Annotated in this window: 54 protein-coding genes (1 of these 54 only partly in view); 40 read left to right on the top strand and 14 right to left on the bottom strand. The window is 71.2% G+C overall.

Going from position 1 to position 57000, the window contains the following annotated elements:
* The 6 genes from ACWV17_RS21990 to ACWV17_RS22015 all read left to right on the top strand — a co-directional run.
* Positions 1–686, top strand: a 686-nt coding sequence (locus tag ACWV17_RS21990; RefSeq protein WP_455361102.1) for an MFS transporter, incomplete at its 5' end; no start/stop codon positions are given.
* A gap of 299 nt (positions 687–985) precedes the next feature.
* Positions 986–1555: a response regulator transcription factor gene (locus ACWV17_RS21995; RefSeq protein ID WP_455353249.1), complete on the top strand. Its 570-nt coding sequence runs from the start codon at positions 986–988 to the stop codon at positions 1553–1555.
* 521 nt (positions 1556–2076) lie between these two features.
* Complete coding sequence (locus ACWV17_RS22000) at positions 2077–5310, top strand: amino acid adenylation domain-containing protein (protein WP_455361103.1); 3234 nt, start codon at positions 2077–2079, stop codon at positions 5308–5310.
* Positions 5307–9329, top strand: a complete 4023-nt coding sequence (locus tag ACWV17_RS22005) for a non-ribosomal peptide synthetase (RefSeq protein WP_455361104.1) — start codon at positions 5307–5309, stop codon at positions 9327–9329. The genes ACWV17_RS22000 and ACWV17_RS22005 overlap by 4 nt, the downstream gene beginning before the upstream one ends.
* Positions 9322–10938: a condensation domain-containing protein gene (locus tag ACWV17_RS22010; RefSeq protein ID WP_455361105.1), complete on the top strand. Its 1617-nt coding sequence runs from the start codon at positions 9322–9324 to the stop codon at positions 10936–10938. The genes ACWV17_RS22005 and ACWV17_RS22010 overlap by 8 nt, the downstream gene beginning before the upstream one ends.
* A 31-nt stretch (positions 10939–10969) precedes the next feature.
* Complete coding sequence (locus tag ACWV17_RS22015) at positions 10970–11755, top strand: thioesterase II family protein (protein WP_455361106.1); 786 nt, start codon at positions 10970–10972, stop codon at positions 11753–11755.
* Here ACWV17_RS22015 and ACWV17_RS22020 read toward each other — a convergent pair.
* Positions 11746–12459 carry a 4'-phosphopantetheinyl transferase family protein gene (locus ACWV17_RS22020; protein ID WP_455361107.1) on the bottom strand — a complete coding sequence of 238 codons (714 nt, stop codon included), beginning with the start codon at positions 12457–12459 and terminating at the stop codon, positions 11746–11748. The two genes, ACWV17_RS22015 and ACWV17_RS22020, sit on opposite strands and share 10 nt — an antisense overlap.
* Positions 12460–12502: 43 nt before the next feature.
* Positions 12503–12643, bottom strand: coding sequence for a hypothetical protein (locus tag ACWV17_RS22025; protein ID WP_455353243.1), 141 nt, complete (start codon positions 12641–12643; stop codon positions 12503–12505).
* A 353-nt stretch (positions 12644–12996) separates the two neighbouring features.
* On the opposite strand from ACWV17_RS22025, the gene ACWV17_RS22030 reads away from it, so the two are divergent.
* From ACWV17_RS22030 to ACWV17_RS22085, 12 genes are all read left to right on the top strand, one after another.
* Complete coding sequence (locus ACWV17_RS22030; protein ID WP_455353242.1) at positions 12997–13674, top strand: response regulator transcription factor; 678 nt, start codon at positions 12997–12999, stop codon at positions 13672–13674.
* 10 nt (positions 13675–13684) lie between these two features.
* The gene (locus tag ACWV17_RS22035; RefSeq protein WP_455361108.1) at positions 13685–15094 is read left to right on the top strand and encodes a sensor histidine kinase; all 1410 of its coding nucleotides are present in this window, start codon (positions 13685–13687) and stop codon (positions 15092–15094) included.
* A 128-nt stretch (positions 15095–15222) separates the two neighbouring features.
* Entirely contained in the window at positions 15223–15993 is a 771-nt protein-coding gene (locus tag ACWV17_RS22040; protein ID WP_455361174.1) for a HesA/MoeB/ThiF family protein, read from the top strand.
* 19 nt (positions 15994–16012) lie between these two features.
* Positions 16013–16291: a MoaD/ThiS family protein gene (locus tag ACWV17_RS22045; RefSeq protein ID WP_455353240.1), complete on the top strand. Its 279-nt coding sequence runs from the start codon at positions 16013–16015 to the stop codon at positions 16289–16291.
* A gap of 47 nt (positions 16292–16338) precedes the next feature.
* On the top strand, positions 16339–17070 hold the full coding sequence (modA, locus tag ACWV17_RS22050) for a molybdate ABC transporter substrate-binding protein (RefSeq protein ID WP_455361175.1): 732 nt from the start codon (positions 16339–16341) through the stop codon (positions 17068–17070).
* Positions 17067–17924: an ABC transporter permease gene (locus ACWV17_RS22055; protein ID WP_455361109.1), complete on the top strand. Its 858-nt coding sequence runs from the start codon at positions 17067–17069 to the stop codon at positions 17922–17924. Before modA ends, ACWV17_RS22055 begins: the two co-directional genes overlap by 4 nt.
* Complete coding sequence (locus ACWV17_RS22060) at positions 17921–18973, top strand: ABC transporter ATP-binding protein (RefSeq protein ID WP_455361110.1); 1053 nt, start codon at positions 17921–17923, stop codon at positions 18971–18973. Before ACWV17_RS22055 ends, ACWV17_RS22060 begins: the two co-directional genes overlap by 4 nt.
* Positions 18970–20115, top strand: coding sequence for a chromate efflux transporter (gene chrA, locus ACWV17_RS22065; RefSeq protein WP_455361111.1), 1146 nt, complete (start codon positions 18970–18972; stop codon positions 20113–20115). The genes ACWV17_RS22060 and chrA overlap by 4 nt, the downstream gene beginning before the upstream one ends.
* Before the next feature lie 13 nt (positions 20116–20128).
* The gene (locus ACWV17_RS22070) at positions 20129–21361 is read left to right on the top strand and encodes an ABC transporter permease (RefSeq protein WP_455353236.1); all 1233 of its coding nucleotides are present in this window, start codon (positions 20129–20131) and stop codon (positions 21359–21361) included.
* Positions 21354–22016, top strand: coding sequence for an ABC transporter ATP-binding protein (locus ACWV17_RS22075; RefSeq protein ID WP_455361112.1), 663 nt, complete (start codon positions 21354–21356; stop codon positions 22014–22016). The genes ACWV17_RS22070 and ACWV17_RS22075 overlap by 8 nt, the downstream gene beginning before the upstream one ends.
* Positions 22013–22429, top strand: coding sequence for a hypothetical protein (locus tag ACWV17_RS22080; protein ID WP_455361113.1), 417 nt, complete (start codon positions 22013–22015; stop codon positions 22427–22429). The genes ACWV17_RS22075 and ACWV17_RS22080 overlap by 4 nt, the downstream gene beginning before the upstream one ends.
* Positions 22426–23649: an ABC transporter permease gene (locus tag ACWV17_RS22085; RefSeq protein ID WP_455361114.1), complete on the top strand. Its 1224-nt coding sequence runs from the start codon at positions 22426–22428 to the stop codon at positions 23647–23649. The genes ACWV17_RS22080 and ACWV17_RS22085 overlap by 4 nt, the downstream gene beginning before the upstream one ends.
* 28 nt (positions 23650–23677) lie before the next feature.
* Here ACWV17_RS22085 and ACWV17_RS22090 read toward each other — a convergent pair whose 3' ends face one another.
* Entirely contained in the window at positions 23678–24256 is a 579-nt protein-coding gene (locus ACWV17_RS22090; protein WP_455353232.1) for a TetR/AcrR family transcriptional regulator, read from the bottom strand.
* 115 nt (positions 24257–24371) lie between these two features.
* Here ACWV17_RS22090 and ACWV17_RS22095 point away from each other — a divergent pair, with 115 nt between their 5' ends.
* Positions 24372–24578, top strand: a complete 207-nt coding sequence (locus ACWV17_RS22095) for a hypothetical protein (RefSeq protein WP_455361115.1) — start codon at positions 24372–24374, stop codon at positions 24576–24578.
* Entirely contained in the window at positions 24575–25108 is a 534-nt protein-coding gene (locus ACWV17_RS22100; RefSeq protein WP_455361116.1) for a hypothetical protein, read from the top strand. The genes ACWV17_RS22095 and ACWV17_RS22100 overlap by 4 nt, the downstream gene beginning before the upstream one ends.
* A 138-nt stretch (positions 25109–25246) precedes the next feature.
* Here ACWV17_RS22100 and glpK (ACWV17_RS22105) read toward each other — a convergent pair whose 3' ends face one another.
* The 7 genes from glpK (ACWV17_RS22105) to ACWV17_RS22135 all read right to left on the bottom strand — a co-directional run bounded on the left by glpK (ACWV17_RS22105) (position 25247) and on the right by ACWV17_RS22135 (position 32158).
* Entirely contained in the window at positions 25247–26764 is a 1518-nt protein-coding gene (glpK, locus tag ACWV17_RS22105; protein ID WP_455361117.1) for a glycerol kinase GlpK, read from the bottom strand.
* A gap of 75 nt (positions 26765–26839) precedes the next feature.
* Positions 26840–27685 carry an MIP/aquaporin family protein gene (locus ACWV17_RS22110; protein ID WP_455361118.1) on the bottom strand — a complete coding sequence of 282 codons (846 nt, stop codon included), beginning with the start codon at positions 27683–27685 and terminating at the stop codon, positions 26840–26842.
* Positions 27686–27823: 138 nt separating this feature from the next.
* Positions 27824–29068 (bottom strand): cytochrome P450 family protein, encoded by a 1245-nt coding sequence (locus tag ACWV17_RS22115; RefSeq protein ID WP_455361119.1) that lies wholly within the window; start codon positions 29066–29068, stop codon positions 27824–27826.
* Complete coding sequence (locus ACWV17_RS22120) at positions 29065–30057, bottom strand: amidohydrolase family protein (RefSeq protein ID WP_455361120.1); 993 nt, start codon at positions 30055–30057, stop codon at positions 29065–29067. Before ACWV17_RS22120 ends, ACWV17_RS22115 begins: the two co-directional genes overlap by 4 nt.
* Positions 30054–30938, bottom strand: coding sequence for an NAD(P)-dependent oxidoreductase (locus ACWV17_RS22125; protein WP_455361121.1), 885 nt, complete (start codon positions 30936–30938; stop codon positions 30054–30056). Before ACWV17_RS22125 ends, ACWV17_RS22120 begins: the two co-directional genes overlap by 4 nt.
* Positions 30935–31273, bottom strand: a complete 339-nt coding sequence (locus ACWV17_RS22130) for an antibiotic biosynthesis monooxygenase family protein (RefSeq protein WP_455353224.1) — start codon at positions 31271–31273, stop codon at positions 30935–30937. The genes ACWV17_RS22125 and ACWV17_RS22130 overlap by 4 nt, the downstream gene beginning before the upstream one ends.
* Positions 31274–31414: 141 nt before the next feature.
* A complete protein-coding gene (locus ACWV17_RS22135) occupies positions 31415–32158 on the bottom strand; it encodes a class E sortase (RefSeq protein ID WP_455361122.1) in 744 nt (247 codons plus the stop codon).
* 173 nt (positions 32159–32331) lie between these two features.
* On the opposite strand from ACWV17_RS22135, the gene ACWV17_RS22140 reads away from it, so the two are divergent.
* The 3 genes from ACWV17_RS22140 to ACWV17_RS22150 are packed head-to-tail and all read left to right on the top strand — an operon-like array spanning position 32332 to position 34642.
* On the top strand, positions 32332–33015 hold the full coding sequence (locus ACWV17_RS22140) for an ABC transporter permease (protein ID WP_455353222.1): 684 nt from the start codon (positions 32332–32334) through the stop codon (positions 33013–33015).
* Entirely contained in the window at positions 33012–33686 is a 675-nt protein-coding gene (locus tag ACWV17_RS22145) for an ABC transporter permease (RefSeq protein WP_455353221.1), read from the top strand. The genes ACWV17_RS22140 and ACWV17_RS22145 overlap by 4 nt, the downstream gene beginning before the upstream one ends.
* A 5-nt stretch (positions 33687–33691) precedes the next feature.
* A complete protein-coding gene (locus tag ACWV17_RS22150) occupies positions 33692–34642 on the top strand; it encodes an ABC transporter substrate-binding protein (RefSeq protein ID WP_455361176.1) in 951 nt (316 codons plus the stop codon).
* A 37-nt stretch (positions 34643–34679) separates the two neighbouring features.
* On the opposite strand, the gene ACWV17_RS22155 is transcribed toward ACWV17_RS22150, so the two are convergent.
* Entirely contained in the window at positions 34680–35843 is a 1164-nt protein-coding gene (locus ACWV17_RS22155) for an ABC transporter ATP-binding protein (RefSeq protein ID WP_455361123.1), read from the bottom strand.
* 140 nt (positions 35844–35983) lie between these two features.
* On the opposite strand from ACWV17_RS22155, the gene ACWV17_RS22160 reads away from it, so the two are divergent.
* The 14 genes from ACWV17_RS22160 to ACWV17_RS22225 all read left to right on the top strand — a co-directional run bounded on the left by ACWV17_RS22160 (position 35984) and on the right by ACWV17_RS22225 (position 50393).
* The gene (locus ACWV17_RS22160) at positions 35984–37069 is read left to right on the top strand and encodes an S-(hydroxymethyl)mycothiol dehydrogenase (protein WP_455361124.1); all 1086 of its coding nucleotides are present in this window, start codon (positions 35984–35986) and stop codon (positions 37067–37069) included.
* A complete protein-coding gene (locus ACWV17_RS22165) occupies positions 37066–37683 on the top strand; it encodes an MBL fold metallo-hydrolase (protein WP_455361125.1) in 618 nt (205 codons plus the stop codon). The genes ACWV17_RS22160 and ACWV17_RS22165 overlap by 4 nt, the downstream gene beginning before the upstream one ends.
* Positions 37680–38981 (top strand): alpha/beta fold hydrolase, encoded by a 1302-nt coding sequence (locus ACWV17_RS22170; RefSeq protein ID WP_455361126.1) that lies wholly within the window; start codon positions 37680–37682, stop codon positions 38979–38981. Before ACWV17_RS22165 ends, ACWV17_RS22170 begins: the two co-directional genes overlap by 4 nt.
* An 18-nt stretch (positions 38982–38999) precedes the next feature.
* Positions 39000–39731 (top strand): PIG-L deacetylase family protein, encoded by a 732-nt coding sequence (locus ACWV17_RS22175; RefSeq protein ID WP_455361127.1) that lies wholly within the window; start codon positions 39000–39002, stop codon positions 39729–39731.
* A 103-nt stretch (positions 39732–39834) separates the two neighbouring features.
* Positions 39835–40797, top strand: coding sequence for an NADPH:quinone oxidoreductase family protein (locus ACWV17_RS22180; RefSeq protein ID WP_455361128.1), 963 nt, complete (start codon positions 39835–39837; stop codon positions 40795–40797).
* Between the two features lie 2 nt (positions 40798–40799).
* Complete coding sequence (locus ACWV17_RS22185) at positions 40800–41987, top strand: acyl-CoA dehydrogenase family protein (RefSeq protein ID WP_455361129.1); 1188 nt, start codon at positions 40800–40802, stop codon at positions 41985–41987.
* Entirely contained in the window at positions 41984–43120 is a 1137-nt protein-coding gene (locus tag ACWV17_RS22190) for an acyl-CoA dehydrogenase family protein (protein ID WP_455361130.1), read from the top strand. The genes ACWV17_RS22185 and ACWV17_RS22190 overlap by 4 nt, the downstream gene beginning before the upstream one ends.
* 88 nt (positions 43121–43208) lie before the next feature.
* Positions 43209–44807, top strand: coding sequence for an ABC transporter substrate-binding protein (locus ACWV17_RS22195; RefSeq protein WP_455361131.1), 1599 nt, complete (start codon positions 43209–43211; stop codon positions 44805–44807).
* Positions 44808–44848: 41 nt separating this feature from the next.
* Positions 44849–45814 (top strand): ABC transporter permease, encoded by a 966-nt coding sequence (locus ACWV17_RS22200; RefSeq protein ID WP_455353389.1) that lies wholly within the window; start codon positions 44849–44851, stop codon positions 45812–45814.
* On the top strand, positions 45807–46697 hold the full coding sequence (locus ACWV17_RS22205; RefSeq protein ID WP_455361132.1) for an ABC transporter permease: 891 nt from the start codon (positions 45807–45809) through the stop codon (positions 46695–46697). Before ACWV17_RS22200 ends, ACWV17_RS22205 begins: the two co-directional genes overlap by 8 nt.
* Before the next feature lie 83 nt (positions 46698–46780).
* A complete protein-coding gene (locus ACWV17_RS22210; protein ID WP_455361177.1) occupies positions 46781–47698 on the top strand; it encodes an ABC transporter ATP-binding protein in 918 nt (305 codons plus the stop codon).
* Entirely contained in the window at positions 47691–48350 is a 660-nt protein-coding gene (locus ACWV17_RS22215) for an ABC transporter ATP-binding protein (RefSeq protein WP_455353210.1), read from the top strand. Before ACWV17_RS22210 ends, ACWV17_RS22215 begins: the two co-directional genes overlap by 8 nt.
* Before the next feature lie 174 nt (positions 48351–48524).
* Positions 48525–48719 (top strand): hypothetical protein, encoded by a 195-nt coding sequence (locus tag ACWV17_RS22220; RefSeq protein ID WP_455353209.1) that lies wholly within the window; start codon positions 48525–48527, stop codon positions 48717–48719.
* Between the two features lie 105 nt (positions 48720–48824).
* Entirely contained in the window at positions 48825–50393 is a 1569-nt protein-coding gene (locus ACWV17_RS22225) for a hypothetical protein (protein WP_455361133.1), read from the top strand.
* A gap of 40 nt (positions 50394–50433) precedes the next feature.
* Here ACWV17_RS22225 and dnaK read toward each other — a convergent pair whose 3' ends face one another.
* The 3 genes from dnaK to ACWV17_RS22240 form a co-directional block, all read right to left on the bottom strand.
* The gene (dnaK, locus tag ACWV17_RS22230) at positions 50434–52314 is read right to left on the bottom strand and encodes a molecular chaperone DnaK (RefSeq protein ID WP_455361134.1); all 1881 of its coding nucleotides are present in this window, start codon (positions 52312–52314) and stop codon (positions 50434–50436) included.
* Positions 52315–52443: 129 nt separating this feature from the next.
* Complete coding sequence (gene glpK, locus ACWV17_RS22235) at positions 52444–53958, bottom strand: glycerol kinase GlpK (protein WP_455361135.1); 1515 nt, start codon at positions 53956–53958, stop codon at positions 52444–52446.
* 42 nt (positions 53959–54000) lie between these two features.
* Positions 54001–54768 (bottom strand): IclR family transcriptional regulator, encoded by a 768-nt coding sequence (locus tag ACWV17_RS22240; protein WP_455361136.1) that lies wholly within the window; start codon positions 54766–54768, stop codon positions 54001–54003.
* Positions 54769–54965: 197 nt separating this feature from the next.
* On the opposite strand from ACWV17_RS22240, the gene ACWV17_RS22245 reads away from it, so the two are divergent.
* The 3 genes from ACWV17_RS22245 to ACWV17_RS22255 all read left to right on the top strand — a co-directional run.
* Positions 54966–55370 carry an ATP-binding protein gene (locus tag ACWV17_RS22245; protein ID WP_455361178.1) on the top strand — a complete coding sequence of 135 codons (405 nt, stop codon included), beginning with the start codon at positions 54966–54968 and terminating at the stop codon, positions 55368–55370.
* Positions 55371–55704: 334 nt separating this feature from the next.
* Positions 55705–56646 (top strand): NAD-dependent epimerase/dehydratase family protein, encoded by a 942-nt coding sequence (locus ACWV17_RS22250; protein ID WP_455361137.1) that lies wholly within the window; start codon positions 55705–55707, stop codon positions 56644–56646.
* A 99-nt stretch (positions 56647–56745) separates the two neighbouring features.
* Positions 56746–57000: the start of a GNAT family N-acetyltransferase gene (locus ACWV17_RS22255; RefSeq protein WP_455361138.1), read on the top strand. The gene runs 300 nt beyond the window's last position; the window shows 255 of its 555 coding nt (coding positions 1–255); the start codon lies at positions 56746–56748; the stop codon falls past the right edge of the window.

A 57000-nucleotide genomic window follows, 5' to 3' on the forward strand; every position in this document is an offset into this window, starting at 1 on the left:
GCGAGAGACCGAAGTGGCCTGACGTCTGGGGACGTTCGTCTGTACACAACTGGGGAGCTAAGGCCGTACGCCGACACCTGGTAATGCTCGCCGCGTCGGGCGTCCTGATCTCGGCGTTCTTCCTGTGCTCCTTCTACCTCCAGCACGTGCTCGGCTTCTCCGCGCTGCGGACCGGCCTGGTGTTCCTTCCGGTCGCCGTGGCCACCACCATCGGTGCCCACCTCGGATCCCAGGCCGTCGCGCGACTGGGCTGGCGGGCGACCTCCGGTGGCGGGCTCGCGATCGCCGCGGTCGGTGCGCTCCTGCTGACGGGGCTGGAGCGGGACGGCAACGCCTGGACCCAGGTGCTGCCCGGTTTCCTGCTGCTGGCCTTCGGCTTGGGCGCCGCCTTCGTCTGTGCCATCACCAGTGCGATGCACGGGGTGGAGCACCGTGACGCGGGCCTCGGCTCCGGACTGGTCAACACCGGCCACGAGCTGGGTGCCGCCCTCGGTGTCGCGGTGGTGGCGGCCGTCGCCGGCGCGAGCCTGGACGGCGGTGGGGGAGCCGGTGTCCCGTCCGTCGACGGTTTCGGTGTCGCGTTCGCGACCTGTGCGGTCATCTCCGTCGTGGCAGCCGTGGCCAGTCTGGCGCTGCTCCCCAAGGGCCGCCCGGATCCGTCGGCGGGGCCCGTGTTCGCTCACTGAGCGCAATATTTGCACCCCGTCGGGAAAACCTCCCGACGGGGTGACCCAGGCATGCCCATTAAGTTTTCCATGGCAAACACGGCAAACGGCTTACCCAGAAAAACCTTGACTCCCCACGCTCCTATGGTCAATAGTAGGCGCGGTTCTTGGCTGAAATTGCCGACCCAGGGGGAGGAAACGTGCAAGGTGAACGCCAAGGTGCGGATGAGGACTGTAGTAACGTTCTGATCGTCGACCCCGACCCGTCGTCGCGGGCATTACTCCGGCGCTTCGTGGAGTCCGGAGGAGGGGGCGGGCGAGTGACCTCGGCGGCCTCCGCCGCCGACATTCCGCTCGATCAAGTGAGCCGGCCGCTCAGTCTCTTTCTCTCGTCGGACGTCGGGGTGCGGGATCTCTCGCTGCTCGGCCCCATGCTCGCCGACCGGTCCACTCATGTGGTCCTGATCGTGCGGTCCCTGATGCAGGGACAGCTGGACACGGCGCAGTGGGTGCTCGCCGATGTCGTACTGCGCCTGGACGACCTCCAGAGCGCCGAGCTCAACGAAGTCCTCGGGCCGCAGCGCCGGGGCACGGTAGCCATCTCTCCCGAGGCGTTGCGCCAGGTCGTGCAGCTGGCCTCCGCGGCAACGGAGGCGGAACCCCGGCGTCCCCGGCTCACCGAGCGGGAGACGGAGACCCTCTGGGGAGTGGCCCAGGGTTTGAGCAACCGCCAGATCGCCCGGGTCATGGGAATCACCGAGCACGGCGTCAAGCGCCATCTCGCCAACGCCATGGGCAAGCTGAACTGCCAGAACAGAGCCTCGGCCGTCGCTGTCGCCCTGCGCAGCGGACTGCTGCGGCTCAGCGACGTGGGGAGCGGCGTCTCCTGACGCCTCCACCGGACGAACCGGCCGGCACCACACGTCCGGGCCGGGTCCGCTCGATCATCCAGCTCGATCACCAGAAACAGTCGCCGTCGCGCCGTCGGGCCGCGCCGGGCGTGCGAGGACAGTAGGGCAGGTTTCATATATGGCACAGAATCGATTTGCCGAAATGCGTGGCGAAGGAATACAGCTGCGCCTGACACACCTTGCTTCTGCCCCCGAATTGCCTGCGGCATCGCAATCGGGAAGGATTGCAGAAACCGATTTCGCTCGATACCCGAGTCGGACCGAGGGCACCGACTGGGAATCACTCCTGAAGACGGCGAGCGGCCGAGGTGTCACCCCGGCCGCAGCCGTGGTGACAGCTGCCGCCGATGCGCTGCGCCTGTGGTCCAGGCGGCCCGACTTCTCGCTCGACCTCGTCCCGCCGGACCGGAGCGGCGTCCACCCGCTCACCTTCGACGTATGCCCCGGGGGCGACTCGTTCGCCGCACGCGCCGAGCGCGTCCAGCGGCAGCTCGACCGGCGTGGCCGAGGGACCCGTGCCCTCCCTCAGCTGCCGCCTCGCCGAACAGGACGGCGGCCTTGCGGTCACCTGGGAGATCCAGCCGGCCCAGTTCCCCGCCGGACTGCCCGACGACCTCGCGGGTGTCTGCTCGGAGCTGCTGAACCGGCTGTCCCGCGACCCCGGGGCGTGGGACGCCCCCGGCAGGATCGCGTCCCTGCCGCAGTGGCAGCGGGACGAACGGGACGGCGCCAACCGGACGGCCGCCGACATCCCGGCCGCGACCCTCTGCGGCCTCGTGGAGGCACAGGCGGCCGAAACCCCGGACGCGGTCGCGGTACTCGCGGAGGACGGCCGGCTCACCTACCGCGAGGTCGTGACCGGCGCCCGGCGGCTCGCCCGCCGCCTCACCGCACTCGGCGCGACACCGGGCCAACTCGTCGCCGTGGTCGTCGAGAAGAGCGCCGCGCAGGTCCCGGCCGTGCTGGGCGTCACCCTCTCCCGGGCCGCGTACCTGCCCATCGACCCGCAGTGGCCCGCCGCCCGGCGTGCCCAGCTGGTCGAGCAGGGCGGCGTGCGGATCGTGGTCACCACTCCGCGGCTGCGGGACCAGCTCGACTGGCCCGCCGGTCTGACGCTGGTGACGCTCGACGACCCAGAGGTGCGCGCGGCCGCCTCCGGCCCGCTGGACGTCGCACCCGGCCCCGACGACCTGGCGTACGTGATCTTCACCTCCGGCTCGACCGGGCAGCCCAAGGGTGTGGTCATCGACCACCGCGGCGCGGCCAACACCGTCCAGGACATCAACCAGCGCTTCGGCGTCGGGCCCACCGACCGCGTGCTCGCGCTCTCGTCGCTCAGCTTCGACCTCTCCGTCTACGACATCTTCGGCGCGCTCGCGGCCGGAGCGGCGCTCGTGATGCCCGCCCCGGGCCGGGCCCACGATCCGGAGCACTGGTCGCAACTGGTCGAGCGCCACGGTGTGACGGTCTGGAACTCGGTGCCCGCCCTGATGCGCGTCTGGCTGGAGGCGCCCACCCCGGTGCCCGCCTCGGCGCCGCTGCGTCTGGTCATGCTCAGCGGCGACTGGATACCGGTGTCACTGCCGGACACGATCCGCGCGTCGTACCCGGACACCCGGGTCATCAGCCTCGGCGGCGCAACCGAGGCGTCCATCTGGTCGGTGCACTACCCCATCGGCGAGGTACCGGAGGAGTGGAGCCGCATCCCGTACGGCAAACCACTCGCCAACCAGACGCTGCACGTGCTCGACCAGGCGCTCGACCCCTGTCCCGTGTGGACCACGGGCGAGATCCTCATCGGCGGCATCGGCGTGGCCAAGGGTTACTGGGCCGACCCGGTGCGGACCGCCGAGCGGTTCATCGTCCATCCCGTTTCGGGCGAGACGCTCTACCGCACGGGTGACGTGGGCCGCTATCTGCCCGGCGGCGACATCGAGTTCCTCGGCCGCGAGGACACCCAGGTCAAGGTCAACGGCTACCGCATCGAACTCGACGAGATCGCCGCCGTACTCCGCCGGCAGCCCGGCGTGAACGAGGCCGTCATCACCGTCGACACCAACCCCGCGACCCACCGCGGCCAGCTCGTCGCCTACGTCGTGCCCGAGGACGGTGCGGCCGGCCCGGGGGGCGGTCCTGGCACCGATCCCGCGCTCGCGTGGCCGGCGGTACTCGAAGCGGCACAGTCCGAACTGCGGCAGGCCACCGGGGAACTCGCCCCCGCCATCGAGACGTTCCGCGGTCTCTGGCACCGGCTGGAAGCCCTCGCCCCCTCCGTCATGGCCCGTACCTTCGCCCGGCTCGGCGTCTTCACCACCGCCGGAGAGCCGGCCGACGCGGACCGGCTCGTCGAACACCACGGTGTCCGGCCCGTCTATCGCGGACTCGTCGGCCAGTGGATGCGCGTCCTCGCGGACCGCGGAATCCTGCGGGCCACCGGACGGGCCGGCGAGTACCTCGCCGTACAGGCCCTGGACGCCCGCCTGCTGGAGCAGGAGATCAGCGCCGCGCTCGGGGACATCGAGGCGAGCGGGCCCGACCGGACGCTGCTGGAGTACTTCACCGCCTGCATCGACCGCCAGGTCCCGCTGCTGCACGGCGAGGTACGGCCGCTGCAGCTTCTCCTGCCCGACGGCGACTGGCGCGTCACCGACGCGCTGTACGCCGCCAACCCGGCCGCCCAGGTGCAGAACCGGATCGCCGCGCAGGCCGTCCGCCGCTTCGTGGAGCAGTACCCGGCCGACCGCAAGGTCCGGATTCTGGAAGTCGGCGCGGGTACCGGATCGACCTCGGACCGTGTGCTTCCCGCACTGCCGGCCGACCGGGTCGAGTACCGCTTCACCGACCTGTCGACCGCGTTCACCGAGTCCGCGAGAAGGCGCTACGAGAGCGTCTATCCCTTTGTCGGCTACGGGCTGTTCGACATCGACGCCGACCCCGCCCCGCAGGGCCTGGCGGCCGGGTGCGCCGACGTCGTCGTCGCGGCGAACGTGCTGCACGACGCCAAGGACCTGACGAAGAGCCTGGCCGCCATCCGGCGGCTGCTCACCGCGGACGGCGTCCTCGTGCTGATCGAGGGGACGTTCAACTCACCGCTCAACATGATCAGTTTCGCCTTCCTCGAAGGCTTCGGGAACTACCAGGACCAGCGCGAGGCCACCCTGCTGTCGGTGCCCGAGTGGCAGGAGCACCTGGCGGCCGCGGGGTTCTCCCGGTTCGCTCCGGTACCTGACGGCGCTCCGGCGGTGGACGCACTCGTCCAGCACGTCCTGATCGCGGGAGCGCCCGCCGGCCGTGAAGCCCTCGACCTGACGATGCTCAACAAGATCCTGGGTGACCTGCTGCCCGACTACATGGTCCCCCACCACTACCTGACGCTCGACGAACTGCCCCTGAGCGCCAACGGCAAGGTCGACCGCTCCGCCCTGCCGTCCCCCTGGCGAGAGTCGGCACCGGAGGACCGGACGCTGCCCCGGACCGAGCTGGAGCAACGGCTGTTCGCCATCTGGTGCGACGCACTGGGACGCGACGACTTCGGCATCGAGGACAACTTCTTCGACCTCGGCGGAGACTCGCTGCACGCGGTCCGCATGGTAGGCCGGTTCCGCACCGAGCTCGGCATCGAGCAGACCGGCGACGAGGCCATCGACATGCTCTTCGAGGCCCCGACGATCAAGGAACTGGCCGCCGTCCTGGCCGGGGACGCGGAGGCCGGGGACGCGGAGGTCCGGGGATGACCACGCACGCCCCCTTCCCGCTGACGCCCCTTCAGGAGGCGTACGTGGTGGGGATGTCCCGCATGGTGGAGCTGGGGGGATTCCTGCCGGGCTACTACGTCGAGCTCGACATGGTGAACCTCGATCCGTCCCGCGCCGAACGGGCCGTGGACCGACTGCTGCGCCGCCACGACCATCTGAGGGTCGTGATCGACCGGACGGGCACCCAACGGGTGATCCCCGTGGATGACATCCCGCCCTACCGGTTGCCGGTGACCGATCTGACCGATCTGAGCGGCCTCGACGACGAAGGCCGGGAGGCCGCACTCCGGGCGACCAGGGAGCGCATGTGCGAGCAGGGCGTCGACCCCGCCCGCGCGCCGCTCTTCGAGATCGTCGTCCACCGGGTACGGCCCCGGCGGTTCCGGGTCCACATCGCGATGAGCCTGCTCCTGCTCGACGGCCGCGGTATCCGCCAGGTCATGGACGAATGGCGGACCTTCTACCAGGATCCCGCTGCGAATCTGCCGCAACCGGCGCTCACCTACCGCGAGTGCCGGATGGAGCTGCTCGCCCACGAGAGCAGCCCGGAGTACCAGGAACAGTGGCGGTACTGGGAGCAGCGACTGGAGACCCTCCCGGACGCCCCCCGGCTGCCGTCGGCCGTGCAGCCCTCGGCCATCCGCACGGTCCGCTTCACCCGGCGCACCCACCGGCTCAGCGGCGACCAGTGGCAGCGGCTGTGCGTCGCCTTCCGCCGGCACCGCATCCTGCCGACCACCGCGCTGCTCCACGTGTTCGCCGAAGTGCTCGGCACGTGGGCGGAGAACCCGCACTTCTGCCTGAACATGCTGCACCAGAACTGGGCGACGTCCCGGCCCCAAATGGCAGGTGTGGTGGGCCAGTTCGGTGCCACCCTGCCCCTGGAGGTGGACCTGCGGCAGACCGGGGACTTCTGGCAGCGCGCCCGGAGCCTGCAAAAGCAGGTGCTGCGGGACCTTCAGCATGCCGATGTGGCCGGGGTACGGATCACACGTGAGCTCGCCGCCCGCCGGGGCTGGACCTCCCGCGCCGCACTGCCGTACGTCTTCACCAGCATGCTGAAGCCCTCGCCCCCGGCGGCGCCGGGGACTGCTCGGGAGCCGTGTGACCGTGAACGGCTCGCGTGCCGCGAGGTCACCAGTGATCTGCGGACCCCGCAGGTCCTGGTGGACAACCAGCTCCACGACGGGGCGAACGGCGGCGTGGACTGCGTCTGGGACGTCGTCGACGAGGCGTTCCCGCCCGGCCTGCCGGACCTCATGTTCGAGGCGTACGGACGCATGCTCGACACCCTCGCCGGCCCGGAGGGCGCGGAGCGGGAGCCGGACCCGGTCCCGGCCGGCCACCGGGCCGCGATCGCCGCGCTGAACGGCGATGTCTCGCCCGCTCCGCGGGAGCGCCTGGAGGACGGCTTCCTCCGCCGGGCGGCCGCGACGCCGGACGCCACCGCCGTCGTGAGCGCGCGTCGGACGCTCACCTATGGGGAGGTCGAAGCCCTCTCCCGGGGTGTGGCCCACTGGCTCGCCGGCCGGGGAGTGGGGCGCGGCGACATCGTGCCCGTGGTCATGGCCAAGGGCTGGGAACAGGTGGTCGCCGTCCTCGGTGTGCTGCGGGCAGGCGCGGCCTACTGCCCCGTCGACGCCGGGCTGCCGGCCGAGCGCGTCCAGTACCTGCTGGAGGCGTGTTCCGCACGCGTGGCGCTGGTGCAGTCCCACAGCGCCCCCGGCACCGACGCACTCGGGTCCCGGCCGGTCCTGGCCGTGGACGGGACGGAGCCGGCGTCGGCGCCGCTCCCGGACCACCCGGGCGACCCCGCCGACCTCGCCTACGTCATCTACACCTCGGGCTCGACGGGGCAGCCCAAGGGCGTCATGATCGAGCACGGGGCGGCGGTGAACACCGTCGCCGACATCAACCAGCGTCTCGCGCTGGGGCCCCGGGACCGCGTCTTCGGCATCTCCTCCCTGAGCTTCGACCTGTCCGTGTGGGACGTGTTCGGGGCGCTCGCCGCCGGCGCCGCCCTCGTGCTTCCGGCGGCGACGTCCCGGCCCGATCCGGTGGGCTGGGCCGAGGCGGCGGCCGCGCACGGGGCGACGGTCTGGAACTCGGTGCCCGCGCTGGCCCAGATGCTGGCCGAGGTGGTCGAGAAGAAGCCGGGAGCGGACGCGCCGCCGCTGCGTTCGGTCATGATGAGCGGCGACTGGATCCCGCTCGCGCTGCCGGACCGGCTGCGCGCCGTCTGGCCGGATGTGCGGCTCATCGCGATGGGCGGTGCGACGGAGGCGTCCATCTGGTCGAACATCCATGAAATCGACCACGTCGATCCCGACTGGCACAGCATTCCCTACGGCGTGCCGCTGCGGAACCAGACCATGCGGGTACTCGATCACCGGCTGGGCCTGCGCGCACCCTGGGCGGTCGGCCGTATCCACATCGGCGGAGTGGGGCTCAGCCGCGGGTACTGGCGGGACGAGGACCGGACGGCGGAACGCTTTGTTCGGCACCCGGAGACGGGGGAGCGGCTGTACTGGACGGGAGACCTCGGCTGTTACCGGCCGGACGGCACCATCGAGTTCCTCGGCCGCGAGGACCGTCAGCTGAAGATCCAGGGTTTCCGGGTCGAGCCCGGAGAGGTCGAAGCGGCGGTCCGCGAACACCCGGCCGTACGGGAGTGCGTGGTGAGCGGCGTGGAGGGCTCCGGCGGCCAGCGGCGCCTGGTGTCGCTCGTCGTCCCGCGCGCGGGTGAGGAGCTCGACAGCCGGACGGTGCGCAGCCACCTCCAGTCGCGGCTGCCGCACTACCTGATCCCCGGTCAGATCCATGTGCTGGACACCCTGCCGCTGACGCCCAACGGCAAGGTGGACGTCGCGGGAGCGCTGGCCGCCCTCGCCGCCCGGACGCGCCCCGCCCCGGGCACAGCGCCGGCGCACGAGGACGCGACCACCAGCGAGCTGCTGAAGCGGCTGAGCGCGCTCTGGGCGGAGCTGCTCGACGTCGACGTGGTCGAGCCGGACAGCGACTTCTTCGCCCTGGGCGGCAACTCGCTGCTCGCGCTGCGGCTGATCGGCCGTATCGACTCGGATCTCGGCGTCGAGCTGCAGTTCGGAGAGGTCTTCGAGGCCCCGACCGTACGGGCGCTCGCCGAGCGGATCGAGGAGCGCGACCGGGTTGCCTCCTGCCGCGTCATGCTGTCCGGCGGAGCCGCCGCGGACGGGGGACCGGAGCTCTTCCTCTTCCATCCCGTGGGTGGTTCGGTCACCAGCTACACGGCGCTGGCGCGCTCCTGGCCGGGTCCCGTCCACGCCTTCCAGAGCCGGGCTCTCGCCGAGGGCACGACAACCGCCCTCGATACGGATGTGACGGCCATGGCGACGGCCTACCGCGAGGAACTGCTGCGGGTGAAGCCCGAGGGGCCGTACGTACTGGGCGGCTGGTCGATGGGCGGCGTGCTCGCGTACGAGGTCGCCGCGAGGTTGGCCGCGGAGGGCCACGAGGCCGCCGTCTTCATGATCGACAGCGACCTCATGGAGCTCAGGGCGCCCGCCACCGAAGCGGACCGGCACCTGGAGTTCCTCGGTGACCTCGCCGGCGGGCAGCTGCCCGGGGCCGCACGGACCGCGGTACTGGCAGCCTCTCCCGACCGCCTCGTGGCGACCGGGGCGGGCGTCGCCGCCCGCCACGGGTGGATCCCCGAGGAGGCGGGCGTGCGCCAGTACGAGCTGCTGATGCGGGTCCACGCCCACAACCTGGCGATCCTGAGCGACCACCGGGCCGGCTCGTCACGGGTGCCCACCCTCCTGATCGTCGCCGGCGAGGTCGAACGGCCCGATCCGGTTCCGGCGTGGCGTGCCCTCTGCTCCGCGCTGGAGACGGAGGTCTGGCCGTACGACCACTACTCGGTCGTCGGCCCCGGCCCGCTCTCCGCCGTCGCCGAGCGGGTCACCGCCTGGCTCGACGGGCTCCACTCACACCACGGCAAGGGTTCTGACCATGAATGAACTGTCGAAGGACGACATCCGGCGCGCGGCGGCCGACGTGCTCGGTGTGGACGCCGACTCGATCCCTGATGCCGCGAACCTGATCGGGCACGGCATGGACTCCATCAGGATGATGAGGCTGGCGGGCGGCTGGCGGCGCGCCGGGGCTGCCGTGACCTTCCGCGAGCTGGCCGAACATCCCACCGTGGAGCACTGGTACGCGTTGCTGACGGCGACGAGCGCGGCTCCGCAGGCCGAGCCGCTCGCCGGGCCGAGTGCGGAACGGCACCTGGTCGACGGCGCGGCCGCCTTCGACCTCACACCGGTCCAACGGGCCTACTGGATAGGGCGCCGCGAGGGAATGACCCTCGGCGGCGTCGGGTGCCACGCCTTCCTGGAGCTCGACGGCAGCGCGATATCCCCCGACCGGCTGGACACCGCGGTACGGCGGGTTCTCGAGCGGCACGACATGCTGCGCGCCCGGTTCCTGGACGACGGCCGTCAGCTGATCCTCGACAAGAGCCCCTGGGCGGGCCTCGTCGTGCACGACCTCACCCGCTCCGGCGAGCAGGACGTCGAGCGGGGACTTGAGGAGCTGCGCTCGCGACTGTCCCACCGGCTGCTCGACGTCGGTGCCGGCGAGGTGTTCGACGTGCAGCTGACCCTGCTGCCGGGCGGCCGCACCCGTATCCACGTCAACATCGACCTGCTGGTGGCGGATGTCGCCAGTATCGAGCTCGTGCTTGCGGATCTGGCGACCGCCTACCAGGACCCGGAGCGGCTGCCGCCGGCTCCCGCGTACGGGTTCGCGCAGTACCTGCAGGACCACCGCACCTGGTGCGGCGCCCCCGGAACCCCCGGCAGCCCGCTGGCGGTCGCGCGCGATTTCTGGCGCGGCCGGCTCGCGGAGCTGCCCACGTCGGGGCCGGACCTGCCCCTCGCCGTACGCCCCGAGCACATCACCCGGCCGGTCTTCTCCCGGCGAGGCTTCCGGCTTGCCGCGGACGCCTGGGACCGCATCACCCGTCGCGCCGGTGAGCACGGTCTGACCGCCGCGATGGTCCTGGCGACCGCTTACGCGGAGGTGCTGGGCGCGTGGAGCGAGAACCGGCATTTCCTGCTCAACGTGCCGCTGTTCGACCGGCAGCCGCTGGATCCGGCCGTCAACGACATGGTGGCCGACTTCACCAGCCTCGTGCTGCTGGCCGTGGACCTGCGGCAGCCGGCCCCGTTCGCGCGGCGCGCCGGCGACCTGCAGCGTCAGCTTCAGGAGAACGTTTCGCACGCCCAGTACTCCACGCTGAACGTGCTGCAGGACCTGCGCCGGGCCAACGCCGGGAAACGCGCCGGCGCCCCGGTGGTGTTCGCGTGCAACCTCGGGTCGGCGTTCGTCCGCCCCGAAGTCCGGGACCGGCTGGGCGAATGGACGTGGATGCTGTCCCAGACCCCGCAGGTCTGGCTGGACCACCAGGTCTACAAGCTCGACGACGCGGTGCTGCTGGCCTGGGACGCCGTGGACGAGCTCTTCCCCGAGGGCCTGATGGACGACATGCTCCGCGCCTACGAGGAGCTGCTCCACCGGCTGGCGGACGAGGACAACGACTGGTCCGGCCCCGCCGCGGTGCGGTGACCAGGACCGACGAGACGACGGAGAGCGGACCATGACCGGACCCGTGCCGACCGACACCCGCTGGCTCCGGCGCTTCCACGCGTCGGACCGTGCCGCTGTCCGCCTGGTGTGCCTCCCGCACGCCGGCGGGGCGGCCGGCTTCTACTTCCCCTTCTCCAGGGCCCTTTCACCGGCCGTGGAGGTACTCGCCGTCCAGTACCCGGGCCGACAGGACCGCCGGTCGGAACCGGCACTCGATGACATCGCCGAGCTGACCGACGGGATCATGGAGGCACTGACGCCCCTGCTGGACGAACGGCCGCTCGCGCTGTTCGGCCACAGTATGGGGGCGGTGGTGGCCTACGAGACGGCCAGGCGCCTGGAGCACGAGCTGCAGGCACCGCCCGCCGTACTGTTCGCCTCCGGCCGCAGGGCCCCCTCTCGCCACCGGGACGAGTACGCGCATCTCAAGGACGACGAAGGGCTGGTGGACGAGCTGCGGACGCTCGACGGCACCGACGCGGAGGTGCTCGACGATCTCGACGTCCTGCGGATGGTCCTGCCCGCCGTACGGGTCGACTACCGGGCCATCGAGACGTACCGGCACCGGCCCGCACCCGAGCCGAGCTGCCCGGTCGCCGTGCTGCTGGGCGAGGACGATCCCAAGGTGACGCACGACGAGGCAGCTGCCTGGCGCCACCACACCACCGGCACCTGCACCCTGGACACCTTCCCCGGCGGCCACTTCTTCGTGCGCGACGTGGCAGCGGAGATCTCCGGCCTGATCGCGCACCGGCTGCGCCCGTTCATGCCGGCCCGGACGGTCTCTCAGTCCTGAACCGCGACGGCGGCGGCGTGGCCGTCACCCACGGCCACGTCGCTCACCGTCCAGCCCGGCGGTGCGGCCGCCCCCTCGGGCACGGCACCCACGTAGTCCAGCGAGGGGGCACGCACCAGCCCGGTGCCCAGCCCCTTCAGATAGGCCTCCTTGCGCGCCCAGACCCGAGCGAACGCGAACGGGCGCTCCGCCGCGTCGAAACCGCTCAACTCGGCGGTCTCCCGCGGGTGCAGCAGCACGGCGATCTCGTCGGCGGCCGCGAGTTCCGGGACGGTCTCCACGTCCACGCCCACCGGCGTCGACGCGAAGGCGAACAGGCAGAGCCCCTCAGTGTGGGAGAGCGAGAAGTGCAGGGGGTTGCCGCGTACCACGGGACGCCCGTGCGGTTTCCGGCACGACGGGCACGGCAACCGGTCCAGCGGCACGTCCGCCGGGTCCGTACCCAGGTAGGCGCCCAGCAGCAGACGCAGACCGACATGCGCGGCCAGATACGTGTCCCTGTCGCCGGCCCGATGGAACCGCGCCGCCCGTTCCTGCTCGCCGCTGTCGAGCACGGAGCCGGCCAGCCGGTCCATCACGGACCGGAACTCGTCCGGGACCACCAGCCAGAGCCGGGGCTTCTCGCCCGCCGCGGGGGGCACCAACGGCTGCTCCCACACCCCGGCCCGCAGTACCGCGGGTTGCTGCCTCGCGTCGTCGATCACCGACGCAGCATACGGAAGGCCGGGCGCGCGGCTGCACTGCCCTTCAGCCGCGAGAGACGCACTCCACGCGCTGCGGTGAGCCGGTCCCGTCGGCACAGCGATCGGAGGTCTGGTCGTGTGAGACGTAGAAGCCCAGCATCAGCCAGCCCGCCAGGACCAGGAGCACGAGGGCGGCGGCGATCATGAGCCATGCGGGAGCCGTTCGGCTGAGGCTCCTGCGCGTGCGTGGTGGCCAGGGCACCGGCGTGCCTCCTGTGATGCGGACCGGTGGATCGGTGCCCACATTAAGCCGTATCTGTGCAATGGCCCGACAGGGGCGGTGCAGGAAAGTGCGAAGCGACGAAAGCCGGGCTTCGCGGCTTCCTGGCTCGGGTCGGCCCGACCGCGGATTCTTCAAAGATTCGGTACCCGGGGTGAGTTGAAGGCGCGTTGAAGGCGAGTTCATTGAGCGGACGCCCAGTCAACCGGCGCGGTTCCTGAACTAAGATCCCCACGGGGGAGGCGGGGGTGCCTCCGAAAACGATTCGGTGGACTTTCGTGCGCATACTTCTGGTGGAGGACGACGAGCACGTCGCTGACGCGCTCGCAGAGATCCTCAGGCAGCACGGTCATGCCGTCACCTGGGCGCCTACGGGAACCCGGGCGGTGGACACGGCGGGCGAGACGGAGTTCGTCCTGCTGGACCTGAACCTTCCCGACCTCGACGGGTACGAGGTGTGCCGCCGGATCCGGGCCGTTTCCACGGTTCCCATCATCGCGGTGACCGCACGCTCGGAGGAACTCGACCGGGTGCTGCTGCTTCAGGCCGGTGCCGACGACTACGTCGTCAAGCCCTATGGCATTCGCGAGCTCCTGGCGCGGATCGAAGCGGTCATGAGGCGCAGCGGGCCTCCCACGGCCCCGGGCGGCGACTCCCGCTCCCTGGTCGAGGTGGGGCCTCTGTCGATCGATGTCCGGGCCCGGCAGGTGACCCTCGCCGGCCGGCCCCTGACCCTGACCGCCAAGGAATTCGACCTCCTGGTGATGCTGGCCGGCGACTGCGGGGCCGTACTGACCAGGGAGTCGATCATCGCGCGGGTGTGGGACGAGAACTGGTACGGATCCACCCGGACGCTGGACGTCCATGTCGCGGCCCTGCGCACGAAGCTCGGTGACAAACGGTGGATCGACACGGTTCGCGGTGTCGGCTTCCGGCTCAGCGAACCCGACCAGTGAGGGATGCGGCGTGCAGATACGGCTGTTGATCACGTACCTGTCGCTCACCGCGCTGATCCTGCTGATGATGGGTGTCCCGCTGGCGCTCAGCTACTCACTCAACGAATACCACCATCTGGTGACGGTCCGTCATCAGAACGTCCAGAGTTTCGCCAAGGACGCCGGGCCGGTACTGACCGGGGAGTCCCCCGACGATCTCGAAGACCGGATCCGGAGCTACGACCGGCGCCACGACACCGCGATCGTCGTCGTGGACCGCGGCGGCCGGATCATCCTGACCTCCAGGGCCGGGACCACCGCCGGGACAACCGGTGTGGCAGACACGCTCCGTCCACGCCTGAGCAGCGCGACGCGCGGCGTGAGCACCGGCATGGCCCATCGCCGCGGCTACACCCTCCGACCGCAGCCGGTGCTCTTCGCCGAGCCGGTCTACCGGGGCGAGGTCGTGGTCGGCGCGGTCGGCGCCATCGTCTTCACTGCCGCGCTGCAGGACGACATCGTCGACCACGTGCTCATCCTCCTGGTGGTGGCGGCGCTGGCGCTCACTGCCGTGGCGCTCGCCGGGATCCCGTTGAGCCGGTGGCTGCTCCGGCCGATCGAGCGACTCGACAGGACTGCTCAGGCCATCGCCGACGGCGCCTACGACGTCCGCGCCCAGTACACGGACGGCCCGCCGGAGATACGCCGGCTCTTCCGGGCGTTCGACCGGATGGCGGACCGGCTCGTCACGCTGCTCGACGCCCAACGGGCCTTCGTGGCGGACGCGTCGCACCAGATGCGCAACCCGCTGACCGCGCTGCGGCTCCGCGTGGAGGCGCTGGAAACATGGGTACGGCCCGAGGGCGGGCGGCAGCTCGAACAGGCCGTTGCCGAGGCCGAGCGACTGTCCGCCATCCTCGACCAGATGCTGCGTCTGGCACGGGCGGAGGGCATGGACCAGCCCGTGCAGCCCGTTGACGTCGACGCCGTCGTGGCCGAGCGGGTCGTCGCCTGGAGCGAGGCGGCCTCCCGCAAGGGCGTGGAACTGGTCGCGTCCGAGCCGGCCGGCGACGCCGTGTGCGCCTGCGTCCCGGGGCACCTGGAGCAAGTACTCGACGTCCTCATCGACAACGCGCTCCACGTCTCCGGCGAGGGGACGACCGTCGTCGTCCGGTCCGGGACCGCCGGCGACACCGTCCGCGTACACGTCATCGACGAGGGCCCGGGCATGACACCGGAGGAGTGCCGCCGTGCCCTCGACCGGTTCTGGCGGGGCAGCGACTCCGCCGACCGGGAGGGGTCCGGCCTCGGCCTGGCCATCGCCCACGCGCTCGCGGAGGCCAACAGCGGCTCACTGCGCCTGGAACCGGTCGGCGCACCGTCCCATGGCGTGGACGCGCAGGTGACGCTACCGCGGTGGTCTCACCCCCAGCAGCGGTAGGACACGTGCCTGTCAGGTCCTTGCAGTTTCTTAACGTTCCGCTGCGGCGCTGCTGACCTGCGCGCCCATACGGTCGGTCGCAATCGAACAGCGAGGCGACTCGTCCGACCACGGGGGTAGCGTTGACAGTGCAGGCGCCTGATTTCACCCAGTTCCAGCTCGACAGATACTCGCGGCAGATCCGGCAGGACGGCTTCGGCCTCGACGGCCAGCGACGGCTGCGGGACGCACACGTCGTCATCTCGCGCGGCGGAGGCGTCGGCGGAACGGTCGCCGCGCACCTGGCGATGGCCGGGGTGGGCCGGCTGACCGTCGCCCACGGAGGCACGGTGGTGCCGGAGTTCCTCAACCGCTGGCTGCTCGCCTCGGCCGACGACCTGGGCAGGCCGTGCGCGGACGCGTTCGCCGACACGCTCCGCCGGATCAATCCCGAGGTCGACGTCACCACGATTGCCGAGTACGTCACCCCGGACAATGTGCGCTCGATCGTGGGCGACGCCGACCTCATCGCGGACGGCGCACCCCTGTTCGAGGAGCGCTACGCCCTCAACCAGGCCGCAGTCGACCTGGGCATCCCGCTCGTGTCCGGTGCGATGTACGACACCGAGGGCTACGTCATGACCGTGCGGCCCGGCCGGACGCCGTGCCTGACCTGTGTCTACCCGCAGAAGCCGGACTACTGGAACGACATCGGCGTGTTCCCGGTGATGAGTCCGGCCTCCGGCCTGGTCGGCACCATGACCGCCATGGAGGCGATCAAGGTGATCACCGGATTCGCGGAGCCGCTCGACTCGCAGTTGATGTACTTCGACCTCCGCACGAACATGACCCGCCTCCTCAACGTGCTGCGGCGGCCCGACTGCCAGACCTGCGGCAGCCTCGTCGTAGCCCACTCCTGAACCCGAAGGAAATCCGGTCATGCCCAGACTCTTCATCCCGACGATCATGCGACGTCACACCGACGGCCGGGCCACGGCCGAGGTGTCCGGAACCACGGTGGCCGAGGCCTTCGAGGACTTCGCGGCCCGTTACCCGGCCGTCCGGAGCCTGCTCCGCGACAGCGCCGGGCGACTGCTCCCGCACATCAACGTCTTCGTGAACGGTGACGACATCCGGGGGCTCGACGGTGAGACGACCGCCGTGACCGACCGGGACGAGGTCCACGTGATCCCCGCGATGGCCGGAGGTGCGCGATAGCCGGCACCACGCGGCGAGGTTTCCTCATCGCCGTCGCCACAGTCCTCCTGGGCTCCGTCGTCACCGCCTGCTCGGACGCCGGCCGGTCCGGCGAGGGAGCACCGAAGACCGTCACGGTCTTCGCGGCAGCCTCCCTCGGCGGCGCCCTGGAGGAGGTCAAGACGGAGTTCCACAAGAAGCACCCGGAGTTGGACGTACGGCTGAACCTCGGCAGTTCCTCGACGCTGGTGACGCAGCTGAGCAACGGAGCGCCCGGTGATGTCTTCGCGTCCGCGGACGAACCCACCATGCGCAAGGCCGTCGACAAGAAGCTGACCGAGGGCCGGACCGAGATTTTCGCACGCAACTCGCTGAGCCTGCTGGTGAGGAAGGGCAACCCCAAGAAGATCACCGGTCTCGGTGACCTCGGCCGGCCCGGTCTGACCGTATCGATGTGCGGCCCTCAGGTCCCCGTCGGCCGCTACGCACGGCAGGCACTGGAGCGGGCGGGGGTGGCCGTCCCCAAGGGCGGCGAGGAACTCGACGTCAAACAGGTCGTCAGCCGCGTCACCATGGGCGAGGCCGACGTAGGGGTCGTGTACGCCACCGAGGTACTGGGGGCCAAGGGCAAGGCCGACGGAGTCTCCATACCGGCCGCCCAGAACGTCGACGCCCACTACCCGGTGGGCCTGCTCAACACCGGTGACAACGCGTCCGGTGGCCGGCTCTTCAAGGAGTACCTCCTGTCGGCGGAGGCCCGGCGAATCCTGCAGCGCCACGGCTTCCTGGCACCGGCATGAGCACCACGTTCAAACTGGAACCGGACGGCCCGGTGGAGGAGTTGACGCCGCTGCCGCCACCGCGGGCCCGCCGCTCGCGGTGGCTGCCCGTCACCTTCATGGTGCTGGGCGGCATCGGCATCCTCGTCTTCGCCGCTCCGCTCGCGGCGCTGCTGCTGCGCGTGCCGTGGGGGGAGGCGGCGACGCAGCTCTGGTCACCGGAGACCCGGGCCGCACTGAGCGTGTCCCTGCTGTGCTCGGTGTGCGCCACCGTGCTCTGCCTCGTGCTCGGCGTGCCCGTGGCATGGATCCTGGTGCGCACCGAGCTTCCGGGACGCTCGATCCTGCGTGCCGTCACCACGCTGCCGGTGGTACTGCCACCCGTCGTCGGCGGTGTGGCCCTGCTCCTCGCGTTCGGACGTGACGGTGTCTTCGGCCGGTTCCTCGACGAGACGTTCGGGATCAGGCTCGCCTTCTCGACGCACGGCGTGATCCTCGCCGAGACCTTCGTCGCCATGCCCTTCCTGGTGCTGACCGTGTGCGGCGCCCTGCAGTCGGCCGACCGGCGGATCGAAGAGGCCGCCCGCACCCTCGGTGCGAGCCAGTGGACGGTTTTCCGGCGCGTCACCCTGCCCCAGATCCGGCCTTCCCTGCTGTACGGGGCGGTCCTGTGCTGGGCGCGCGCACTCGGCGAGTTCGGCGCCACGATCACCTTCGCCGGCAATCTGCCGGGGACCACCCAGACACTTCCCCTCGCGGTCTACGTAGCCCTCGAACGAAGCCCGGAGGCGGCGATCGTACTCAGTCTGCTGCTCCTCGCGGTCTCCCTCAGCATCCTGATCGGTCTCCGCAAGCAGTGGGCAGGTGGACTGTGAGTCTTGACGCGGAGATACAGACCTCGGCCGGCACGTTCTCCATCGACGTCCCGCTCGACATCCCCGAGGGGCAGACGGTCGCCGTACTCGGGCCGAACGGTGCGGGCAAGAGCACACTGCTGCGCGCGCTGTGCGGGCTGCTCCCGCTCAGCGGGGGACGGCTCAGCCTGAACGGACACGTCCTCGACGACCCGGCCACCGGCACCTTCGTGCCGGCCGAGTGCCGCCCGGTAGGAGTCGTCTTCCAGGACCTCCGGCTGATCCCCCACCTGAGCGCGGTCGAGAACGTCGCCTTCGGGTTGCGGTGCCGCGGACTCTCCCGGGCCGAATGCCGCCGGCGGGCCGCCCAGTGGCTCGACCGGTTCGGGCTGGCCGACCGGGCCGCCGCCCGCCCACGTGAGTTGTCCGGCGGTCAGGCCCAGCGGGTCGCCCTGGCACGGGCGCTGGCCATCGCACCGGACCTGCTGCTGCTCGACGAGCCGCTGTCCGCGCTCGACGTCGGCCTGCGCGCGGACATGCGCAGGGACCTGCAAAGGGCGCTGGCGTCATTCCCCGGAGTCCGCCTCGTGGTAACCCACGATCCCACCGAGGCGTTCACCCTCGCCGACCAGCTGGTGATCATCGAGGGCGGCCGGGTGGTCCAGTCCGGAACCCCGGCCGAGGTCACCGCCCGGCCGCGCTCGCCCTACGTGGCCCGCTTCGTCGGCATCAACCTGCTCCGGGGCTGGGCCGACGGCGACCGGCTCACTGTGGAGGGCGGCCGTGGCCTGGTGGTCCCGAAGGGAGTCAGCGGCGACGTGTGGGCCGGTATCCACCCCCGCGCTGTGGCGCTGCACCGGAACGAGCCCGACGGTTCACCCCGCAATACATGGCGGTGCCGCGTCGAAAGCATGGATGTCGAACGGGACGTGCTGCGCGTGGCGTTGAGCGGCAAACCGTCCGTCGTCGCGGAGGTCACCACAGCGGCGTTCGCCGAACTCGACCTCGAACCGGGTGACGACGTCTGGGTCTCGGTCAAGGCTACCGAGATCGAGGTCTTCACGGCATGACACAAGCGCAAGACCGGGCGGGAGGCCGCACGGCGGCGGAGGTCTTCTGGGTCTTCCTGCGCGTCGGCGCGCTGTCCTTCGGCGGGCCCGCGGCCAACATGGCGCTGGTCCACAGCAAAGTGGTCCTCGGCCTGAAGTGGCTGGAGGAGCGCGAGTTCCTCGACCTGGTGGGCATGGTCACCGTCCTGCCCGGCCCGAACGCCGTCGAGATGGCCATGCACATCGGGCACCGCCGGGCCGGACGCGCCGGCTTCGTGCTCGGCGGCGTGGCGTTCGTCCTGCCCGGCGCCCTGCTGGCCGCCGTACTCGGCGCTCTGTACCTGCGCTTCGGAGCCACGTCCGCGGCGGCCGGGCTGCTGTACGGCATCAAGCCCGTGGTCATCGCGGTGACCGGCTGGTCCGTCATCCGACTGGCCAAGGGCGCGCGACCCGGGCCACCCCGCATCGCCCTGATCGCCGGCACCGCCGCGGTCTACCTCCTCGGGGTCGACGAACTGCTGCTGCTGGGCACCGCCGGTGCCCTCACGCTCGGCGCCCACTGGTGGCGCACCGGCCGGACCGGTAAGCCGTCGGTCATGCTCCTGCCCCTGGCGGGACCGGCGGAGAACGCCGACCTCCCGGCCCTTGCCGGGGTGTTCCTGAAGGCGGGTGCCCTGCTGTTCGGCGGCGGCGCGGTGCTCCTCGCCGTACTGCGCGGTGAACTCGTCGTCGACCGGGGCTGGATCACCGAGGAGCAGCTCCTCGACGCCGTCATGGTCGGCCAGGTGACACCGGGGCCGGTACTCAACACGGCCACCTTCCTCGGCTACACCCTGGCCGGACCGCTCGGGGCGCTCGTGGTGACCGTCGCCGTGGTTCTCCCCTCGTTCGTCCTCATGGCGGCCGCCGGACCGGCGCTGCGCCTGATCAGGAAGTACGCCCCGGCGCGCGCCGTACTGGACGGCGTGACGCTGGGCGCGATCGGCGTCCTCGCCGGATTCACCGTCGAACTGGGCCGCAGCGCGCTCGTCGACCCGTTCACCGCGGTGCTCGCGGCAGGTGCCGCGCTGGTGCTGTGGCGGCGCCCGTCGTCGGCCCTGCTGCTGGTCGGCGCGGGCGCCGGCATCGGGCTGCTGCGGCTCCTCGTCCACCACGTCCTCTGAAAGGAGGAGGCCATTGCAAAGCCATTTCGTCCGAGCCGAACTTCTGGGCCGGCCTGCCCGCACCTTCACCGGCGCGATCAGCCTCGCCATCGGGCTGGCGCTCTTCCTCAGCCTGCAGGCATACGGGAGCGGCTACCGGGAGGCGGCTCGGGCCCCCCTGGCCGAGATCGGCACGGACATCGTCGCCCAGCGCGAGGGTGACCGGCCCGAGGCGTTCGAGGGTGTGGTCTTCCCGCACTCCGCCGCACCCATCCGCAGTGCAGAAGTCAGCGGGATCAGCCGGATCCAGGGCGTGGAGGAGGTCAGTAGCGCCCTGTTCCTGTGGGCGTTCCAGAACGACGACCTCGTCGTCACCCTGGGGATCGACCCGGCGGCGGACACCGGTCCCGGACGACTGCGCGCGGGCCTGCGCGAAGGACGCTTCCTGACGCCGCGTGACTCCGGCGTCGCGGTCCTCGACGTCAGCTACGCCGAACAGAAGAAGATCCGGCCAGGCGGCTCGGTCACCGTGGACGGGCGGGCATTCGAGGTGGTCGGCCTGGTCGACAGCAGCCGGGCGGGCCAGATCGCCAACGCGAACGTCTACGTCCCGCTGCCCGACGCCCAGAAGATGTCGTCCCGTGCGGGGCTCACGGCCCCGGCCGACGTCAACATGGTCTTCGTCACCGCCCAGCCGGCCCGCAGCGCCGCGATCGCACGGGACATCGGGGCGCTGCTCGGCAAGGACGGCCTGATCACGACCCCGCAGTCCTTCGACAAGGTGCTCGGCTCGACGTTCACCCTGATCGACCGGCTCGGACTGCTGGTCGGCGTCGCGGCGCTGCTCGTCGCGGCCGCGGGACTGGCCCGTACGGTCACCGCCAACCTGGCCGAGCGCCGCCGCGATGTCGCCGTGCTCCGCGCGGTCGGCTGGTCCCGCCGCTCGGTGACGGCACAGCTCACCGCAGAGACAACGGCGGTCACGCTGCTGGGTCTCGGCCTCGGGGTCCTCATCGCCGCCGCGGTGACCTGGGCGCTGAGCAGTACGGAGGTGACGGTGCCGGTGCCCTGGGAACTCAGCCCGACCCCGCACTTCCTGGCGGGAGGCGCACGTCAACTGTCGATCACCGTACCGCTGGACGCCTCTCTGGGCCCGTACCTGATCACGGTGGCCGCGCTGGTGAGTCTGGGGACGGCGGGGCTGGTGAGTGTGTTCGCCGCGCGGCGCGCGGCAGGAATCAAACCGATGGAGGCATGGCGTGACTGATGAGGTTCTGCGGGCCGAGGGAGTACGGAAGTCCTTCGGTGATGTCACCGCCGTCGCCGGAGTGGACGTGAGCGTCCGCGCCGGGGAGTTCCTGGCCATCGTCGGACGATCCGGGTCGGGCAAGAGCACACTGCTCAACCTGCTCGCCGGACTCGACTCGCCGGACGCCGGAAGGATCACCAGCCTCGGAGAGGAACTGCCGGCCGGCGAGGACGCCCTGGCGCGCTGGCGCCGGGAGCACGTCGGACTGGTCTTCCAGGCCTTCCATCTGATCCCCACGCTGTCCGCGATGGAGAACGTCGCCGTTCCCCTCTATCCCCGGCGCATGAGTACGGACGAGCGGCGCCGACGGGCCGAGCGGCACCTGACCCAGGTCGGACTCGGCCATCGCGTCGCGCACCGCCCCGGCCAGCTCTCTGGAGGGGAACAGCAACGCGTCGCCATCGCGCGGGCGCTGGTCGGCGAACCGTCCCTCGTCCTGGCCGACGAACCCACCGGCAATCTCGACAGCACCACCGGCAAGGAGATCCTGGACATGTTCCAACGGCTGCGACAGGAAACCGGGTTCGCGCTCGTCGTGGTCACCCACGACGAAAAGGTGGCCGCCGCGGCCGACCGGCGGATCCGGCTCCAGGACGGCGAGGTCGTCGGATGAGGCGCCTCGGCACGGCCCTGGTGGTCGCCGCCGTCCTGGCGGCCGGCGGATGTTCGCAGGAGCCGGAGAAGAAGCCGGACGCGGCGCCGCCGTCCGGCGGAGTGAGCGTCGATCTGGTGTACCTCGACCATCCGCCGGTGCGCCCGGTTCTGAAGGACATCGACCAGGTACTCACCGGGTACGACGGCAAGGTCAGCGTCTCCAGGCACGACGCGGACACCGCCGAGGGCAAGGACTTCGCCGAGGACCACGTCCTCACCGGACACGTCATGATCGCCGTGCTCATCGACGGGAAGGTCCGGTTCCGGGGCTTCCCGGCCGGACGGGCCCCGGTCAAGTCGGCCGAGGGCGACTGGCGGATCGAAGACCTCGACAGCGCACTCCGGGAACGAACCGGGAGTGCCGCCCCATGACCGGTACCTACGTATGGTCGCAGCTACGGCACCGCAGCCGACGGGCGTTCGCCGTGGTCGGCGCGGTGGCTCTCGGCTCCGCCCTGTTCATCGCGCTCACCTCGCTGGGAGCCGGGTTCCGTGAGGCAGCTCGTGCGCCGCTCGCCGGCGTCGCGGCCGACGTGATCCTCACCCGCCCGGACGGTGCCGCCCCCTCGCAGCAGGCCGCTCGCGGCGTACGGATGCCCTTCGGCCTGTCGACCTTCAGCCCCGGCGAGGTGCGCGAGGTCCGGTCGGTCGCCGGAGTGAGTGTCGCCGTCGGGTCCCTGCAGATCTGGGACTTCGGACCACGCTCCACGGTCACGGTCGCCGGCGTCGACCCGGCCCAGCGCAGTGTCGGCCCCGGGCGCGTCCTGCACCGCAACCTGGTGCAGGGCCGGGCGCTGCGTACCGGTGAACGGGATGTCGCCGTCCTCGACCAGCATTACGCCGCGTTCTATGGAACCAAGGTCGGAGACCGGGTCGGCGTCGGACCACGCGAGTTCACAGTGGTCGGCATCGTGGAGGTGAGGGACTCCAGTCAGGCCGCCGCCTCGAACATCTACGTTCCGCTCGCCGACGCCCAACAGCTCGCCGGGCTGCAAGCGGGGCAGGTGAACCAGGTCCATGTACAGGTCGGCAGCTCGGCCGACACGGAAGTGGTGACCGGCCGTATCACCGAACGCGTCGGCACCGTCAGCGCCATCACCCCCGACAGCCTCGTCCAGATCATGGGCGCGGTGGGCCGGATCTCCGCACGGTTCTCCACCATCGCCGCCCTGGTGGGTGCCGCGGGCGGGCTGCTGCTGAGCTGGACCGCACTGCGGGGCCTGGTCGCCGAACGGACGCGCGAGATCGGCGTGCTGATGGCCGTCGGGTGGAGTCGCCGCGACGTGGTGCGGACGTTCCGCCTCGAGGCCCTGGTCCTCAGCATCACCGGCGCGGTGCTCGGCGTCCTCGTGGGTCTGGCCCTGGCAGGACTGCTGTCCTATCTGCCGACACCCGAGATCGCCGCCGGACCGCAGGGAGTTCAGGGACACACCACCGGGACGGAAGAGGCAGCCGGGCTGCCGGTCAGCGTCGGCCTCATGGCGCTCGGCACCGCCGCGCTCACGTCCGTCGCAGGCGCGACCGCCGCGGGCATGCTGGCCGCCCGCCGGGCGACCGCGCTCAAGCCCGCACTGAACCTGGTGTCCTCGTAGACGTACTACCCGTACCTACGCGTGGCCGTCAGCGTGCAGGGCGCAGCCCGGCCAGAGTGACCGCGACAAGTCGTCGGACTGCGGCTTCGGACGGCAGGGCGCCGGCCGCGCCGAGGGCGTGGAGGCAGTAGGCCGCGAGCTCGCCGGGCGCGACATCGTCCCGGAGGTGGCCGGTTGTCGCGGCCTCGGTCAGCAGGTCGCGGAACAGGTTGATGAGCTGCTGCTGTGCGCGGGCGACATGCTCGCCCCGGTGAAGAAGGGCGGCGAGTTCTTCGGTGCCGTGCCGCCCGCGGTAGTGGGAGATGAGCGCGTAGCGCTCGAGTACGGCTTCGAGCCGCTCGCCGGCGTCGCCGGACTGGTCCCGCAGCCCGGCGAGCTGTTCGAGGTGGCTGGTGACGTGCCGTTCGTGGTGGGCGATCAGGATCGATTCGACGTCTGGGAAGTACTTGTACAGCGTCGCGCGTCCGATTCCGGCCTTCTCGGCGATCTGCGTCATCGTCACCGACATCAGCCCGTGTTCGGTCACCAGCTCCCAGGTGGTCTTCAGGATCGCCTCGCGCACTGCGTGGCGGTGGGTCTCGATCGTCTCGTTCCACAGCTTGGGCACCCGTGCAGTATACGTGACGACATTGACACGACACTTTGATTCCCCATATACGCGGTGTCTCGTAAACTGCCTCTTGCTGGGGGGAAGTGGCAGTCGCAAGCACTGGAGGAATCCCATGGCCAACTCACCGCGCCCCGTCGGCGCCGCACCGCCGCGCGCTCCACGCTGGGTGAAAGTGTCCGCGATCATCGTCGGCGTCCTCATCGTGCTTGCCGTGATCGTGATACTCGCCGGCGTCGGCGGTGAGCACGGTCCTGGTCGGCATATGGGCGCCGCCGGCACGCCGCCGATCGGCGCCACAGTGTGGGTCGGCGACCGATGATCATGCCGCCCGGTCTCCGCAAGACCGTGCTGGCCCTACACATAGCCACCTCGGTCGGCTGGATCGGCGCGGTCTTCGCCTACGTCGCTCTCGATGTCACTGCGGTGACCAGCCGGGATGCTCAGGCGGTGCGGGGCGCGTACGCCGCGATGGAAGTGACGGTTCTGTATGTCATCGTGCCGCTCGCTCTCGCGTCGGTGTTCATTGGGCTCGTCAACGCGCTGGGCACGCCATGGGGCCTGTTCCGTCACTACTGGGTGCTGGTGAAACTCCTGCTCACCGTCTTCGCCGCCACCGTCCTGCTGATGGAGGCGCGGACCGTGAGCCACCTCGCAGAAGCGGCGGCAGTCAGTACCGATCCGCGCGAGCTGCCCGGCACCCTGTTCCACTCCGTGGGCGGCCTGGTGGTCCTGCTCGTCATCCTGATCCTTTCGGTGTTCAAGCCGCGGGGCCTGACCCGGTACGGGTGGCGCAAGCAGGACGAGCAGCGGCGCAACGAGCGCACCCGGGCCACTGTGCCCGCGGAGTAGCGACCGCGGCCCCCGTGGCCCAGTGCCGCGCCGCTGGCGAACGCCCCGTACCCCAGGACCTGCTGAAGGTAGAGGTTGAGGAAGTGCCCGGCAGGGGCGGGGGCGCCCTTCCTTGTCGGGCGCCCCCAGACGTGGGGCCTACTCGACCTGGGCCCAGTCGAGTGTGCGCTCCACCGCCTTCTTCCAGCCCGCGTACCCTTCCGCGCGCTGCTCCTCGGACCACTGCGGCTCCCAGCGCCGGGACTCCTGCCAGTGGGAGCGCAGTTCGTCGGTGTCCCGCCAGAAGCCGGTGGCCAGACCGGCCGCGTAGGCGGCACCGAGCGCGGTGGTCTCGGCGACCACCGGGCGGCTGACCGGTACGCCCAGGACATCGGCCTGGATCTGCATGCACAGATCGTTGGCCGTCACGCCGCCGTCGACCTTGAGCACGTCCAGGTGGACGCCGGAGTCCTGCTCCATGGCCTCCACCACGTCGCGGCTCTGGTAGCAGATGGCTTCCAGGGTGGCCCGCGCCAGGTGACCGTTGCTGTTGTACCGGGCGAGGCCGACGATCGCGCCGCGGGCGTCGGAGCGCCAGTACGGCGCGAACAGGCCCGAGAAGGCGGGGACGAAGTACATGCCGCCGTTGTCCTCGACGGTGCGGGCCAGACGCTCGCTCTCGGCCGCGTCACCGATGATCTTCATCTGGTCGCGCAGCCACTGCACCGCGGACCCGGTGACGGCGATGGAGCCCTCCAGCGCGTAGATCGCCGGGCTGTCGCCGAACTGGTAGGCCACGGTGGTGAGCAGGCCGTTCTGTGAACGGACCAGCTCGGTGCCGGTGTTGAGCACCAGGAAGTTGCCGGTGCCGTAGGTGTTCTTGGCTTCGCCGGGCGCGTAGCAGACCTGTCCGACGGTGGCCGCCTGCTGGTCGCCGAGCATCCCGGTGATGGGGATGGCGGCGCGCAACGGCCGGGATGTACGGGTCTCGCCGAACGCCTCCCGGTGGGAGGACGGGCTGATGGTGGGCAGCATCGCCCGGGGGATGTCGAAGAAGCCCAGCAACTCGTCGTCCCAGTCGAGGGTTTCGAGGTTCATCAGCATGGTGCGGCTGGCGTTGGTCACGTCGGTGGCGTGGATTCCGCCTTCGGGGCCGCCGGTGAGGTTCCACAGCACCCAGCAGTCGGTGTTGCCGAAGAGGGCATGGCCCTGCTCCGCCGCCTCGCGGACGCCGTCGACGTTCTCCAGAATCCACTGGATCTTGCCGCCGGAGAAGTAGGTGGCCGGCGGCAGGCCCGCCTTGCGCCGGATGACCTCGCCCTGGCCCGAGCGTTCCAGTGCGGCCGCGATGGAGTCGGTGCGGGTGTCCTGCCAGACGATGGCGTTGTAGTAGGGACGGCCGTTACGGGGGTCCCAGACGACGGTTGTCTCGCGCTGGTTGGTGATGCCGATCGCCGCCAGGTCGGACGGGGACAGGTTTCCGTGCCGCAGGGCGTTCTGGATCACCGAGTTGGTGCGTTCCCAGATCTCCACCGGGTCGTGCTCGACCCACCCCGAGCGCGGGAGTATCTGTTCGTGCTCCAGCTGGTGCTTCGCCACCTCGTTGCCGGCGTGGTCGAAGATCATGAAACGGGTGCTGGTGGTTCCCTGGTCCACCGCGCCGACGAAGTCCGCCATGGCATGCCGCCTCTCCTGTGGGAGCTGTGGAGCTGTGGGAGCTGGGGGATGGACTGGGCCCTCACGCCGTACCGGTCAGCCCTCCGGGGTCGGGACGCGGCCCGGAGGCTCCGGCTCAGCGGTCGGCAGGAACCGGCCGATGAAGAACTTGTAGAGGAACGCTCCGAGCAGGCCGCCGATCAGCGGACCGATGATCGGCACCCAGAAGTAGAAGTTCCCGTACTGATCTCGCCACGCTCCGCCGTACCCGGTCAGGAAGCTGGCCAGCCGGGGACCGAAGTCACGTGCGGGGTTGATCGCATAGCCCGCGTTGGTGCCCCAGGCCATACCGATCGCCACGACGACCAGGCCGATGATGAACGGGGCCAAGTTGGCGCCCGGGGGAGTGTTGAGCAGGTCGGTGATCGCCAGGATCAGCAGCAGCAGGATCGCGGTGCCGATGATCTGGTCGCGGAACGCGCCCCAGTCGCTGACCGGCAGATTCGGGTTGCCGTTGGCGGGCAGCGTGGAGAAGACGCCCTGCGTCTTGATGGTGTGGCCGGGGTCGGCCTTCGCCAGCGCCTCGGTGTAGTTCCAGCGCACGATCAGGGCTGCCACGAAGGCGCCGGCCGTCTGGGCGAGCGCGTACGGCGCCACCTTGCTCCATGGGAATCCCTTGAAGGCGGCCAGTGCCAGGGTCACCGCGGGATTGATGTGAGCACCGCTCAGCCGCGCCGCCACGTACACGCCGAGCGTGACACCGAGGCCCCACGCCCAGGCGATGCTGTCGTGGTCTCCGAGGCCGCCCGCGGGATCCGTGAGGGCTCCGCCGGCCACCACCTGAGCCACCACACCGCAACCGAAGAGGATGAGAATCATGGTCCCGGCGAACTCGGCGGACAGCTCGCCGACGAGACCTGATCTCTTGAGCCGTTCAGCCATGGGTGCCCGCTTCCCGCCGGCCCAGGACCGGCCGTCGCTTACCCGAGTCCTCCAGCCATCATCGTAGGGCGATCAAGAGCCGACCGCATACGGGGCAGGGTCGCCCCCCTACCTGGTGTGAGCCCCCCCGGGTCTCGCTCACGGGCCGGCGGGCTCCAGTACGACGGACAGCTCCGTCAGGCCCCGGAAGGCCGGGAACGGGACCTCCATCCAGGGGGCCTCGCGCCCGGGGTCGGCCGGCGCCACTCTCGGGAAGCGGCTGAACAGACCGGTGAGCGCGAGTTGCGTCTCCAGCCGGGCCAGCGGTGCTCCCAGGCAGTAGTGAATACCGTGCCCGAACCCCAGATGGGCGTTCTGCGCGTTCGCCGGCCGGGTCACGTCCAACTGGTCCGGGGCGTCGAACTTCATCGGGTCGCGGTTGGCCGAGGTGAGGGCGATCTGTACCAGGGCGCCCTTCGGGATCCGCGTCCCGGCGATCTCCACGTCCTCGGTGGCGTAACGGAACGTCGCGCTCTCCACCGAGGACTCGTAGCGCAGCAGTTCCTCCACCGCCTGTCCGATCAGCTCAGGGTTCTGCTGCAGGGCGCGGAGCTGATCGGGCTGGGTGAGGAGATGGTGGACGGCGTTGCCGATGAGGTAGGCGGTCGTCTTGTGACCCGCGAACATCAGCAGGAACGCGGTCGAGATCAGCTCGTGCTCGGTGAGCCCGCCGTCCTCGTCCCGGGCCGCCGAAAGCGCGCTGAGCAGGTCCTCGCCCGGATGGCTGCGCTTGCGCGCGAGGAGGTCGGCGAAGTACGCGTGCAGGCTCTCCTCCGCCTTCTGCTGGGCCTGCTTGGATTCCTTGCTGAATCCGGTCTGCGCCACCGTGGTGGACCAGAGATGGACGTCCGGCCGCTCCTGCTGCGGCACGCCGAGCAGTTCGCAGATCACGGTGATCGGCAGTGGGAACGCGAACGCGGGCAGCAGGTCGACCGGTTCGCGGGTCGGGCATCCGTCCAGCAGCGTGTCTACGGTGGCCTGGATCTGCGGCCGCAGCGCCTCCACGCGGCGCGGGGTGAACTTGGAGCTGACCAGCTTGCGCAGCCGGGTGTGCTTGGGCGGGTCGGCGTTGAGCATGTGGTCGTCCAGGGCCACCGAGGAGTCGCCGAAGATCCTCCGGTACGCGTCCATGGCCCCGTACATGTCCTTGCTCAGCCGAGGATCCGCCAGCGCGGCCCGCGCGTCCTCGTACCGCGTGATCAGGTACGTGTCGATGCCGTGCGGCGGCCGCATCGGGCAGACGGGCGCGGTCTCCCGGAGGTTCGCGTAGACCGGGTGCGGGTTCCGCCGGAACTCGGGGGTGCACCGCGCGGCTGCGGCGGCGGGATCTTCCACGGTCGTCATGGACGGCTCCTGAGGTCGAAGAGTGCCTCGGCGTTGCCGCCGAGGATGAGCTGCTGGGACGCCTTGTCGAGAGGCAGCTTCTCGATCATGCGCATGAGCTCCTCCAGCGGCACGGACATCGGCGGCGAGTCGGTGCCGAACAGCATCCGCTCGGGCCCCAGCACCTCCGCGTTGAGACTCAGGTGCGCCGGGCTGAACGGGCTGGTGTCGACGTACATGCGCCGCAGCGCCGCGCCCGGGTCGGCCGCCGGCGGAACGGCCGCAGGCGAGGCCGAGGCCGCCGGGGCGGCGGCGGGCGCCGACGGCGCGGCCCCGCCCCCGCCCCAGTGCCGGGGCCGCGCCGCCGTCTGCAGGCGCTCCGGCAGCAGCGCCAGCGCGCCGCCGCCGGTGGCACCGATCAGCCGCAGGCCGGGATACTTCTCCAGCCATCCCGCAAACGCGATCATGGCCATGCCCATGGTCACGTCACCGAACCGGCCGATCTGCTCGACGAAGCCGATGTCGTCGACCTGTTCCGTGCCGATCGGCTCGGCCGGGGCGTGCACCAGCACCGGTACTCCCGCCTCGGCGGCCAGCGCGAAGAAGGAGTCGGCCCGCGGCGAGCCGAGCAGCTCGCCGTGCACGCTGGAGGTGGTGATCAGGCCGACGAAGGCGGGGTCGGCCAGCGTCTCCCGTACCCCTTCCAGGTGATCGTCGTCGCCGAACGGGTTGGCGTACACGTACCCGCGCAACTGGTCCGGGAAGGTCCCGATCAGGCCCGACATCCAGGCGTGGAAGCCGCGCAGCCGGTCCCGCGGTTGCGCGTAGTTGTCGACGCCCGGGACGCGTGCCATCGCCCCGGCGCCCACCGGACTGCCGATGATGGTCATGTCGATCCCCGCCTCGGCGCGGGCGGCGAGCATGCCGTCGACGTCCGTCAGGCTGGGGGGCATGGGGAAGCGTCGGGCCGCCTCGGGCGGGGAGAGATGCCCGTGGATGTCGATGATCATTTGTGGGTCCCCGGGTTGGGTGTGAGTGCGTGGCTGACCGCGACGCAGTCCTCGTCGCCGTGTCCCTGCTCGGTGGCGCGGGCGTGCGTCTGGGCGGCGGCGTCGGCGAGCGGAAGCCGGAGTCCGGCCTCCGCGGCCTGTTCCGCGACGAGCTGGAGATCCTTGGCCATCAGGCGCAGCCGGAAGTCGGGCTTGTCGAAGCGCCCGGCTGCCAGCCGCTTGGACTTGAACGCCATGACCGGTGAGGCGAAGCCGCTGCCCGCGATCGTGCTGAGGACGAGCTTGCGGTCCAGGCCGGTGGCGGCAGCCAGCTCGACGGCCTCGGCCAGCGCCTGAACCTCGATGCCCATCAGCAGGTTGAGGAGCAGCTTCATCCGCATGCCGGAACCGAGTTCGCCGAGGTGGACGACCTCCTTGCCCAGCAGGTCGAGCAGCGGCCGCCCCGCGGTGAAGACCCGCTCCTCGCCGCCGACGAACAGCCGCAGGTCGCCGGTGCGGGCGTGGTCGCGGTTGCCCAGCATCCCGACGTCCAGGACGGAGTGCACGTTCCCGGCGAGGCGGACGACCTCCTCGGGCGCGACCGTGCTGGCGCACACCAGGGCGCCGGGGTACGGGCCGCCGGCCAGAACGCCGTCCGGCCCCCGCAGCACGGCGCCGAGGGCTTCGCCGTCGGCCACGGTGCAGATGGCCGCGCTTGTCCCCTCGACGGCATGGGCCGGGTGGTCCGCCGCGAAGGCGCCGGCCTCGGCGAGCGGCGCGGTCCGCTCCGCGGTGCGGTTCCAGACCCGCACCTGGATGCCCTGGTCGAGCAGCCGGGTGGCGAGGCCGGTGCCCATGGTGCCGAGACCGAGGACGGCGACGGGGCCGGTGGGGCGCGTCATGCCTTCACCCCCACGGTCTCCTGGATGACGCGGTACCGCAGGGACTGGGTCTCCTCGACCCACTCGCGCAGCGGAGCCACCAGTGCGCGGTGGTCCTCGCTCTGCTGCCAGGCGAAGAAGTGGTCGGGCGTCTCCCACTCACTGGTGATCACCCACTGCCGGGAGCCGTCCACGGGCTCGCCGAGGCGGTCGATGAGGTGTCCGGGGGTGCTGGCGACGGACTTCCGTATTCGCTCGTACATCTCCAGGAACCCCTGCTCGCCGCCCTCGATGACACGAACCGCGAACACCACGGACAGCTTGTCGGCCGTTTGGCCGTTCTGCGCAGCGCACATGTCTCCTCCTGGTGGTGAGATCGGGCAGAACACGATTCCCACCGACTCATGAGGCCAGGTGCGACGCAACCTCGACGCGGGCAGAGCCCAACGGAGACAAGGGTTCACCCGCGGTTACTAGCCCATCCGGGTGACATGGGGTCACGGTTGTTGTGCCTTGCGTGACGACGTCAGCACACCGATCTTGTCGATGCGGTGCTCGGGGTTGTTCATGGCGTCGCGCCAGTAGTTCCCGGCGGCGTTGTCCTCCGGTGTCGCGCAGGTGGAGACCGTGATCATTGCCTTGGTGGGCCGCTCGCCCGGCGCGCCGGGAACCGCGGCGCGCTGCTCGGCGAGTGACCGCTCGGACCGGAAGGACGTCTTCCTGGTCTCGGTGATCGTGTACTCGTAGACCGTGCCGCCCGAGGTGACGAAGACGGAGTCGCCCACGTCGACGGCCGGGAGGTCGCGCAGCGGGCCACCGGCGGCCTGGCGGTGGGCCGTCACCAGGTAGTTGCCGATCTCGCCGGGCCCGACACCGCCACGGTCGCCGTAGGGGCTGGCGGCCACACCACGGTCCTGGATCCGCGTACCGGGCCAGTCGTCGGTCGTCCCCTCGTACGGGACGACGCGCAGGGCCTTGATGCCGATCGACGGGATGGCCAGCACGGCGGTCCGGGTCCGTGGGTCCGGGCGAGCGGCCGGCTCCGCGGAGGAGGTGGCCGGGGCCGGCTCGACGATCGTCGCCGTCGCTGTCGCCGCCGCTGTCGTGGCGGCCGCGCGGGCGCCGGGGCCCTTGTCGGAAGTCTGGCCGGTCGTGGCCTCGCCGGCACCGGCCGAACAGCCGGCGAGCGTGACGACGGCCGCGGTCGCTATCGCGCCGAGGAGGGTGCGGGGACTGGACATGGCATTCCGGTTTCGAGTAGCCGGGGACGTCACACGCGTCACACACGTGTCTCACAGCAGAACGCCGGCCGCCGGTGAGGCATTCCGCTTCGCCCGTCCGCGCGCGAAGGACGCCGCCCCCGAACAGTCCAGCAGGACGCGCGCCCGTCCCGTCCCCGGGCTGCAATGGACGGGTGACCGCGACCCCGGACGACTGCCTCGCGCGCAACGAATGGATCTGCGGCGACTACCTCAGCACCCGCCGCGAGATCCTCTGGGACGCGACCCTCCAGCATCTCCAGCTCACCGGCGTCTCCCTCCTGATCGGTGTGCTGCTCGCGGTCCCGCTGGCCGTCCTCGCCCGCCGCTGGAAGTGGGCCGCGGGCCCGGTGCTCTCCGTCACCACGGTGCTCTACACGATCCCGTCGCTCGCGATGTTCTCGCTGCTGCTCCCGGTGTACGGCCTGTCCGCCTCGCTCGTCATCGCCGGCCTGGTCCTGTACTCCCTGACGCTCCTCGTGCGGAACATCCTCGCCGGGCTGCGTGCCGTACCGGAGGAGACCCGGCAGGCCGCGCGCGGCATGGGCTACGGTCCCGTCCGGCTGCTGCTCGGGGTCGAACTTCCGCTTGCCGTGCCGGCCGCCATGGCCGGGCTGCGCATCGCCACCGTCTCCGCGGTCTCCCTGGTCACCATCGGCGCGATCGTCGGCAACGGCGGCCTCGGCAACCTCATCTACGCCGGGATGAACACCTTCTTCAAGGCGCAGGTGCTCACCGCCTCCGTCCTGTGCGTGATCATCGCCATCGCCGCCGACCTGCTGCTCCTCGGCGTACAGCGGCTCCTCACCCCCTGGGAACGGGCGAGGGCCGCCCGGTGAACACGCTCACCGCGACCTGGAGCTGGCTGACCACCTCCGCCCACTGGTCCGGAGGGAACGGCGTCTGGAACCGCCTCACCGAGCACCTCGTCCTCACCGTCGTCTGTCTGGTCATCAGCGCCCTGATCGCCCTGCCCGTCGCCGTCGTGCTCGGCCATCTGGGCAGGGGCGGCGCGCTCGCCGTCAACATCTCCAACGCCGGCCGGGCCGTCCCCACCTTCGCCGTACTCGTGCTGCTGCTCCTCACCCCGCTGGGCACGAACCCGCAGTGGCCCACCGTCATCGCCCTGGTGCTGTTCGCCGTCCCCCCATTGCTGACCAACGCGTACGTCGGCATGCGCGGCGTGGACCAGGACACCGTGCAGGCCGCTCGCGGCATGGGCATGACGGGACGGCAGCTGCTGTGGCGGGTCGAACTACCGCTCGCCGCGCCGCTCATCCTCGTCGGCGTACGGATCGCGGCCGTCCAGCTGGTGGCCACCGCCACCCTCGCCGCGCTCGTGGGCGGCGGCGGACTCGGCCGGATCATCACGGCGGGCTTCAACCTCGCCAGCACTCCGCAGGTGGTGGCGGGAGCCGTGCTGGTCGCCGTCTTCGCGTTGCTCGTGGAGGGTGCCTTCGAACTGGCGCAGCGGTTCTCGCCGCAGTGGGCCCGGGGGAGGACCGGTTGAGCCGGATCAGAGCCGGCTTCCCGGCCGCGGCCGCCCTGCTTGTCCTCGCCGGCGGCACGACCGGCTGTACGACCGGTCCCTCCCTGGAGCACCGGGGCGAGATCACCGCCCCGCCCGGCGACAGCCGCCATCTGGTCGTCGGCTCCGCCGGATTCACCGAGAGCGAGCTGCTCGCGCGGATGTACGCGCTGCTGCTGGAGGAGGCCGGATACTCCACCGAGGTCCTCACGGTCACCAACCGGGAGCTGTACGAACCCGCCCTGGAGAGCGGCCAGATCGATGTCGTCGCCGAGTACGCGGCCACGTTCGCCGACTGGCTGAACACCAAGGCCAACGGACCGGACGCCGCCCCCGTCGGCTCGCCCGACCTCGCCACCACGATGGCCGCGCTGCGCAGGCTCGCCACCCCGCGCGGTCTCACCGTCCTGGCGCCCGGCCGGGCCGTCGACCAGAACGCCTTCGCCGTCGCCGGGTGGTATGCCGCCCGGCACCGGCTGAAGACCCTCAGCGATCTCGGCGCGGCCAGGCTGCCGGTACGGCTCGCGGCCGGCGACGAGTGCGTGCAGCGGCCCTACTGCGCGCCGGGGCTGCGGAAGACGTACGGAATCGACATCACCGCCATCGACCCCAAGGGCATCGGCACCACCCCCGCCAAACTCGCCGTCCAGAACGGCCAGGACCAGATGGTCGTCACCACCACGACCGACGGCACCCTGGACGACTTCGGCCTGGTCCTGCTCGCCGACGACAAGCACCTGCAGAACGCCGACTACGTCGTCCCGGTGGTGAACCGGGCCCGGGCCGGCAGCAGCGGTGTCACCAAGGCGCTGAACAAGCTCAACACCGTCCTGACCACCGCGGACCTGGCCGCCATGAACGAACAGGTCGACAGCTGGCGCCGGCTCCCGGAGGACGTCGCCGAGAACTATCTGACGTCCGAGAAACTGATCCGGTAGGCAATACCGCAGCCGTGGTGACCGGCGCCGCGACCGGCTACGCGTCCGCCACCGAGTCGAACTCCACCTGGTCCCGCCGCACCCCCCGCGCCTGCGCGTCCACCGAGCGGCGCAGCGCCTCGTGCAGCTTGGCCGGGGTCAGCACACCCACGAACCGCGAGCCGTCCAGCACCGCCACCCAGCCCGCGTCGTGCTGGAGCATCTCGCTGAACGCCTGCTTGAGCGGGGCGCCCACCGGGACCCAGGCCTCCATCCGGCGGGCCAGTTCACCCACCGTCCTGGCCGAGCCCGCCGGCGCCAGGGCCTCGGCCGAGACCCAGCCGTGCAGCTCGCCCTGCTCGGAGAGCACCACCGCCCAGCGGGCGTCCTGCCCGCGCAGCACGGCGGCCGCGTCCTGGGCGCGGTCCTCCAGCCGGGCGACCGGCGGCTGTTCGAGGTCGGCGGGCTCGATCGCGGTGACGGAGAGCCGCTTCAGCCCCCGGTCGGAGCCGACGAACCCGGCGACGTACTCGGTCGCCGGCGCGCCCAGCACCGCGGCCGGGGTGTCGAACTGCTCGATGCGCCCCTTCCCGTACACGGCGATCCGGTCGCCCATCCGGACCGCCTCCTCGATGTCGTGGGTCACCAGCAGGACCGTCTTGCGCACGGTCGCCTGGAGGCTCAGGAACTCGTTCTGCAGCCGCTCGCGCACCACCGGGTCGACCGCGCCGAACGGCTCGTCCATCAGCAGGACGGGCGGATCCGCGGCCAGCGCCCGGGCCACCCCGACCCGCTGGCGCTGGCCGCCGGAGAGCTGCTGCGGATAGCGCGGGCCGTACGTCGAGGGGTCCAGCCCCACCAGGTCGAGCAGCTCGGCGGCCCGCGCCCGCGCCCTGGCCTTCTTCCAGCCCACCAGGGCCGGCACGGTCGCCGTGTTGTCGAGGACCGTGCGATGCGGGAAGAGGCCGACCTGCTGGATCACATAGCCGATCCGGCGGCGCAGCTCGACCGGGTCGACGCCGGCGATGTCCTCGCCGTTCACGAAGATCCGGCCCGAGGTCGGCTCGATCAGCCGGTTCACCATCATCATGGTCGTCGTCTTGCCGCACCCCGACGGGCCGACCAGGGTCACCAGTTCACCCTCGGCGACCTCGAACGACAGCTCGTCGACCGCCGTCGTGCCGTCCGGATACCGCTTGGTCACCCGCTCGAACCGGATCATGTATCTACGCTAGGAGCCGGTGGCCGCCGCCGCACACCGGCCGGACCTGTCCGGGGCATCGGCGCGTCCCCGTTGCGGCTGATACGTTCGCATTTCCTGGTGGACGCTTCCTGGTGGAAGCCGACGAAGGCGGGTGGACTGTGGCGCATCGCGTGCAGGGTGTCATCGCGAGGACCAAGGGCGGACCGGTGGAGCTCACCACCGTCCTGGTGCCGGATCCCGGCCCCGGCGAGGCGCTGGTCAAGGTACAGGCCTGCGGGGTCTGCCACACCGATCTGCACTACCGCGAGGGCGGCATCAACGACGAGTTCCCCTTCCTGCTCGGCCATGAGGCGGCCGGAGTGGTGGAGGCGGTCGGCGAGGACGTCACCGGCGTCGCGCCCGGCGACTTCGTGATCCTCAACTGGCGGGCGGTCTGCGGGCAGTGCCGGGCCTGCCGGCGCGGGCGCCCCTGGTACTGCTTCGCCACCCACAACGCCACGCAGCCGATGACCCTGGAGGACGGCACGAGACTGTCGCCGGCCCTCGGGATCGGCGCCTTCGCCGAGAAGACCCTGGTCGCGGCAGGGCAGTGTACGAAGGTGGACCCGGCGGCCTCCCCGGCCGCCGCGGGCCTGCTCGGCTGCGGCGTCATGGCGGGCTTGGGTGCCGCGCTCAACACCGGCAACGTCGGCCGCGGCGACTCGGTCGCCGTCATCGGCTGCGGCGGTGTCGGCAACGCGGCCGTCGCCGGGGCCCGGCTGGCCGGCGCGGCGAAGATCATCGCGGTGGACCTGGACGACCGCAAGCTGGCCCGGGCCCGCGCGCTCGGCGCCACCCACACCGTCAACGGGCGGACGGAGGATGTCGTCAAGGCCGTCCAGGCCCTGACCGACGGCAACGGCGCTGACGTCGTCATCGAGGCCGTCGGGCGGCCCGAGACCTATCAACAGGCCTTCTACGCACGGGATCTGGCGGGCACGGTCGTCCTGGTGGGCGTGCCCACCCCCGAGATGAAGCTCGAACTTCCGCTCCTCGACGTCTTCGGGCGCGGCGGTGCCCTGAAGTCCTCCTGGTACGGCGACTGCCTGCCCGAGCGGGACTTCCCGATGCTCATCGACCTCTACCTCCAGGGCCGTCTCGACCTCGACGCCTTCGTCTCCGAGACCATCGGACTCGCAGACGTCGAGGAGGCCTTCGCCAAGATGGCGCGCGGTGAGGTCCTCCGCTCGGTGGTGCTGCTGTGAGCGGGGCACTGCGCATCGACAGGACCGTCACCTCCGGGGTCTTCGCCCTCGACGGCGGCGAGTGGCAGGTCGACAACAACGTCTGGATCGTCGGGGACGACACCGACGCCTACGTCATCGACGCGGCGCACGACGCCGACGCCGTGGTCGCCGCGCTCGGCGGCCGCCGGCTGCTGGGCATCATCTGCACCCACGCCCACAACGACCACATCGACGCCGCCCCGGCCGTCGCGGACCGCACCGGTGCGCCCATCCTGCTGCACCCCGCCGACGAGGTGCTGTGGCGGATGACCCACCCCGACCGTAAACCGGACCTGCCGCTCGCCGACGGGGACGAACTCGTCGTCGGCGACGGCGTGCTGACGGTGTTGCACACACCCGGCCACAGCCCGGGAGCGGTATGCCTGCGGCTGGCCGCGCTGGACACGGTCTTCTCCGGGGACACCCTCTTCCAGGGCGGCCCCGGGGCGACCGGGCGCTCGTACTCCGACCACCCGACGATCATCGAGTCGATCCGGTCGCGACTGCTCACCCTGCCCGGCGACACGGTGGTCCGCACCGGGCACGGCGACAGTACGACCATCGCGGCCGAGGCACCGGGAATCCAGGCATGACCGCCCGCTACCGCCAGCCCGGCGTGGTCCTCACCGACCACTGGTTCACCGTGCCGCTCGACCACGACGACCCCACCGGGGAGCGCATCGAGCTCTTCGGGCGCGAGGTGGCGGCGAGCGGCAACGGCGGCGCCGGGCTGCCCTGGCTGGTCTACCTGGAGGGCGGCCCCGGCTTCGGCGCCCGCCGCTTCGTCGGCCGGCAGGCCTGGCTCGGCCGGGCCGTGCAGGAGTTCCGGGTGCTTCTGCTGGACCAGCGCGGCACCGGCAGGTCCACGCCGGCCACCCGGCAGACCTTGCCGCTGCGGGGCAGCTCGCGGCAACAGGCCGACCACCTCGCCCACTTCAGGGCCGATTCCATCGTCCGGGACTGCGAGGCGATCCGGCCGTCGCTGACCGGCGGAGCGCCCTGGACCGTACTGGGCCAGAGCTTCGGCGGGTTCTGCGCCACGCACTACCTCTCCACCGCGCCGGAGGGCCTGCGCATGGCCCTGATCACCGGGGGACTGCCCTCGCTGGACGCCACCGCGGACGAGGTCTACCGGGCCGCGTATCCGCGTATCGAGCGGAAGAACGCCGCGCACTACGCCCGCTACCCGCAGGACGTGCGCCGGGCCCGGCGGATCGCCGAGTACCTGATGGAACATCAGCCGGTGCTGAACGGCGGCTACCGGCTCACTCCCGAGGCCTTCCAGTCGCTCGGCATCCTGCTCGGCGCCGGGGACGGCAGCCACCGCCTGCACTATCTCCTGGAGGACGCGTTCGTGCGCACCGCGTCCGGCCCCGTCCTCTCCGACGCCTTCCAGGAGAACGTCCAGGCCGCGCTCTCGTACGCCGGGCATCCGCTGTACGCCCTGCTGCACGAGCCGAGCTACGCCCAGGACGCCCGGCCCACCGGCTGGGCGGCGGAGCGGGTACGCGCCGAGTTCCCGCGGTTCGACGCCGCCAAGACGCTGGCCGGCGACGAACCGCTGCTGTTCACCGGCGAGAGTGTGCACCCCTGGACCTTCGAGACCGACCCGGCGCTCGCCCCGCTCCGCGAGACCGCCCACCTGCTCGCCGAACGCACCGACTGGACCCCGCTGTACGACGCGGAACGGCTCGCCGCCAACCAGGTGCCGGTCGCGGCGGCCGTCTACCACGACGACATGTATGTCGACACCGAGCACTCCCTGCGCACCGCCCGCGCTATCCGGGGCCTGCGCACCTGGATCACCGACGAGTACGAGCACGACGGGGTCCGCGCGGGCGGCCCCCGGGTCCTGGACCGGCTGCTGGCGCTGGCGCGCGACGAGGTGTAGCCCGCATACGCTGCCGGTATGACTGAGCAGTTGAAGCCCATGCCCACCGACTGGCAGCGCGCGCTGGCCGTCGTTGCCCACCCCGACGACCTGGAGTACGGCTGCGCCGCGGCCATCGCCGACTGGACCGACGGCGGCCGGGAGGTCACGTACGTCCTCGCCACCCGGGGTGAGGCCGGCATCGACGGCATCGCGCCCGCCGAGTGCGCGCCGCTGCGCGAGCGGGAGCAGCGGGCGAGCGCGGCCGTCGTCGGGGTGCGCACCGTCGAATTCCTCGAGCACCGCGACGGCGTGATCGAGTACGGCATCGCGCTGCGCCGCGACATCGCCGCGGCCATCCGCCGGCACCGCCCCGAACTCGTCATCACCCTCAACCACCGCGACACCTGGGGAGGGGTCGCCTGGAACTCGCCGGACCACCGGGCCGTCGGCCGCGCCACGCTCGACGCGGCGGGGGACGCCGGGAACCGCTGGATCTTCCCCGAGCTGACGGAACAGGGCCTTCAGCCGTGGGACGGCGTGCGCTGGGTGGCCGTCGCGGGGTCCGTCTCGCCCACGCACGCGGTGGACGCGACCCCGGGGCTGGAGCGTTCGGTGAAGTCGCTGCTGGAGCACCGGGCGTACATCGAGGCACTGACCGAGGAGGACCCCGAGGCGTACTGCCGGACCTTCCTCACCCAGAACGCGCAGGCCGCGGCCGACCGGTTCGGCGGGAGGCCGGCCGTCACCTTCGAGGTCCTCGGCCGCTGACGCCTGCCCCGGGCATGGCCCCGGGCATGGCCTTCACAGAGTGGCAAGCGACCGCTTAGTATGCGACGGAGCGTGGTTCCGTCGACAGTTCGTGGAGGCCCTGATGCAGGCATGGCGAGTGCACAACCATGGCGAGCCGCGTGAGGTGATGCGGCTCGACGAGGTGGCGGAGCCGGTGGCCGGGCCCGGCCAGCTCCGGCTCCGCGTGCGCGCCGCGAACATCAACTTCCCGGACGCGCTGCTCTGCCGCGGCCAGTACCAGGTGCGGCCGCCGCTGCCGTTCACCCCGGGGGTGGAGATCTGCGGGGAGACCGAGGACGGCCGCCGGGTCATCGCCAACCCGCTGCTGCCGAACGGCGGCTTCGCCGAGTACGCGACGGTGGACGCCCGGGCCGTGCTGCCCGCGCCCGAAGCGCTGGACGACGCGGAGGCGGCCGCCCTGCACATCGGCTACCAGACGGGCTGGTTCGGGCTGCACCGGCGGGCCCGCCTCCAGGCGGGCGAGACTCTGCTCGTGCACGCCGCGGCGGGCGGCGTCGGCAGCGCGGCGGTCCAGCTCGGCAAGGCGGCCGGGGCGACGGTCATCGGCGTCGTCGGCGGCGCGGACAAGGTCGCCGCCGCCCAGGAGCTGGGCTGCGACCTGGTCATCGACCGGCGCACCGAGGACATCGTCGCCGGGGTGAAGGAGTTCACCGGCGGCAAGGGCGCCGATGTGGTCTACGACCCGGTGGGCGGCGACGCGTACGCGAAGTCGGCCAAGTGCGTCGCGTTCGAGGGCCGCATTCTGGTCGTCGGGTTCGCCAGCGGTTCGATCCCCTCGCCCGCGCTCAACCACGCCCTCGTCAAGAACTACTCGATCGTCGGCCTGCACTGGGGGCTGTACAACACCCAGGACCCGGCGGCGGTCCGCGGCTGCCACGAGGAGCTCACCAAGCTCGCCGCGCAGGGCGCGATCAAGCCCCTCATCAGCGGCCGGGTCGCGCTGAAGGACGCGGCGGAAGCCGTGCAGCGGGTGGCCGACGGTACGACCACCGGACGCCTGGTCGTCGTCCCGGAAGGAGCATAGCGATGACTGCCCCCGACGCGGCCGAAGTGCGGCGCCTCACCCAGGAGTTGCTGGCCGCCCACCCGCCCGCCGGAACCGGCCGCACCGAGTTCCTCCGGGCCCGGTTCGACGCCGGACTGGCCTGGGTGCACTACCCCGTGGGACTCGGCGGGCTCGACGCGCCGCGCTCCCTGCAGCCCGTCGTCGACGCCGAACTGGCGGCCGCGGGCGCGCCCGACAACGACCCGCGGCGCATCGGCATCGGCCTCGGCATGGCCGCGCCGACGATCCTCGCGTACGGCACCGACGAACAGAAGCGGCGCTTCCTGCGGCCGCTGTGGGTGGGGGAGGAGGTGTGGTGCCAGCTGTTCAGCGAGCCGGGCGCGGGCTCCGACCTCGCGGCGCTCGGCACCCGCGCGGTGCGGGACGGGGACACCTGGGTGGTCGACGGGCAGAAGGTGTGGACGTCCAGCGCCCATGTGGCCCGCTGGGCCATCCTGATCGCCCGTACCGACCCCGGACTGCCCAAGCACCAGGGCATCACGTACTTCGTCTGCGACATGACCGATCCCGGCGTCGAGGTACGGCCGCTGCGCCAGATCACCGGTGAGGCCGAGTTCAACGAGGTCTTCCTCAGCGGGGTACGGATCCCCGACAGCCGTCGCCTCGGTGCGGTCGGCGAGGGCTGGCGGGTCGCCCAGACCACGCTGATGAACGAGCGGGTCTCCATCGGCGGTTCCCGGATCCCGCGCGAGGGCGGCATGATCGGGCCGGTCGCCAGGACCTGGCGCGAGCGCCCCGAACTGCGTACCCACGACCTCCATCAGCGGTTGCTCACCCTGTGGGTGGACGCCGAGGTGGCCCGGCTCACCGGGGAGCGGCTGCGCCAGCAGCTCGTCGCCGGCCAGCCCGGCCCCGAGGGTTCGGGGATGAAGCTCGCGTTCGCCCGCCTCAACCAGGAGATCAGCGGGCTGGAGGTCGAACTCCTCGGTGAGGAGGGGCTGTTGTACGAGGACTGGACGATGAGCCGCCCCGAGCTGGTCGACTTCACGGGCCGCGACGCCGGCTACCGCTATCTGCGCTCCAAGGGCAACTCGATCGAGGGCGGTACGTCGGAGGTGCTGCTCAACATCGTCGCCGAGCGCGTCCTCGGACTGCCCACCGAGCCCCGCAACGACAAGGACGTCGCATGGAAGGACCTGGCCCGATGACCGGGACTAAGGCGCTGGGCGAGTCGCCCGCCCCCGACCTGCTGTACTCCGAGGCCGAGGACGACCTGCGGGCCGCCGTACGGGCCCTGCTGGCCGACCGGGCCGACGCGGCCTCCGTCCTCGCCAGGGTGGAGAGCGCCGAACCGCTGGACCGCGGCCTGTGGAAGGCGCTCGGCGCCGACATGGGTACGGCGGGCCTGCTGGTGCCGGAGAAGCTCGGCGGCCAGGGCGCCACGCACCGCGAGGCCGCGGTAGTGCTGGAGGAGCTGGGCCGCAGTGTTGCCCCGGTGCCGTACCTCACCAGCGCGGTGATCGCGGTGGAGACCCTGCTCGGTGTCGACGACGACGGTGAAGTCGCCGAGCTGCTGGGCACGTTGGCGAGCGGCCGGTCCGTCGGCGTACTCGCGCTGCCGCTGTCGGCCGCACCCGGCGGTCCGCTGCCCACCGGGGTCCGGGACGCGGGCGGCGGGGTACTCAGCGGCACGGTCACCGGCGTCGCCGACGCCGTGGACGCCGACGTTCTGCTCGTCGTCGCCGGCACCGGCCTGTACGCGGTGAATGCGGCCGACGTCACCGTCTCGCCGCTCGTCCCGCTGGACCTGACCCGGCCGCTTGCCTCGGTCACGCTCGACGGCGCGCGCGGCAGGCTTCTCGCGGACCCCGCCACCGCGGAAGCCGCGGTGCGGCGGGGCCTGCTGGCGGGGGCCGGCCTGCTCGCCTCCGAGCAGCTGGGGCTGGCCGAGTGGTGCCTGACCGAAACCGTCCGGTACACCCGTGAACGCCACCAGTTCAACCGCCCCGTCGGCTCCTTCCAGGCGCTCAAGCACCGGCTCGCGCAGCTCTGGCTGGAGGTCGTCTCGGCCCGCGCGGCGGCCCGCAACGCCGCTGACGCGCTGGCCACCGGCAGCCCGGAGGTCCCGCTCGCGGTGGCCGTGGCCCAGGCGTACTGCTCGCGGGTCGCGGTGCGCGCGGCCGAGGAGTGCGTACAGCTGCACGGCGGTATCGGCATGACCTGGGAGCACCCGGCGCACCTGTACCTCAAGCGCGCGAAGGCGGACGCGATCGCCCTGGGTGCGGCGGGCCGGCACCTGTCCGCGGTGGGCGGCCTGGTGGACCTGGCGGCACCCGCGTAAGGGGCCCTCGTCCAGCCACTCCTGTACATGCTGTTTAATTGCGACCTGTTCGCAATAACAGCTGATCTTCAACAGGGGTGTGTACGGCATGACGGCCCGACCGGTACGAGGAGTGGCCGCCGCGACGCTGGCCGCCGCGCTGACCCTGAGCGCGGCGGCCTGCTCGAACCCGGACGGCGGGGGCAAGGCCGGCGCCGGCCCGCGGGACTCGGCGGTGGTGGGCATCGCGTACGAGCCCGAGAGCCTCAGCCCGCTGCTCGGCTACGGCAAGGACGGCAACTCCAAGATCTTCGACGGACTGCTCACGCACGACGCCGGCATGAGGCTGCGCCCCGCGCTCGCCGCCGCGCTGCCGGAGGTCTCCGCCGACGGCCGCACGTACACGTACCGGCTCCGCCAGGGCGTGAAGTTCAGCGACGGCCGGCCCTTCTCGGCCAAGGACGTCGTCTTCACCTACCGGACCATCCTCGACAAGAAGACCAACAACCCCTCCAGGACCGAACTCGACGCCGTCGAGAGCGTCCGGGCCCAGGGCGACCACGTGGTCGTCTTCCGGCTGAAGTACCCCTACGCGCCGTTCGCCGAGCGGACCGTGCTGCCCATAGCCCCCGAGCACATCGCGGGCAGACAGGACATCAACAGCGGCCCCTTCACCACCAAGCCGGTCGGCACCGGGCCGTACCTGCTCACCGGCTGGTCCAAGGGCGAGAAGCTCAGCTTCACCGCCAACCCCGGCTACTGGGGCGGCGAACCGAAGGTGAAGCGGTTCACCATGGCGATCATCAAGGACGACGACGTCCGCGCCACCCGGCTGCGCTCCGGTGAACTGGACGGCGCGATCCTGCCGCCCAACCTGGCCCGCGCCTTCAAGGGGGTGAACGGCCTGAAGACGTACGCCGCCACATCCTTCGACTACCGGACCGTAACCCTCCCGACCGCGAACAAGGTCGCGGGCGACACCGCGATCCGCCGCGCCCTCGACGTCGCGGTCGACCGGCAGGCCATGGTCGACAACATCCTCGAAGGCGCGGGCCGGCCCGCCTACGGCCCCGTCCCCACCGGCAGCGAGTGGTTCACCCAGGGCACCGAGCGCACCCACGACGTCGCCCGCGCCAAGAAGATCCTCGACGAGGCCGGCTGGAAGCCCGGCAAGGACGGGATCCGGGAGAAGAACGGCGTCCGGGCCGCCTTCCCGCTCTGGTACGTCTCCGGCGACAAGCTCCGCCAGGACCACGCCCTCGCCTACGCCTCCGACGCCAGGAAGGCCGGCATCGACATCAGGACCGAAGCGGGTACCTGGGAGGTCATCGAGCCCCGGATGAAGGACGACGCCGTCCTCGCCGGCGGCGGCGCGCCGGCCGACCCGGACTTCGACCAGTTCACGCTGCTCAACTCCGCACTCGCCGGCGACGGGTTCAACAACATGGCGCGCTACGCCAACCCGGCCGTCGACCGGGCCCTCGACCAGGGCCGCAAGAGCGGTGACCACGCCGTGCGCAAGGCCGCCTACGACACCGTCCAGCGCGAGCTGGTCAAGAACCCGGGCTACACCTTCCTCACCCACATCGACCACGTCTACGTCGTGGCCGACAAGTGGACCGGCCTGACCACCCAGACCGAGCCGCACGACCACGGGCTGGCCTCCGGCCCCTGGTGGAACGTCGAGGACTGGGCCCCGAACAAGTGACCCGTACCTCCCCGGCGCTCCGAAGGCTCCCCTGGGGCCCGATGGCGCGGATGGCCGGGCGGCGGACCCTGTTCGCCGCCCCCGTCCTGCTGGCCGTCACCTTCGGGGTCTTCGCCGTCGCCGCGCTGTCCCCCTTCGACCCCGTCAAGGCGTACACGGGCACGGCCGGCCTCACCGCCTCGCAGGAGAACCTCGATCAGCTGCGCGCCAACCTCGGCGTCGACCAGCCGCTGCTCACCCGGTGGTGGGAGTGGCTGACGTCCGCCCTCACCGGAGACCTGGGCGACTCCACGGTCATGCGCCAGCCCGTCGCCGACGTCATCGCCGAGCGGCTGGGGTGGTCGGCGCTGCTCGCCGCGACCGCGTTCGCCGTCGCGATCGTGCTGGGCACCGCCCTCGGCGTCCTCGCCGCGCGCCGCCCAGGCGGCTGGCTGGACCGCGCGGTCTCCTCGGCCGCGTACACGCTGGAAGCCGCTCCCGCCTTCTGGCTGGGCCTGCTCGCCATCTGGTTCTTCGCGATCCGGCTCGACGTCCTGCCGGCCGGCGGTCTCACCGACGCGGGCAGCGACGCGGTCACCGCGGGACAGGTCGCGAGCCATCTCGTGCTGCCTGCGGCCGTGCTGGGGATCTCCCAGCTGCCCTGGTTCTTCCTGTACGTACGCCAGGGCGTCGCCGACGCCCTCGCCGAGGACCCCGTACGCGGCGCCCGCGCCCGTGGGCTGAGCGAGCGCACCGTCCTGCTCGGGCACGCGTTCAGGTCCGGCATGCTGCCGATGCTCACCCTGGTGGGCTCGCGCGTTCCCGAACTCATCACCGGCGCGCTGCTCGTGGAGAGCGTCTTCAGCTGGCCCGGCATCGCCGCCGCGACCGTGCAGGCCGCGACCGCAGTGGACTTCCCGCTGCTCGCGGCGCTGACCGTGCTCGCGACCGCCGCCGTACTGGCCGGCAACCTGCTCTCCGACCTGCTGTACGGACTCGCCGACCCGAGGGTGGCCTTCGATGGCTGAGCCCGCCGGGAAGACACTCACCGGAACCCGCTGGCGTTCGCACGGCAGGACCCGGCGCTCCACCCGCACCGTCCGGGTCCGCACGTCCGCCGTGCTGGTACTGGCGGTGGTCCTCGCCGTACTGACGGTGCCGCCGCTCGTCCAGCTCGACCAGCAGGCCGTCGACCTGGCCGCCAGGCTTCAGCCGCCCTCCTGGGCACACCCGTTCGGCACCGACGACGTCGGCCGCGACCTGCTGCTGCGCTGTGTCTACGGGCTGCGCGTCTCGCTCCTCGTCGGCGTCGTCGCCGCGGTCGTCGCCACCGTGATCGGTACGGCCGTCGGCGCCACGGCCGCGGCGCTGGGCGGCTGGACCGACCGGCTCGTCATGCGACTCGTCGACACCTTCTCCTCCATCCCGCACCTGCTGCTCGGCATCTTCATCGTCGCGCTGTTCCGCCCCGGTGTGTGGCCGGTGGTGGTCTCGGTGGCGCTCACCCACTGGCTGTCCACGGCGCGGATCGTCCGGGCGGAGGTGCTGTCGCTGCGCGCCCGGCCGTTCGTGGACGCCGCCGTCTCCGGCGGGGCCTCCCGGTGGCGGATCGCCGTACGCCACCTCGTGCCCGGAGTGCTGCCGCAGGCCGGCCTCGCGGCCGTCCTCATGGTGCCGCACGCGATGTGGCACGAGTCGGCGCTCTCGTTCCTCGGGCTGGGGCTGCCCGCGCACCAGGCGAGCCTGGGCAACCTGGTCCAGACCGCGCGCGGTTCGCTGCTCGCCGGCGACTGGTGGCCGACGCTCTTCCCCGGTCTGTTCCTGATCATCCCCACCCTCGCGATCGCGGGCCTGGCCGGCGCCTGGCGGGAACGGATCAACCCGCGCCGCCGATCGGAGCTGATGCTGTGACCACGCGAGAACGCGCGACGGCCGCCGGAGTGGCAACCGGTGCGCCCGTCCTGTCCGTGCGCGGGCTGTCCGTGCGCTTCCGGATGCGCGGCGGCCGTCACATTGCCGCCGTCACCGACGTGCACTTCGACCTCGCCGCCGGTGAGTGCCTGGCCCTCGTGGGCGAGAGCGGATGCGGGAAGTCCGTCCTCGCCTCCGCCCTTCTCGGCCTGCTGCCGGGCAACGCGCAGACCGCCGGGTCGGCGCTGCTCGGCGGTGCCGGACCGGACCTCGGCGCCGTGGACCTGCTCGCCGCCGACGAGCGGACGCTCGCGCGTACGGTGCGGGGGCGCCGGATCGGCCTCGTACCGCAGAGCCCGGCGGCGCACCTCACGCCCGTGCGCACGGTACGGGCGCAACTGGAGGAGACCGTGCGCGAGCTGACCGGCACCCGCGGGCCCGCCCTGCGCGCGGCCGCCGAGGCGGCGGCCGACCGGGCGGCCTTCCCCGCCGGCCACCTCGACCGCTATCCGCACGAACTGTCCGGGGGACTGGCCCAGCGGGCCGCCACCGCCCTCGCCCTCGTCGGAGACGCGCCCCTGCTGCTGGCCGACGAGCCGACGACCGGACTGGACCGGGACCTGGTGGACCGCACGGTCGACGGACTGCGCCGGCACGCCGACCAGGGACGCGCGCTGCTGATGATCACGCACGATCTCGCCGCCGCCGAACGCATCGCCGACCGCGTGGCCGTGATGTACGCCGGGCGCATCGTCGAACTCGGCGACGCCCGCGCCTTCTTCGGCGCACCCGGCCCCCGGCACCCGTACGCCCGAGGACTGTTGAACGCCCTGCCGGAGCGCGCGTTCCTGCCGGTGCCGGGATCGCCGCCCGAGCTGGGCGCACTCCCCGCCGGCTGTGCCTTCGCCGCACGCTGCGCGCGTACGAGTGCCGCCTGCGACGCGCTGCCCCCGCTCACCGGGGGCGTCGCCTGCCACCACCCGGAGACCGCCCGTGCTTGAGCTGTGGAACATCACCGCCGGATACGACCGGCGCGAACCCGTCGTTCGCGAGGCGGGGCTGACCGTCGTACCCGGCGAAGCCGTCGGACTCCTCGGCCCCAGCGGCTGCGGCAAGTCCACCCTGGCCAGGGTCGCGGCCCTGCTGCACCGGCCCGACGCGGGGACCGTGGTCCTGGACGGGGAGACCGTCCCCGGCTGGCGCCACCGGGCGCCGCGCGAGCTGCGTACCGCCATCGGTGTCGTCTTCCAGCAGCCCCGGCTCTCCGCCGACCCGCGGCTGCGGCTGTACGACCTGATCGCCGAACCGCTGCGCGCGACCCGGCGGCGCGCCGAAGTCGCCGCGCGTGTGGCCGAGTTGAGTGAACGGGTCGGCCTCGGCGACGAGCTGCTCGGCCGCCGGCCGCACGAGGTGAGCGACGGCCAGTTGCAGCGCGCCTGCCTGGCCAGGGCGCTGGTGCTGCGCCCGCGCTGGCTCGTGTGCGACGAGATGACGGCGATGCTGGACGCGTCGACCACGGCCGCCCTGGTCGGCGTCGTCGAGGAGTACCGGCGTGAGACGGGCGCCGGACTCCTGACGGTCGGCCACGACCGCACCCTGCTGGACCGCTGGTGCGACCGCACCCTGCACTGGCCCGAACTAGGGGGTGTCTGAGGGCAGCGTCGGGCCAGGTCTCCGGCCCCGCTCCGGCCTGGCTCCGGCCCCCGAGTCACGGTCACAGGCAGTCAACACCCGTACGGCGGACACGTCAGCCGCCCGTACGGCCCCTCCACTGCGCCACCATGGCGCCCGAATGCCGCAGTTGTGGTGCGGCGGAGGAGGTTGTCCATGGCTATCTCGATCTCAGTGGTGCTGCTGCTGCTGATCCTCGCGGTGATCTTCCTGCGCAACGGGGGGCTGAAGTTCTCGCATGCGCTGGTGTGTGCGCTGCTCGGTTTCTTCCTGGCCGGCACCAGCATGGCGCCGACCATCCAGGAAGGGATCGCGGCAACCGCGAACGTGGTGGGCAGCCTCCAGCCCTGAGCACATTGCGCGTTCATGAAACGTTCCGCACCTCCATGGACTCCTCGGGCGGCGAGCTCTAGCGTCGGCCGACGGCGCGATCTCGTACACATGGAGGTAATCCGTATGTCCCGAAGAGCGTCGCTGAACTGCGCAGTCGTCCCGACCCTCGCGGTGCTCGCGGCGCTGTACGGGCTCCCGGCCCACGCCGACGAGATACCCAGGGCGCCCGGCCACCGGCTGGTCCGCCCGTACGAGGGCGCCCCCGCCACCGCACGGCCCGTCCCCGGCGAGGCCCCGCCGCAGCACCCCTTCCTGGCCCCCAACGGCCGCAGCGGCATGCACGCCGACGCGGCCGGCAGCGGCACCCACCCGTACTCCGGGCCGCTCGGCAGGAACCCGGAGGTGACCAGCCGGAAGATCGCCCCGGTCGGCGGCGAGTGCGCCACCGCGACGTTCGACGCGGCCGGCCGGCTGCTCACCGTCTGCGGCACCTTCCAGGGCTTCAAGCTGAAGCTGCTCGACCCGCGCACGCTCGCCACCCTCGCCGAGTACCGGCTGCCGCAGCGCTCATCGACCGTCGAGGCCGTCACCCGCCTCGACTTCGAGAAGATCTTCAAGGACACCTCCGGCGGCGCCTACTTCTTCCTCGACAACGAGGACCGGGTGGTACTCGCCGACTCCCGCCAGCACATCCTGCGCATCGCCCACGAGCGGACGGCCGACGGCGGTTGGCGCTTCACCGTCGAGGACGACTGGGACCTGACCAGCCAGGTCCCGCACGACTGCGTCAGCTGGACCAACCTCCGCCCCAGCGGCACCTGCGACCCCGTCACCTCCGTGATGCCGGACTGGGAGGGCCGCATCTGGTGGGTGACCCGGCTCGGCCGGGTCGGCACGGTCGACCCGCGCACGTCCGAGATCCGCTCGGTCCGCCTGGACGGCGAGGAGATCCAGAACTCCTTCTCGGTCGCCGAGGACGGTGTCTCGATCGTCTCCGACCACGCCCTCTACAGCTTCCGCGCCGCCGCGGACGGTACCCCGCGGGTGCAGTGGCGCCAGACCTACGACCGCGGCACCACGGCCAAGCCCGGTGCGGTGAACCAGGGTTCGGGCACCACCCCCGACCTCTTCGGCGACGGCTATGTCGCGATCACCGACAACGCCGACGACCGGATGAACGTCCTGGTGTTCCGCCGGGGCAAGGATGTGCCGGCCGCCGAGCGGCTCGTCTGCAGGGTCCCGGTGTTCGGCCCCGGCCGTTCCACCACCGACAACTCTCTGATCAGCTGGGGCAACAGCCTGGTCGTCGAGAACAACTACGGCTACGAGAACCCCACCTCCCTGCTCTTCGGCCGCAGTGTCGTCGGCGGCGCGTCCCGGATCGACGTACGCGAGGACGGCAGCGGCTGCGACACGGTCTGGGAGAGCGAGGTCCGCTCGCCCTCGACCGTGCCGAAGCTCTCCACCGCCAACGGGCTGCTCTACTTCTACGAAAAGGAGCCCAGCAGGCTCGGCATCGACGCCTGGTACCTGACCGCGGTCGACTTCCGCACCGGCGAGCAGAAGTGGCAGCGGCTCACCGGCACCGGCCCGTCGTACGACAACAACTGGGCGCCGATCACGCTGGGCCCGGACGGCACGGCGTACGCGGGCGTCTTCAACGGCATCGTGGCGATCCGCGACCGCGACTGATCCACCGCCGCCGCCCCGCCCGGGCAGCTGCCGAGCCTCCTCAGCCGCCGGCACCCTCCTTGGGCTGGTCATCGACGATCTCCGCATCGACGACGTCCTCCTGCCCCTGGCCCTCGGGGGTGCCGCCGGCGGACGTGGCCGCGCCGCTGCCCTGGCTCTGCGACTGGGCGTAGATGGCCGCGCCGATCTTCTGCGCGACCGTATTCACCTTCTCGGTGGCGGCGCGGATCCCGGCGGTGTTGTCGCCCTCGGCGGACTCACCCTTGAGCTTCTCCTTCAGCTCTGCGACGGCCGTCTCGACCTCGGTCCTCACATCGCCGGGGATCTTGTCCGGGTTGTCGCGCAGCACTTTCTCGGTCTGGTAGACGAGGCTCTCGGCCTGGTTGCGGGTCTCGGCAGCCTCCTTGCGGCGCCGGTCCTCGTCGGCGTGCTGCTCGGCCTCGCGGACCATGCGGTCGATGTCGTCCTTCGGCAGCGCGGAGCCGCCGGTGACCGTCATCCGCTGTTCCCTGCCGGTGCCGAGGTCCTTGGCTGCCACGTGCATGATGCCGTTGGCGTCGATGTCGAAGGTGACCTCGATCTGCGGCACGCCGCGCGGGGCCGGCGGCAGACCGGTCAGCTCGAACATCCCGAGCTTCTTGTTGTACGCCGCGATCTCGCGCTCGCCCTGGTAGACCTGGATCTGCACGGACGGCTGGTTGTCCTCGGCCGTCGTGAACGTCTCGGAGCGCTTGGTCGGGATCGTGGTGTTGCGTTCGATGAGCTTGGTCATGATGCCGCCCTTGGTCTCGATACCGAGGGACAGCGGGGTGACGTCGAGCAGCAGGACGTCCTTGACCTCGCCCTTGAGCACACCGGCCTGGAGCGCGGCGCCGATGGCGACGACCTCGTCCGGGTTGACACCCTTGTGCGGGTCCTTGCCCGTCAGCTCCCTGACCAGACCGGTCACCGCGGGCATCCGGGTCGAGCCGCCGACCAGGATCACGTGGTCAATGGCGGATACCTTGATCCCGGCGTCCTTGATGGCATTGTGGAACGGACCCTTGCAGCGCTCCAGCAGATCGGCGGTCAGCTGCTCGAACTGGGCGCGGGTGAGCTTCTCGTCCAGGTGCAGCGGCCCCTCGGCGGAGGCCGTGATGTAGGGCAGGTTGATCGTCGTCTCGGTGGCCGAGGACAGCTCGATCTTGGCCCGCTCGGCCGCCTCGCGCAGACGCTGCAGCGCCATCTTGTCCTTCGACAGGTCCACGCCGTAGCCGTTCTTGAACTGCTTGACCAGGTGGTCGACCACCCGCTGGTCCCAGTCGTCCCCGCCCAGGTGCGTGTCCCCGTTGGTGGACTTCACCTCGACCAGGCCCTCTCCGATCTCCAGCAGCGACACGTCGAAGGTGCCGCCACCGAGGTCGAACACGAGGATCGTCTGGTCGCTCTCCTTGTCCAGGCCGTAAGCCAGTGCCGCGGACGTCGGCTCGTTGATGATCCGCAGCACCTTCAGCCCCGCGATCTCGCCCGCCTCCTTCGTCGCGGTGCGCTGGGAGTCGTTGAAGTACGCCGGGACGGTGATCACGGCATCCGTGACGTCCTCGCCGAGATACGCCTCGGCGTCGCGCTTCAGCTTCTGCAGCACCCGCGCCGAGATCTCCTGCGCGGTGTACCGCTTGCCGTCGACGCTGCCCGACTCGGGGAACCGCCACTGCGCGTCGTCCATGTGGCGCTTGACCGACCGAGCGGTGAGTTCCACGTTCGTCACGGCCTGCCGTTTGGCGATCTCCCCGACCAGCACGTCACCGTTCTTGGCGAAGGCGACCACCGACGGGGTGGTCCGGGCTCCCTCGGTGTTGGGGATGACGGTCGGCTCGCCGCCCTCCAGCACACACACGACCGAGTTCGTCGTCCCCAGGTCGATACCCACTGCGCGTGTCATCTCCGACTCCTTCCCCGGACTGACCAGCGCGTTCAGACACTGTGCTGATGCCTCCTGCGTAGAACCTGAGCGGCTCGCTGTCAACATGAAACCGCCGCCGGCATCGGGGCCCAGGGTCAGGCATGGGTCTCAGGTGGGCCTCGGCGGTTTGATCCACCCCAGCGACCGTTCGACGGCTCGCTGCCAGTTCTCGTACTCCGACTCCCGTCGCCCGGGTTCCATGTCCGGCAGCCATTGGGCAGCCCGGTGCCAGTTGCGGCGCAGGACCTCCAGGTCCGGCCAGTAACCGGCGGCGAGTCCGGCGGCATAGGCGGCGCCCAACGAGACCGTCTCGGCGACCATGGGGCGTACCACCGGCACGTCGAGCACGTCGGCCAGAAACTGCATGAGCAGGTTGTCGGCGGTCATGCCGCCGTCCACCTTCAGCTGCTTCAGGGCGAGCGAGGAATCGGCGTTCATGGCGTCGACGACCTCTCGCGTCTGCCAGCCGGTGGCCTCCAGGACGGCTCGGGCCAGGTGTCCCTTGGTGATGTACGAGGTGAGGCCGACGATGACACCGCGTGCGTCACTGCGCCAGTGGGGTGCGAACAGACCGGAGAACGCGGGGACGATGTAGCAGCCGCCGTTGTCCTCGACCGTGCGCGCGAGGGTCTCGATCTCCGGTGCGCTGCTGATCAGTCCCAGACGGTCGCGGAACCACTGGACCAGCGAGCCGGTGACGGCTATCGAACCCTCCAGGGCGTAGACCGCGGGCTGGTCCCCGATCTTGTAGGCGACGGTCGTGAGCAGCCCGTGCCGGGACCGCACCACATGGGTGCCGGTGTTGAGCAGCAGGAAGCTGCCGGTTCCGCAGGTGCACTTCGCCTCGCCCGGGGAGAAGCAGGTCTGGCCGAACAGGGCGGCCTGCTGGTCGCCGAGGGCCGCCGTGATCTGGACGCCCGGGAGGACCGAGCGGGCATCGCCGTACCTCTCGGCCGAAGACCGGATCTCCGGCAGCATCGGGCGGGGAATCCCGAAGAACGCCAGGAGCTCCTCGTCCCAGGTGAGCGTGCGGATGTTCATCAGCATGGTGCGGCTGGCGTTGGTGGCGTCCGTGAGGTGCACACCGCCGGCCGGGCCGCCGGTGAGGTTCCAGATCAGCCAGCTTTCCATCGTGCCGAACAGCACCTCGCCGTCCTCGGCGCGCTGCTCCAGCCCATTGACGTGGTCGAACAGCCAGCGGATGCGCGGCGCCGAGAAGTACGTCGAGGGCGGGAGGCCGCAGCGATCGAGGAAGAACTCCTCTCCCGGCTCGTTTCTCAGGCTCTCTACGAGCGGTGCTGTGCGGGTGTCCTGCCAGACGATCGCCCTGCCCAGCGGGGTGCCCGACCGCCGGTCCCAGAGCACCGTCGTCTCCCGCTGGTTGGCGATGCCCATCGCGGCGACCTCTCCGGCTCCGACACCGACGTCGGAGAGGGCCTCGGGCACGACGCGCTGCAGATTCCGCCAGATCTCGACGGCGTCGTGCTCGACCCAGCCAGGCCTGGGGAAGTGCTGCTGGTGCTCCCGCTGGGCGACCGAGGCCAGCCGCCCATGGTGGTCGAAGAGAATGCATCGGGTGGAGTTGGTGCCCTGATCGATGGACATCACATAACGTTCAACCATGATCGGGTCTGCCTTCCGATGTGTCGAGGAGGCGGTGGGGACTCACCAGCGAGCTGCGCCCAAGTCTCTGGAGATCGCCCGTGCGGCCTCGCGGATCAGGGTGATCAGGGCCGGCTGGGGACGGCCCCGGCTGTCACAGATCCGCTCGACCGGGCCGGACACCCCGATGGCACCCACCGCGAGGCCGCCCTGCCCCCGGATCGGCGCGGCAACGCCGGCGTCGCCCATGCTCATTTCCTGCACCTCGGCGGCCCATCCGAGCTCCTGGATCTCGGCGAGCGCCCGGGTGAGCTCCTCCGGGACGACCAGAGTGTGCCGCGTGTACGCCTCCAGCCCGGCATCCAGCGCCGGCTCGACGGGGGTGGTCCCGAAGGCCAGCAGAACCTTGCCGAGCGAGGAGGCGTGCAGAGGCAGCAGCGAGCCCACGTCCAGGGCCTGGAGGGTGTCGTCCGGCCGGAAGACGTGGTGGACGACGAGCACCTTGCCCTCCAGGGGCGTACCCAGGCGGACCGCCTCCCCACTCCGGGCGGCCAGCGCATCGGCCCAGTTGATGGAGCGCGACCGCAGCTCGTTGACGTCGAGGTAGCTGGTGCCGAGGTGCAGCAGCGCCGCCCCGAGCTGGTACTTCCCGGTTGCCGGGTCCTGCTCCACGAAATCCACGTGCTGGAGAGTGCGCAGAAGCCCGTGGGCGGTGCCCTTCGCCAGCCCGAGCGACGCCGCCACCTCGCCGAGTCCGAGTCGGCGGGGACCTCCGGCGAGCAGACGCAGGATCGCCGCCGCCCGTTCGATCGACTGGACTGGGCCGGCCATGAAGCGATCATAATCCCGCGCTACGGGTCCGTCTCAGGCGTCGGCGTCCAGGTGCGTTCACGTGGTGCGTCCAGGTGCGTTCGGTAATGCCGACCGCTGTTCGTTGACCGCCCCCGCTCTCCTCCATAGCGTCGGCTCATGCCGGAGTCCGGCGGGATGCTCACTGGAGGAAGCACATGGTGGCAGAAGTGAACACGATGCTTCGGGAGACAGCCGAGTATGTCCATCCGCTGCCGCCCGTCCCCGGGGCCGTCTCGGTCATGCGCCGGCGTGCGCGCGCGGTCCTCGCCGACTGGAACCTGTCCCCGGAGGTCGCCGAGGACGCGATCCTGGTGATCTCGGAGCTGCTCACCAACGCGATCGTCCATGCCCTGCCCCCGGCGGCGCTGCGGCTGTCCTGGGTCCGGGTCGACGGGCTCAGCGCCCTGCGCGTCGAGGTCAAGGACGCGGGACCCGCGCTTGCGGCTGGGCGGCCGGCCGTGCGGCTGGACCCGGACGAGCAGGGCCGGGGCCGGGGGATCATCCACGCCCTGGCGGCTCGGTACGGCATACGCGTCCAGTCCGACGGCATCGTCCGGTGGGCGGATCTCGCCGTGGCGTGAGGACCCGCCTTTCAGTTTCTGTTCAGGGTTCGGGTCACCCCCGAGACGACGGCGGTGGTGAGCGACCCGCGAGCACCGCCCACTCTCCGGGGCCCGAGACCCTGGCGTCGGTCAGGATCAGCTCCCCGGCCACCCGGGCGTTGACGAGGGTGAGAGAGCCCCCTTCGAGGGCCGACCGCCTCAGGGCCTGTCCGTTCGTAGGTCCACTCGACGCCCCTGGGGGCAGGCGTTCCACAACTCACGTTCCGGTCTCCCAACTATCTTCCCTCCCCATGTCACAGACGTCCGGGGCTGTCTCGTCTCTGGGGTGAGAGTCAGTTCTGGAATCCGGAAGGTGATCGTTGTGAGGGTGTTTGTGGCAGGCGGGACCGGGGTCCTGGGGCGGCGACTGGTGCCGCAGCTCGTGGCCAGGGGCCACCAGGTGACGGCTACGACGACGAGCGCGGTCAAGTCGGGCTTGCTGGAACAGCTCGGCGCGGATGCTGTCGTGATGGACGGCCTGGATGCGGTGTCCGTCCGTAAGGCGGTGGCAGAGGCCCGGCCGGACGCGATCGTGCACCAGATGACCGCGATTTCCCCGGCGCACGCCGGCAAGCCCGATATGAAGCACATGGACCGCTGGTTCGCCACCACCAACCGGCTGCGCACCGAGGGGACGGACCACCTGCTGGCCGCCGCCGAGGCGACCGGCGTGTCCAACGTCGTCGCGCAGAGCTACGCCTCCTGGAACGGCATCCGCGAGGGCGGATGGGTGAAGACCGAGGAAGACCCGCTGGACCCGATGACGGGGACGACGGCCCGCCCGGGGATGGAGGCGATCCGCCATGTTGAGGACGTGGTCGTCAAGGCTGGTGGTGCGGCCCTGCGATACGGCGGGTTCTACGGGCCGGGCGCCATCGACGACCAGGTCGAGCTCGTGCGCAAGCGGCAGTTCCCGCTCGTCGGGGGCAGCACCGGCTACAGCTCGTGGGTGCATCTCGATGACGCGGCAAGCGCCACCGTCCTGGCCGTGGAGCAGCATGCGAGGGGTGTGTTCAACATCGTCGATGACGAACCGGCCCCGGCCCGCGAGTGGCTGCCTTATCTGGCAGCGTGCGCGGGGGCGAAGCCACCGATCCGGGTCCCCAAGTGGCTGGCCCGGCTGCTCGCCGGGGAAGTGGCGGTGACGATGATGACCGAGGGACGGGGCTTCTCCAACGCCAAGGCGAAGCGGGAACTCGGCTGGGAGCTGCGCTATCCGTCGTGGCGGCAGGGCTTCCGGGAGAGCCTCGGCTGACAGCGTGAGCGAGGCGGGGGACGTTCGGTGGTCACGCGGGCTCTCGGAACTCCGGCAATTACGTTGTCGATTTGACCTGGCTCCGTCAGGATCTTGGCCATGGAGCAGCCCGCTGAAATCCTCCGCTCGGACCAGGTCGAGCTGCGCCGTTGGCGTGTGCAAGACATCGAGATCCTGCACCGGTTGATCACCGAGTCGCGTGATCACCTGCTCCCCTGGATGCCCTTTGCGGCCAGCCACGACTGGAAACAGGGCGAAGAGTTTCTGACTCTGTGCGAGGAGGAGTGGGCCTCGGGCGAGGCGTACCACTACGCGATCACCTCGGGCGGTGTGGTGATCGGCAGCTGCAGCCTG

This window comes from Streptomyces mabaensis (assembly GCF_053763515.1).

Bases quoted from the DNA above. Each gene is read 5' to 3' on its own strand.
- ACWV17_RS22005 (WP_455361104.1), top strand. From the start codon at position 5,307: ATGACCACGCACGCCCCCTTCCCGCTGACGCCCCTTCAGGAGGCGTAC.
- ACWV17_RS22010 (WP_455361105.1), top strand. From the start codon at position 9,322: ATGAATGAACTGTCGAAGGACGACATCCGGCGCGCGGCGGCCGACGTG.
- ACWV17_RS22015 (WP_455361106.1), top strand. From the start codon at position 10,970: ATGACCGGACCCGTGCCGACCGACACCCGCTGGCTCCGGCGCTTCCAC.
- ACWV17_RS22025 (WP_455353243.1), bottom strand. From the start codon at position 12,643: ATGATCGCCGCCGCCCTCGTGCTCCTGGTCCTGGCGGGCTGGCTGATG.
- ACWV17_RS22045 (WP_455353240.1), top strand. From the start codon at position 16,013: ATGCCCAGACTCTTCATCCCGACGATCATGCGACGTCACACCGACGGC.
- ACWV17_RS22055 (WP_455361109.1), top strand. From the start codon at position 17,067: ATGAGCACCACGTTCAAACTGGAACCGGACGGCCCGGTGGAGGAGTTG.
- chrA (WP_455361111.1), top strand. From the start codon at position 18,970: ATGACACAAGCGCAAGACCGGGCGGGAGGCCGCACGGCGGCGGAGGTC.
- ACWV17_RS22080 (WP_455361113.1), top strand. From the start codon at position 22,013: ATGAGGCGCCTCGGCACGGCCCTGGTGGTCGCCGCCGTCCTGGCGGCC.
- ACWV17_RS22085 (WP_455361114.1), top strand. From the start codon at position 22,426: ATGACCGGTACCTACGTATGGTCGCAGCTACGGCACCGCAGCCGACGG.
- ACWV17_RS22095 (WP_455361115.1), top strand. From the start codon at position 24,372: ATGGCCAACTCACCGCGCCCCGTCGGCGCCGCACCGCCGCGCGCTCCA.
- ACWV17_RS22100 (WP_455361116.1), top strand. From the start codon at position 24,575: ATGATCATGCCGCCCGGTCTCCGCAAGACCGTGCTGGCCCTACACATA.
- glpK (WP_455361117.1), bottom strand. From the start codon at position 26,764: ATGGCGGACTTCGTCGGCGCGGTGGACCAGGGAACCACCAGCACCCGT.
- ACWV17_RS22110 (WP_455361118.1), bottom strand. From the start codon at position 27,685: ATGGCTGAACGGCTCAAGAGATCAGGTCTCGTCGGCGAGCTGTCCGCC.
- ACWV17_RS22115 (WP_455361119.1), bottom strand. From the start codon at position 29,068: ATGACGACCGTGGAAGATCCCGCCGCCGCAGCCGCGCGGTGCACCCCC.
- ACWV17_RS22120 (WP_455361120.1), bottom strand. From the start codon at position 30,057: ATGATCATCGACATCCACGGGCATCTCTCCCCGCCCGAGGCGGCCCGA.
- ACWV17_RS22125 (WP_455361121.1), bottom strand. From the start codon at position 30,938: ATGACGCGCCCCACCGGCCCCGTCGCCGTCCTCGGTCTCGGCACCATG.
- ACWV17_RS22130 (WP_455353224.1), bottom strand. From the start codon at position 31,273: ATGTGCGCTGCGCAGAACGGCCAAACGGCCGACAAGCTGTCCGTGGTG.
- ACWV17_RS22135 (WP_455361122.1), bottom strand. From the start codon at position 32,158: ATGTCCAGTCCCCGCACCCTCCTCGGCGCGATAGCGACCGCGGCCGTC.
- ACWV17_RS22155 (WP_455361123.1), bottom strand. From the start codon at position 35,843: ATGATCCGGTTCGAGCGGGTGACCAAGCGGTATCCGGACGGCACGACG.
- ACWV17_RS22170 (WP_455361126.1), top strand. From the start codon at position 37,680: ATGACCGCCCGCTACCGCCAGCCCGGCGTGGTCCTCACCGACCACTGG.
- ACWV17_RS22175 (WP_455361127.1), top strand. From the start codon at position 39,000: ATGACTGAGCAGTTGAAGCCCATGCCCACCGACTGGCAGCGCGCGCTG.
- ACWV17_RS22180 (WP_455361128.1), top strand. From the start codon at position 39,835: ATGCAGGCATGGCGAGTGCACAACCATGGCGAGCCGCGTGAGGTGATG.
- ACWV17_RS22185 (WP_455361129.1), top strand. From the start codon at position 40,800: ATGACTGCCCCCGACGCGGCCGAAGTGCGGCGCCTCACCCAGGAGTTG.
- ACWV17_RS22190 (WP_455361130.1), top strand. From the start codon at position 41,984: ATGACCGGGACTAAGGCGCTGGGCGAGTCGCCCGCCCCCGACCTGCTG.
- ACWV17_RS22195 (WP_455361131.1), top strand. From the start codon at position 43,209: ATGACGGCCCGACCGGTACGAGGAGTGGCCGCCGCGACGCTGGCCGCC.
- ACWV17_RS22200 (WP_455353389.1), top strand. From the start codon at position 44,849: ATGGCGCGGATGGCCGGGCGGCGGACCCTGTTCGCCGCCCCCGTCCTG.
- ACWV17_RS22205 (WP_455361132.1), top strand. From the start codon at position 45,807: ATGGCTGAGCCCGCCGGGAAGACACTCACCGGAACCCGCTGGCGTTCG.
- ACWV17_RS22210 (WP_455361177.1), top strand. From the start codon at position 46,781: ATGCGCGGCGGCCGTCACATTGCCGCCGTCACCGACGTGCACTTCGAC.
- ACWV17_RS22220 (WP_455353209.1), top strand. From the start codon at position 48,525: ATGGCTATCTCGATCTCAGTGGTGCTGCTGCTGCTGATCCTCGCGGTG.
- ACWV17_RS22225 (WP_455361133.1), top strand. From the start codon at position 48,825: ATGTCCCGAAGAGCGTCGCTGAACTGCGCAGTCGTCCCGACCCTCGCG.
- dnaK (WP_455361134.1), bottom strand. From the start codon at position 52,314: ATGACACGCGCAGTGGGTATCGACCTGGGGACGACGAACTCGGTCGTG.
- glpK (WP_455361135.1), bottom strand. From the start codon at position 53,958: ATGGTTGAACGTTATGTGATGTCCATCGATCAGGGCACCAACTCCACC.
- ACWV17_RS22240 (WP_455361136.1), bottom strand. From the start codon at position 54,768: ATGGCCGGCCCAGTCCAGTCGATCGAACGGGCGGCGGCGATCCTGCGT.
- ACWV17_RS22245 (WP_455361178.1), top strand. From the start codon at position 54,966: ATGCTTCGGGAGACAGCCGAGTATGTCCATCCGCTGCCGCCCGTCCCC.